The sequence below is a fragment of the Lichenifustis flavocetrariae genome, assembly GCF_026130545.1.
Taxonomy (GTDB): Bacteria; Pseudomonadota; Alphaproteobacteria; order Rhizobiales; family Beijerinckiaceae; genus Lichenihabitans; species Lichenihabitans flavocetrariae.
Map to the genome: position 1 here is coordinate 115,344 of NZ_JAMOIM010000015.1, position 49,669 is coordinate 165,012.

Annotated in this window: 47 protein-coding genes and 1 other RNA gene (1 of these 48 running past the window's edge); 21 read left to right on the top strand and 27 right to left on the bottom strand. The window is 65.3% G+C overall.

The genetic code is table 11. The annotated features are described in order from the left end of the window. The 3 genes from alr to M8523_RS20740 form a co-directional block, all read left to right on the top strand. Positions 1 to 3 carry the final stretch of an alanine racemase gene (alr, locus tag M8523_RS20730; RefSeq protein WP_282586811.1) on the top strand. The gene continues 1,212 nt to the left of window position 1, outside the view, so only the last 3 of its 1,215 coding nucleotides appear in the window; its start codon lies off the left edge, out of view; it ends in the stop codon at positions 1 to 3. Positions 4 to 103: 100 nt separating this feature from the next. Continuing rightward, on the top strand, positions 104 to 583 hold the full coding sequence (gene greA / locus M8523_RS20735) for a transcription elongation factor GreA (RefSeq protein ID WP_282586812.1): 480 nt from the start codon (positions 104 to 106) through the stop codon (positions 581 to 583). 113 nt (positions 584 to 696) lie between these two features. Beyond that, entirely contained in the window at positions 697 to 3,006 is a 2,310-nt protein-coding gene (locus M8523_RS20740; RefSeq protein ID WP_282586813.1) for a Tex family protein, read from the top strand. 204 nt (positions 3,007 to 3,210) lie between these two features. Here M8523_RS20740 and M8523_RS20745 read toward each other — a convergent pair whose 3' ends face one another. The 8 genes from M8523_RS20745 to M8523_RS20780 all read right to left on the bottom strand — a co-directional run bounded on the left by M8523_RS20745 (position 3,211) and on the right by M8523_RS20780 (position 11,766). Next, positions 3,211 to 4,347: a Gfo/Idh/MocA family protein gene (locus M8523_RS20745; protein WP_282586814.1), complete on the bottom strand. Its 1,137-nt coding sequence runs from the start codon at positions 4,345 to 4,347 to the stop codon at positions 3,211 to 3,213. A 328-nt stretch (positions 4,348 to 4,675) separates the two neighbouring features. Further along, positions 4,676 to 5,329 carry a dihydroxyacetone kinase subunit DhaL gene (gene dhaL / locus M8523_RS20750; RefSeq protein ID WP_282586815.1) on the bottom strand — a complete coding sequence of 218 codons (654 nt, stop codon included), beginning with the start codon at positions 5,327 to 5,329 and terminating at the stop codon, positions 4,676 to 4,678. A gap of 3 nt (positions 5,330 to 5,332) precedes the next feature. Continuing rightward, positions 5,333 to 6,340: a dihydroxyacetone kinase subunit DhaK gene (locus M8523_RS20755; protein ID WP_282586816.1), complete on the bottom strand. Its 1,008-nt coding sequence runs from the start codon at positions 6,338 to 6,340 to the stop codon at positions 5,333 to 5,335. A gap of 14 nt (positions 6,341 to 6,354) precedes the next feature. Next, entirely contained in the window at positions 6,355 to 7,116 is a 762-nt protein-coding gene (locus M8523_RS20760) for a GolD/DthD family dehydrogenase (protein WP_282586817.1), read from the bottom strand. Positions 7,117 to 7,156: 40 nt separating this feature from the next. After that, positions 7,157 to 8,077, bottom strand: a complete 921-nt coding sequence (locus tag M8523_RS20765; RefSeq protein ID WP_282586818.1) for a DeoR/GlpR family DNA-binding transcription regulator — start codon at positions 8,075 to 8,077, stop codon at positions 7,157 to 7,159. A 67-nt stretch (positions 8,078 to 8,144) separates the two neighbouring features. Then, entirely contained in the window at positions 8,145 to 9,170 is a 1,026-nt protein-coding gene (locus tag M8523_RS20770; protein ID WP_282586819.1) for a substrate-binding domain-containing protein, read from the bottom strand. Positions 9,171 to 9,215: 45 nt separating this feature from the next. Further along, positions 9,216 to 10,220, bottom strand: coding sequence for an ABC transporter permease (locus tag M8523_RS20775; protein WP_282586820.1), 1,005 nt, complete (start codon positions 10,218 to 10,220; stop codon positions 9,216 to 9,218). Next, positions 10,210 to 11,766, bottom strand: coding sequence for a sugar ABC transporter ATP-binding protein (locus M8523_RS20780; RefSeq protein ID WP_282586821.1), 1,557 nt, complete (start codon positions 11,764 to 11,766; stop codon positions 10,210 to 10,212). Before M8523_RS20780 ends, M8523_RS20775 begins: the two co-directional genes overlap by 11 nt. Before the next feature lie 182 nt (positions 11,767 to 11,948). Here M8523_RS20780 and M8523_RS20785 point away from each other — a divergent pair, with 182 nt between their 5' ends. The 3 genes from M8523_RS20785 to M8523_RS20795 all read left to right on the top strand — a co-directional run bounded on the left by M8523_RS20785 (position 11,949) and on the right by M8523_RS20795 (position 16,395). Beyond that, the gene (locus tag M8523_RS20785) at positions 11,949 to 13,466 is read left to right on the top strand and encodes an FGGY-family carbohydrate kinase (RefSeq protein WP_282586822.1); all 1,518 of its coding nucleotides are present in this window, start codon (positions 11,949 to 11,951) and stop codon (positions 13,464 to 13,466) included. 100 nt (positions 13,467 to 13,566) lie between these two features. Then, the gene (locus M8523_RS20790; RefSeq protein WP_282586823.1) at positions 13,567 to 15,306 is read left to right on the top strand and encodes a glycerol-3-phosphate dehydrogenase/oxidase; all 1,740 of its coding nucleotides are present in this window, start codon (positions 13,567 to 13,569) and stop codon (positions 15,304 to 15,306) included. 36 nt (positions 15,307 to 15,342) lie between these two features. Beyond that, a complete protein-coding gene (locus M8523_RS20795) occupies positions 15,343 to 16,395 on the top strand; it encodes an aldo/keto reductase (protein WP_282586824.1) in 1,053 nt (350 codons plus the stop codon). On the opposite strand, the gene M8523_RS20800 is transcribed toward M8523_RS20795, so the two are convergent. The 5 genes from M8523_RS20800 to M8523_RS20820 form a co-directional block, all read right to left on the bottom strand. Beyond that, positions 16,385 to 17,437 carry an ABC transporter ATP-binding protein gene (locus tag M8523_RS20800; protein WP_282586825.1) on the bottom strand — a complete coding sequence of 351 codons (1,053 nt, stop codon included), beginning with the start codon at positions 17,435 to 17,437 and terminating at the stop codon, positions 16,385 to 16,387. The genes M8523_RS20795 and M8523_RS20800 overlap by 11 nt on opposite strands. Continuing rightward, on the bottom strand, positions 17,434 to 18,966 hold the full coding sequence (locus tag M8523_RS20805; protein WP_282586826.1) for an ABC transporter permease: 1,533 nt from the start codon (positions 18,964 to 18,966) through the stop codon (positions 17,434 to 17,436). Before M8523_RS20805 ends, M8523_RS20800 begins: the two co-directional genes overlap by 4 nt. A gap of 27 nt (positions 18,967 to 18,993) precedes the next feature. Continuing rightward, positions 18,994 to 20,004 carry an iron ABC transporter substrate-binding protein gene (locus tag M8523_RS20810; RefSeq protein ID WP_428350966.1) on the bottom strand — a complete coding sequence of 337 codons (1,011 nt, stop codon included), beginning with the start codon at positions 20,002 to 20,004 and terminating at the stop codon, positions 18,994 to 18,996. Positions 20,005 to 20,234: 230 nt separating this feature from the next. Continuing rightward, a complete protein-coding gene (gene nudC, locus M8523_RS20815; protein WP_282586827.1) occupies positions 20,235 to 21,158 on the bottom strand; it encodes an NAD(+) diphosphatase in 924 nt (307 codons plus the stop codon). 17 nt (positions 21,159 to 21,175) lie between these two features. Continuing rightward, on the bottom strand, positions 21,176 to 21,586 hold the full coding sequence (locus M8523_RS20820) for an HIT domain-containing protein (RefSeq protein ID WP_282586828.1): 411 nt from the start codon (positions 21,584 to 21,586) through the stop codon (positions 21,176 to 21,178). A 166-nt stretch (positions 21,587 to 21,752) separates the two neighbouring features. Between M8523_RS20820 and ffs the strand changes: the two genes are divergently transcribed. From ffs to recR, 4 genes are all read left to right on the top strand, one after another. Continuing rightward, positions 21,753 to 21,849: signal recognition particle sRNA small type (gene ffs, locus M8523_RS20825), an RNA gene on the top strand. Positions 21,850 to 21,920: 71 nt separating this feature from the next. After that, complete coding sequence (locus tag M8523_RS20830) at positions 21,921 to 23,708, top strand: DNA polymerase III subunit gamma/tau (RefSeq protein ID WP_282586829.1); 1,788 nt, start codon at positions 21,921 to 21,923, stop codon at positions 23,706 to 23,708. A 127-nt stretch (positions 23,709 to 23,835) separates the two neighbouring features. Then, the gene (locus M8523_RS20835) at positions 23,836 to 24,159 is read left to right on the top strand and encodes a YbaB/EbfC family nucleoid-associated protein (protein ID WP_282586830.1); all 324 of its coding nucleotides are present in this window, start codon (positions 23,836 to 23,838) and stop codon (positions 24,157 to 24,159) included. Position 24,160: 1 nt separating this feature from the next. Beyond that, on the top strand, positions 24,161 to 24,766 hold the full coding sequence (gene recR / locus M8523_RS20840; RefSeq protein ID WP_282586831.1) for a recombination mediator RecR: 606 nt from the start codon (positions 24,161 to 24,163) through the stop codon (positions 24,764 to 24,766). Between the two features lie 72 nt (positions 24,767 to 24,838). Here recR and efeO read toward each other — a convergent pair whose 3' ends face one another. After that, positions 24,839 to 25,663: an iron uptake system protein EfeO gene (efeO, locus tag M8523_RS20845; protein WP_282586832.1), complete on the bottom strand. Its 825-nt coding sequence runs from the start codon at positions 25,661 to 25,663 to the stop codon at positions 24,839 to 24,841. A 172-nt stretch (positions 25,664 to 25,835) separates the two neighbouring features. Next, the gene (gene cueR, locus M8523_RS20850) at positions 25,836 to 26,243 is read right to left on the bottom strand and encodes a Cu(I)-responsive transcriptional regulator (protein ID WP_282586833.1); all 408 of its coding nucleotides are present in this window, start codon (positions 26,241 to 26,243) and stop codon (positions 25,836 to 25,838) included. 170 nt (positions 26,244 to 26,413) lie between these two features. On the opposite strand from cueR, the gene copM reads away from it, so the two are divergent. Further along, complete coding sequence (copM, locus tag M8523_RS20855; protein WP_282586834.1) at positions 26,414 to 26,752, top strand: CopM family metallochaperone; 339 nt, start codon at positions 26,414 to 26,416, stop codon at positions 26,750 to 26,752. A gap of 44 nt (positions 26,753 to 26,796) precedes the next feature. Here the strand turns inward: copM and M8523_RS20860 are convergent, their stop codons facing one another. From M8523_RS20860 to M8523_RS20900, 9 genes are all read right to left on the bottom strand, one after another. Continuing rightward, the gene (locus tag M8523_RS20860; RefSeq protein ID WP_282586835.1) at positions 26,797 to 28,308 is read right to left on the bottom strand and encodes a diguanylate cyclase domain-containing protein; all 1,512 of its coding nucleotides are present in this window, start codon (positions 28,306 to 28,308) and stop codon (positions 26,797 to 26,799) included. A 135-nt stretch (positions 28,309 to 28,443) separates the two neighbouring features. Then, the gene (locus M8523_RS20865; RefSeq protein WP_282586836.1) at positions 28,444 to 29,145 is read right to left on the bottom strand and encodes a DUF1013 domain-containing protein; all 702 of its coding nucleotides are present in this window, start codon (positions 29,143 to 29,145) and stop codon (positions 28,444 to 28,446) included. 195 nt (positions 29,146 to 29,340) lie between these two features. After that, a complete protein-coding gene (locus M8523_RS20870; protein ID WP_282586837.1) occupies positions 29,341 to 29,589 on the bottom strand; it encodes a DUF6894 family protein in 249 nt (82 codons plus the stop codon). A gap of 213 nt (positions 29,590 to 29,802) precedes the next feature. Further along, complete coding sequence (locus M8523_RS20875) at positions 29,803 to 30,888, bottom strand: sensor domain-containing diguanylate cyclase (RefSeq protein WP_282586838.1); 1,086 nt, start codon at positions 30,886 to 30,888, stop codon at positions 29,803 to 29,805. A 45-nt stretch (positions 30,889 to 30,933) separates the two neighbouring features. Further along, positions 30,934 to 32,484, bottom strand: coding sequence for a DegQ family serine endoprotease (locus tag M8523_RS20880; protein WP_282586839.1), 1,551 nt, complete (start codon positions 32,482 to 32,484; stop codon positions 30,934 to 30,936). A gap of 105 nt (positions 32,485 to 32,589) precedes the next feature. Beyond that, complete coding sequence (hflC, locus tag M8523_RS20885) at positions 32,590 to 33,483, bottom strand: protease modulator HflC (RefSeq protein WP_282586840.1); 894 nt, start codon at positions 33,481 to 33,483, stop codon at positions 32,590 to 32,592. After that, entirely contained in the window at positions 33,480 to 34,595 is a 1,116-nt protein-coding gene (gene hflK / locus M8523_RS20890) for an FtsH protease activity modulator HflK (RefSeq protein ID WP_282586841.1), read from the bottom strand. The genes hflC and hflK overlap by 4 nt, the downstream gene beginning before the upstream one ends. A gap of 200 nt (positions 34,596 to 34,795) precedes the next feature. Next, positions 34,796 to 35,725, bottom strand: coding sequence for a molybdopterin-dependent oxidoreductase (locus tag M8523_RS20895; protein ID WP_282586842.1), 930 nt, complete (start codon positions 35,723 to 35,725; stop codon positions 34,796 to 34,798). Next, entirely contained in the window at positions 35,718 to 36,599 is an 882-nt protein-coding gene (locus tag M8523_RS20900; protein WP_282586843.1) for a cytochrome b/b6 domain-containing protein, read from the bottom strand. The genes M8523_RS20895 and M8523_RS20900 overlap by 8 nt, the downstream gene beginning before the upstream one ends. A gap of 271 nt (positions 36,600 to 36,870) precedes the next feature. Between M8523_RS20900 and M8523_RS20905 the strand changes: the two genes are divergently transcribed. The 5 genes from M8523_RS20905 to tgt all read left to right on the top strand — a co-directional run bounded on the left by M8523_RS20905 (position 36,871) and on the right by tgt (position 40,877). Further along, positions 36,871 to 37,425, top strand: coding sequence for a peptidylprolyl isomerase (locus M8523_RS20905; RefSeq protein ID WP_282586844.1), 555 nt, complete (start codon positions 36,871 to 36,873; stop codon positions 37,423 to 37,425). Further along, entirely contained in the window at positions 37,422 to 38,084 is a 663-nt protein-coding gene (locus M8523_RS20910; RefSeq protein WP_282586845.1) for a UCP034077 family protein, read from the top strand. Before M8523_RS20905 ends, M8523_RS20910 begins: the two co-directional genes overlap by 4 nt. 2 nt (positions 38,085 to 38,086) lie before the next feature. Next, positions 38,087 to 38,542 carry a peptidylprolyl isomerase gene (locus M8523_RS20915; RefSeq protein WP_282586846.1) on the top strand — a complete coding sequence of 152 codons (456 nt, stop codon included), beginning with the start codon at positions 38,087 to 38,089 and terminating at the stop codon, positions 38,540 to 38,542. A 152-nt stretch (positions 38,543 to 38,694) separates the two neighbouring features. Next, complete coding sequence (gene queA, locus M8523_RS20920) at positions 38,695 to 39,762, top strand: tRNA preQ1(34) S-adenosylmethionine ribosyltransferase-isomerase QueA (RefSeq protein ID WP_282586847.1); 1,068 nt, start codon at positions 38,695 to 38,697, stop codon at positions 39,760 to 39,762. Continuing rightward, positions 39,759 to 40,877: a tRNA guanosine(34) transglycosylase Tgt gene (gene tgt, locus M8523_RS20925; protein ID WP_282586848.1), complete on the top strand. Its 1,119-nt coding sequence runs from the start codon at positions 39,759 to 39,761 to the stop codon at positions 40,875 to 40,877. Before queA ends, tgt begins: the two co-directional genes overlap by 4 nt. A 138-nt stretch (positions 40,878 to 41,015) precedes the next feature. Here tgt and M8523_RS20930 read toward each other — a convergent pair whose 3' ends face one another. Beyond that, complete coding sequence (locus M8523_RS20930; protein ID WP_282586849.1) at positions 41,016 to 43,019, bottom strand: CocE/NonD family hydrolase; 2,004 nt, start codon at positions 43,017 to 43,019, stop codon at positions 41,016 to 41,018. 290 nt (positions 43,020 to 43,309) lie between these two features. Beyond that, a complete protein-coding gene (locus tag M8523_RS20935; protein ID WP_282586850.1) occupies positions 43,310 to 44,287 on the bottom strand; it encodes an SDR family NAD(P)-dependent oxidoreductase in 978 nt (325 codons plus the stop codon). 145 nt (positions 44,288 to 44,432) lie between these two features. Between M8523_RS20935 and M8523_RS20940 the strand changes: the two genes are divergently transcribed. The 5 genes from M8523_RS20940 to M8523_RS20960 all read left to right on the top strand — a co-directional run bounded on the left by M8523_RS20940 (position 44,433) and on the right by M8523_RS20960 (position 49,386). After that, the gene (locus tag M8523_RS20940; RefSeq protein WP_282586851.1) at positions 44,433 to 45,017 is read left to right on the top strand and encodes a TetR/AcrR family transcriptional regulator; all 585 of its coding nucleotides are present in this window, start codon (positions 44,433 to 44,435) and stop codon (positions 45,015 to 45,017) included. A 205-nt stretch (positions 45,018 to 45,222) separates the two neighbouring features. Further along, complete coding sequence (locus M8523_RS20945; RefSeq protein WP_282586862.1) at positions 45,223 to 46,314, top strand: sulfate ABC transporter substrate-binding protein; 1,092 nt, start codon at positions 45,223 to 45,225, stop codon at positions 46,312 to 46,314. Between the two features lie 73 nt (positions 46,315 to 46,387). After that, complete coding sequence (locus tag M8523_RS20950) at positions 46,388 to 47,293, top strand: ABC transporter permease (protein ID WP_282586852.1); 906 nt, start codon at positions 46,388 to 46,390, stop codon at positions 47,291 to 47,293. A 12-nt stretch (positions 47,294 to 47,305) separates the two neighbouring features. Further along, complete coding sequence (locus tag M8523_RS20955) at positions 47,306 to 48,346, top strand: sulfate ABC transporter permease (RefSeq protein WP_282586853.1); 1,041 nt, start codon at positions 47,306 to 47,308, stop codon at positions 48,344 to 48,346. Beyond that, entirely contained in the window at positions 48,343 to 49,386 is a 1,044-nt protein-coding gene (locus tag M8523_RS20960; protein ID WP_282586854.1) for a sulfate/molybdate ABC transporter ATP-binding protein, read from the top strand. Before M8523_RS20955 ends, M8523_RS20960 begins: the two co-directional genes overlap by 4 nt. Here M8523_RS20960 and M8523_RS20965 read toward each other — a convergent pair. After that, positions 49,374 to 49,669, bottom strand: a 296-nt coding sequence (locus tag M8523_RS20965) for a hypothetical protein (protein WP_282586855.1), incomplete at its 5' end; no start/stop codon positions are given. The genes M8523_RS20960 and M8523_RS20965 overlap by 13 nt on opposite strands.

The following is a 49,669-nucleotide window of genomic DNA, read 5'->3' on the forward strand; positions in this document are numbered from 1 at the left end:
TGATCATCGCCTCGACCTCGCCGAGGTTCAGCGCTATCGACGACCTTTGGGGTGTCGGTCCGCCGCTTGGATGTGGCCCGGCGAGGCAACGGGAGACGCCATCATGGCCGTCGCTTTCACACGCGAAGAGGATGTCGAGGCTGCCGCGGCTCACCTCCCGGACCGTCCCATCTCGTCGCATCGCAATCTCGTGACTCCGGAGGGTCTCGCGGCTCTCGACACGGCCTTGGCCGCCGCTTCAGCGGCCTTCACGGCCGCGCAGGCCAGCGGCGACGTGCGCAGTGACCGGACCGCGATGGCCCAGGCGGCCCGTGATCTCCGCTACTACCGGGCGCGCCGTGCCAGCGCCGAGCTCGTCGAGCGCACACCTGACGCGGACGTCGTGCGCTTCGGCGCCAGCATCACGGTCGACCGCGCGGATGGGCGGCGGCAAGTGTTCCACATTGTCGGCGAGGATGAAGCCGATGCGGCGCGCGGGTCCGTGTCCTATGTGTCGCCGTTGGCGCAGGCGCTGCTCGGCAAGAGCATCGGCGAGACGGCCACCGTGGCGGGAGGCGAGGTTGAGATCGTCGCCATCACGTGACACGGCCCGCTGGCCACCCAAACTGGACGCGCGTCTAAGACACCCAATGAAGCGCACAAGGATGGCCCTCGCCTCGCCGGCGCGGCCTGAAGACCGATCACCGAGGGCAGGGCATGAACGAAATCCATAAAAGGATCGCCGACGAACTCGGGGTGCGTGAGCCGCAGGTCGCGGCCGCCGTCGGCCTGCTGGACGGCGGCGCGACGGTGCCGTTCGTGGCGCGCTATCGCAAGGAGGCGACCGGCGCGCTCGATGACACGCAGTTGCGACGTCTCGAAGAACGGCTCACCTACCTGCGCGATCTCGAAACCCGCCGGGCCGCGATCCTGAAATCCATCGGCGAGCAAGGCAAGCTCGACGCGGCCCTGGCTGCCCAGATCCGGGCAGCCGACAGCAAGGGGCGGCTCGAAGATATCTATCTGCCATTTCGGCCCAAGCGCCGGACCAAGGCCGAGGCGGCCCGGCAGGCTGGGCTCGAACCCCTCGCCGACCTCCTTCCCGGCCAGCCCGAGCGCGACCCGGCCCTGGCGGCGCGGGCCTTTGTCGATGCCGACAAGGGCATTGCCGACGCTGCCGCGGCGCTCGAAGGCGCGCGCGCGATCCTGGTCGAGCGGTTCAGCGAACAGGCCGACCTCATCGGCCCGCTGCGCGAGACCATGTGGACGCGGGGACGGTTGACCTCGAAGATCAAGAAGGGCAAGGCCGAGTCCGGCGCCAAATTCAGCGACTATTTCGATTTCGCCGAGCCGTTCCCGAAACTGCCGTCGCATCGCATCCTGGCGCTGTTTCGCGGCGAGACGGAGGGTGTGCTCGATCTCACCTTCGATGCCGAGCCGGCCGTGGCCCCACCAGGGTCGAGCCCCTATGAGCCGCGGATCATGATGCGCTTCGGGCTTAGCGAGCGCGGGCGGCCGGGTGACATCTGGATGCGTGAAACCGTGCGGCAGGCCTGGCGCGGCAAGATCCTGCCCGGCCTGTCCAGTGATCTGCGAACGCGGCTGTGGGATGCGGCCGAGACCGAGGCCGTGCGGGTCTTCGCCGGCAACCTCCGGGATCTGCTTCTCGCGGCGCCGGCTGGATCGCGCCCCACGATGGGGCTCGACCCCGGATTCCGCTCGGGCGTGAAAGTGGCCGTGGTCGATGCGACCGGCAAGGTCGCGGCGACGGTCACGATCTACCCGCATGAGCCGCAGCGGCGATGGGACGAGGCGCTCGCGGTCTTGGGGCGGCTCGCCGTCCAGCATCGGGTGGAACTGATCGCGATCGGCAACGGCACCGCGTCGCGCGAGACCGACAAGCTGGCCGCCGATCTCATCAAGGCGCGGCCGGAGCTGGGTCTCACCAAGGTCACGGTGTCGGAAGCCGGCGCCTCGGTCTATTCGGCCTCGGCCTTCGCGTCGCAGGAATTGCCGGACCTCGATGTGACGCTCCGGGGGGCCGTGTCGATCGCCCGTCGTCTGCAGGATCCGCTGGCCGAACTCGTCAAGATCGACCCGAAGTCGATCGGCGTCGGGCAATACCAGCACGACCTCGGCGAGGGAAAACTGTCGCGCTCGCTCGAAACGGTGGTCGAGGATTGCGTGAACGCGGTCGGGGTCGATCTCAACACGGCCTCGGCGCCGTTGCTGGCGCGCGTGTCCGGTGTCGGCGCCGGTCTTGCCCAGGGCATCGTGGCCTTTCGTGACGCCAACGGGCCGTTTCCATCACGAAAGGCGTTGAAGAAGGTGCCGCGGCTCGGGCCGAAGGCGTTCGAGCAATGTGCCGGATTCTTGCGCATCAATGGCGGCGAGGATCCGCTCGACGCCTCGGGCGTCCACCCCGAAGCCTATCCGGTGGTCCGCCGCATTCTGGAGGCGGCCGGGACGCCGCTCAAGGCGATCCTCGGCAATGCCGCGACATTGCAGGCGCTGAAGCCGCAGAGCTTCGTCGATGCGACCTTCGGCCTGCCCACCGTGACCGACATTTTCGCGGAGCTCGAAAAACCCGGCCGCGATCCGCGCCCGGCCTTCAAGGTCGCGACCTTCAAGGAGGGCGTCGAGGCACTCAGTGATCTTGTGCCCGGAATGGTTCTCGAGGGCACGGTCACCAACGTGGCGGCCTTCGGGGCCTTCGTCGATATCGGCGTGCACCAGGACGGTCTTGTCCATGTGTCGGCCATGAGCAGGACCTTCGTGAAGGACCCACGGGCCGTCGCGAAACCGGGCGATACCGTGACCGTCAAGGTGCTGGAAGTCGACCGCGCGCGGAAGCGCATCGCGCTCACGCTTCGGCTCGACGATGAGATCGGCGCCAAGCCGGAGCGGCCTGCCCGTGAGACCCCGCGCAGCTTCGCGCCATCCACACCCGCAGCGCGGCCGGCGGCCGCAGCCGAGCCTTCAGGCGCGCTGGCGGAGGCGCTCCGACGCGCGAAGCAAGGCAAGTAGCCAGGCCTCGCTGCCGGGAGGGTCATCGGGCCAAGCCGAGTCCCGCTTGGGAGCGGAGTGCCTCCACCTCTATCGCTTGGTTGTCATCGCGAGCGAAGCGTGGCGATCCACGTCCCCGACGCTTCATGGATTGCCACAGCGGCTTCGCCGCTTCGCAATGACGTGGATGATGACGCCTTGCAGAGACCCGGGAAGCCGTCGCGGTCAGGTGCTCTTCGTCGATACCCAACGCTTCTCCCGCGCCGACCGATAGGCGAGCTCCACCAGCGACTGGATCTCGGCCCCCTCGGCAAAATCAGGCCCGAGCTTCTCACCCCCGGCGACGGCAACGAGAAAGTCCCGCACCTCGATCGCCTTGAGGTCGTTGAAGCCGATCTGGTGGCCCGAGGCGACGCAAAAGGCGCCATAGGGTTCGTGTTCGGGCCCGGCGAAGATGGTGCGGAACCCGCGCAGACCGGTCTTGTCGTCCGTGAAATAGACCCCGAGCTCGTTGAAGCGTTCCTGGGTGAACACGATGGCGCCTTTAGACCCGTAGACCTCGAAATCGTGCTGCATCTTGCGGCCCGTCGCGATCCAGTTCGCCTCCAGGCTGCCGGTGGCGCCGTTCTCGAAGCGCAGGAACAGGCGGGCGACATCGTCCACCTCGACGGCGCGCGTCTCGGTCGCGCCTTGGCTGACTGGACGGGCCGCGATGGGGGTTGCGATGTCGGCCATGAGTTCGATCACGGGGCCGACGAGATAGCGCGCCGTCGCGAGGATATGGCTACCGATATCGGCCAGGGCACCACCGCCGCCGGACGGGTCGAGGCGCCAGGCCCAGGGCACACGGGCGTCCGCCATGAAATCCTCGGCGTGAATGCCGCGAAAGGTGCGGATCTCACCGATCTCCCCATCCGCGATGAGGCGCTTGGCGAGCCCGAGCATTGGGTTCTTGAGATAGTTGAAACCAACCTGGGTCATGAGGCCGGCCGCCTCGGCCGCCTTCGTCATCTCCCAAGCGTCCGCCGACGTCGGCGCGAGAGGCTTCTCGCAATAGACATGCTTGCCGGCCGCGATGGCGGCCAGCGCCATCTCGCGGTGAAGTGTGTTGGGTGTGGTTATGTCGATGATCTGGATCTCGGGATCGTCAAGCAGGTCGCGCCAGTCGCCGGTCGAGCGGCGAAAGCCGAGCGCCTGGGCGGCCCGCGCGGCGGCCGGTGCGGTGACGTCCGCTAGGACCGCGAGATCGACATCATACGGCAGGTCGAAGACCCGGCTCGCTGTCGCGAAGCCGAGCGCATGTGTCTTGCCCATGAAGCCCGACCCGATCAGGCCGACACCGATTTTTTGTTTGCTGGTCATGCCAAGCTTCCTCCTCGGGACATGAAGCTATCGCGTAACCGGACCCACTGCGAGCATGCACGGGGCTCGGCGGGTGCTGTGTCCCTTCGCCCTGTAAGCGGCGACCGCATTCACATCTCTCGGCGGAGCTTCATGAAATTCCCCTCTCCACAAGGGAGAGGGGAGAAAACCGCGCCAGGCCTTCGGACAATGTGTGAATCCGAGCGCCGCTTGCGGGTCGAAGGGTCAAAACCAGCCATCGGCGAACAGTCGGACCCGATGCACCTTAATATAAGCTTGCAGATAAGACGGCAGGTTCAGTGGGACGAGGGAGTGAACTCCCTCGATCTTACCCGCGCGACGGCAATTGCCGGATCAATCCATCCGCCAGCGTGGTGAGCAGCAGGCGACACGAGGCGGCGCCCGCGTCATGGAAGCCGCGTGATCGCTCGCCGAGGCGGCTCGCGCGGCCGATCTTCGCCACCATGTCGCGGGTCGACTCGAAGCCCCGGTCGGCGCCCGCCTTGAGGGCGGTGAGGCAGTCCGCGAAGGGCTCTCCGCGCGCCGCCGCGGCCTCATAGGCATCCGCGGCCGGGACGAGGACATCGACGAGCGACTTGTCGCCCTGCTTGGCCTCGCCGAGGTCGACCACGGCCGCGATGCCCTTGCGCAGCATGAGGCCGAAACTGTCGCGATCGAGCACGGTCCGGCCGCGCAGGAAGGTCGACATGTCGAGGAAGAAGCTGCCGTAGAGCGGCCCCATCGAGCCGCCGATCTCGTCGAGGAGCGTCTCGGCAAGCGTGCCGAAGCCTTCGCCGAGGCCCTGTGGCGCCGCAGCGAGCCGCTGGCCCGTCATGCGGAAGCCCTTGCTCATGTTGACGCCATGGTCGCCGTCGCCGGTGGCACCGTCGAGTTCGCTGAGGTACGCGGCTTTGTCCACGATGGCCTTGACCATGTCGCCGAGGATCGGCCCGGCGGCTGTCAAATCAACGCTGTCGGTCATGGCTCAAGCTCCCGGAACAGTGAGGCCGATCGAGCGCGCGGGCTTGCCGATCAGCCGGTCGAGTTCGCCGTCGAGACGCGTCAGCGTGATCGACGCCCCCATCATTTCGAGCGAGGTGAAATAATTGCCGACGAAGCGGTGACGGATCGTCAGGCCGTGGGCCGCCAGGATCTCGGCCACATGCGTGTAGAGGATGTAGAGCTCCATCACGGGCGTGGCGCCCAGACCCGAGAGCAGCACCGCCACGTCCTCGCCCCGGCCGAACGGCAGGTCGGGCAGGATCGTGTCGAGCATCAGGGCCGCCATCTCGCGCGCGGGCTTCACCGGCATCACGGCCACGCCCGGCTCACCATGGTGACCGATGCCGACTTCCATCATGCCGGGCTCGATGGTGAAATTGGGCTTTCCAGCGGCCGGGATCGTACAGGCCGAAAGGCCGATGCCAACGCTGCGTGTGCTGTCGATCGCCTTCTGGGCGACCCCGATCACGGCATCGAGGTCGGCGCCCTCCGCCGCAAGCGCCGCGCCGGCTTTCCACATCAAGACCTCGCCCGCGACACCCCGGCGCTTGCCGATCTGGTCCTTCGGGGCGGAGGCGGCGTCGTCATTGGCCACCACGGTCTTGACCGTCAGTCCGTCGCGTTCAGCGAGTTTTACGGCCATCTTCACGTTCATGTTGTCGCCGGCATAATTGCCGTAGAGGCAAGCGACGCCGCGCCCGCCGTCCGCCGCCTTGAAGGCGGCCTCGAAGGCGCGCGCCGTCGGCGAGGCGAAGACTTCGCCGGTTGCGACCGCGTCGACCAATCCGGGGCCGACGAAGCCGATGAAGGCCGGCTCATGGCCGGAGCCGCCGCCGGTCACGATACCGACCCGGTTCGTCACCGGCTGCACGGCCCGGAAGACGCGGGCATGCGGCGTCGTGATGACGAGATCCGGATGGGCCGCCACGATGCCGGCCAGGGCTTCCGCCGCGACGTCGTCGGGATCGTTGATGATGCGATTGAGAGGCACGGGAGCGTCCTTCGTCATTGGATCGTGTAGCCGCCGTCGATCGCGAGATCGGCGCCGTTGACCATGGCGGCCGCCGGGCTCGCGAGATAGAGGACCGCGAGCGCGATCTCCTCGGGCTGGGCGAAGCGGCGGGACGGGATCAGCTTCTTCATGGCTTCGCCGACCTCTCCCGCCCAGGCCTTCTTGCCGAGTTCGGTTTCGACCACGGTGGGGCTGATGCTGTTCGTCGTGATGCCGTGCGGACCCCATTCGAGGGCCATGACCTTGGTCATCCCGACGATCGCGGCCTTGCTGGTGCAATAGGCGACGTGGGATTGCAGCGCCACGGTCGCGGCCTGCGACGCGAGGTTGACGATCCGCCCGGTGCGGCGGCCGATCATGTGGCGGCCGGCGGCCTGCGCGAAGAGGAACGGCGCGGTCAGGTTCACGGCGAGCGTCAGGTCCCAGTCGACGCGCGTGGCCTCCTCGGCGGGAGCGAGGCGGACGATCCCGGCGTTATTGATCAGAATATCGAGTTGGCCGAATTGTGCGACCACCTGGTCCACGACCTGCTGCGGCGCGTTATCAGCCGTCACGTCGATTTCGATCCCGACGTGACCCTCACCCAGCGCCTGCGCGGCCTTCATGACGGCAGGGTCGCGATCCACGAGCGCCACGCGGGCGCCCCGCGCCGCGAGCGCGGTCGCGATGGCGGCGCCGATGCCGGCCGCGCCGCCAGTCACGAGCGCGGTCTGGTTGCGCAAAGAAAAAGCGGTGTCGAAGTCGAAACGATCCATCCTAGGTTTCCTCCTCTTGTCGTTGGCATGCGGTGCGAGTTCAGGCATCGACGATCGTGACATTCACCTTCTGCTCTGCCAGACGCTCGCGGTCATGTGCCGGCAGGCCGGCATCGGTGATCACCACATCGAAGGCGTCGAGCGCGGCGAGCCGGTTCAAGGCCGTCACACCGAATTTGCTGCTGTCGACGATCAGCACCCGGGTCTGCGCGATGCTCATCAGGGCTCGCTTGATCTTCAGGACTTCCTCGTCCTGGTGGTAGGCGACGCCGCTCAGCACCGCCGAGGTCGACATGAAGCAGATGTTCGCCCTGAGCGACGCGATGGCGTTTTCGCAGATCAGGCCGAAGAAGGCGTTGAGCCGCGGGTTATGGGTGCCGCCGAGGCCGATCAACTGGATGCCATGCGCCTCCTTGAGCTGATCGATCATGGCGATGCCATTGGTGATCACATGCAGAGGCGTGCGGCTCAGCAGGTGCGGCGCCATCAGCAGCGTCGTGGTCGATTCGTCGAGGATGATGGACTGGCCGGGCTGCACGAGATCGGCGGCGGCGCGCGCGATGGCTGACTTCTGTCGCTCAGCCAGATGCGTGCGGTAGGAGAAGCTGCTCTCCACCGTGTTCGATTCGTGGATCGTGACGCCGCCATGCTGCTTGCGCACCATGCCGCGCTCGGCAAGCGCATCGAGATCGCGATGGATCGTCATCCGGCTCACGCCGAAGCGGGCGGCGAGTTCGTCGACCTGCGCCGAACCGCGTCGCACGATCTGCTCCAGCATCAGCTTACGCCGGTTGTCGATGGCGCCGGCGCTGCGTCCTCTATCCGGCGCGGCCTCGTCCAGCTCTGGCGGGGCGGAGGCCGCACCACCGCCGACGCCTTCACCCTCCTCGGAAGAAGGTGGCGAGCCGTCACTTGTTGTGCGGACCGGCTGGTCGGCAAGCGTTGTGGGCAGGGCACGCACGTGGGCGGGATGTCTCTGAACGAGGTGGCTGCCGCCCGGCGGGAGCCGGACGGCAGGAGAGGCGACCTTACTGGTTGGCGTATTTGCCGGAGGCCATGTTGGCCTTGATCAGCTCCGGCAGGCCGGCGATGAACTTGTCGGCATTGTCGAAGAGCTGGTCGTAATATTTGTTCACGTCCGCCTTGGTGATGCCGGGCATCTGCAGCATCGCCTCCTTCGGGACTTCCTTGCCCTGGACGTGATTGATCGCGACCTGCACGGCCATGCCGAGTTCAAGCGCACCGTTCTGCAAGTTCGTCTGGATCATGTCGCCGGAACGGACCGCGCGCAACCCGTCCTTGATGGCGTCGACGCCCGAGACCGGGATCTTACCATTCAGGCCCTTCTCCTTCAGGGCCTGGATGGAGCCGATCGCCATATCGTCGTTTTCCGAGATCAGGCCATTGATGTCCTTGCCATAACGCGACAGCCAATCCTGCATCAGCTTATAGGCCTGCGTGCGCTCCCAGTTTGCCGGCTGCATGGCCAGCACCTTGATGTCGGGATTCTTGGCCAGCACGTTTTGAATGCCCTTGGTGCGGTCGATCGCACCGGACTGGCCGACCGGCCCCTGCATGATCACGACATTGCCCTTGCCGTGCAGGGCGTCCACGACTGCCTGCGCTTCCTGCTCCCCGGCGCCGACATCGTTCGGGCCGACGTAGGACACAAGCTTCTCGGCTTCGGGGCCGCTGATCGACAGGTTCGTCGCGATCACCGGGATGCCGGCGGCGGTCGCCTGGGCGATCTGCGGTCCGAGCGTCGATGAATTCACCGCCGCGATGATGATGACGTCGACCTTCTGGTTGATGAACTGCTGGATCTGAGAGATCTGCGTGTTCACATCGCTCTTGGCGCTTTGCCACAGAAGCTTGGCGTTGTTGGCCTTGGCGATGGCCTCGGCGCCTTGCTTGCCCCAGGCGATGAAGGAGGTCATGTCATAGGCCGTAAAACCGATGACCGGATTGGCCTTGTCGGCGAAGGCCGGGCTGGCGAACATCAGGGCGGCTGTGGCGAACAGGGCGGCTTTCAGGCCGGTGCGCTTGGACATCATGTGGCTTCCTCTCCGTGAGCTTTGCTTGGCGACGGTCGACGGGGCTCAGTCGTCTTTCCGGTTCAGGGCCGAGTCGATGTAGACGGCCCCGATAATGATCACGCCCTTGATGATCAGCTGGTAGAAGGGCGAGACGTTCAGGATGTTCAGCCCGTTATCGAGCACCCCGATGATCATGAAGCCGAACACCGTGCCGAAGATCGAACCGCGACCGCCCATGAGGCTGATGCCGCCGATGACCGCCGCCGCGATGGCGTTGAGCTCGTAGCCGGTACCGGTGGTGGCAATGCCCGCCGTCGCCCGGGAGGCGAGCACGACGCCGGCAAGCCCGGCCAGAAGGCCGCTGATCGTGTAGACGGTGAGCCGGATCGCGCGCAGATCGACGCCGGCCACGCGCGCCGCCTGCGGATTGCCGCCCGTGGCATAGATGTGCATGCCGAGACGCGTCCGGGTCAGCAGGACCCAGGACGACAGCACGGCCAGGATCATCAGCAACACCGGTACGGGAAAGCCGTAGAACTGGTCGCTGACGGCCAGGAATGGGTCCGACAGTCCCGAGATGGGTTGGCCGTCGCTCAGAACATAGGCGATGCCGAGCGCGATCGTCATGGTCCCGAGGGTCGCCACGAAGGCCGGCACGCGGGCAATGGCCACTAGGGCCCCATTGAGGAGCCCGATCGCGCCGCCAGCCAGAATGCCGGTCGCCACGGCCGCCACGGTCCAGGGCGTGCCGTCCCGCTGCGCCACCATGGCGGCGGCCACGCCCGCCATGCCGACGACGCTGCCGACCGAGAGGTCGATGCCGCCCGTCAGGATCACGTAGGTCGCGCCAGTCGCCAGCAGGGCGTTGGTCGAGACCTGAAGCAGCACGACATTAAAGTTCGACAGCGTGAAGAAGCTAGCGTTTGAGACCCCGAGCACCGCCACGAAGACGAACAACACGAGGACCAGCGCGTAGCGGAGCAAGAGCTCCTTGGCGTTGAACTTCGGACGAGCGGCCGCCGCCGAAGCGAGGTCGGCCGAAGAAAGGGCGGCTTGATCAGGCTGCATCTTTTGTCTTTCCCATGGCGAGCCGCAGGATGCTTTCCTGGTTCACGTCCTCGCGCCCAAGTTCACCCACGATGGCGCCCCCGCGCATGACGACGATGCGATGGCTGAGATTGATCAGTTCCGGCATGTCCGAGGAGGCGAGCAGCACCGCGACCCCCTGTTCGGCGAGATCGTGGATCAGGCGGTAGATCTCGCTGCGGGCTCCGACATCGATGCCGCGGGTGGGCTCATCCAGAATGAGCAGACGCGGCACGTCGGTGACGAGCCACCGGGCCAGCGCGATCTTCTGCTGGTTGCCGCCGCTGAGATGGGCGACCGTCTGGCCGAGCTTGGCATATTTCACCCGCGTGCGCTTCAGCACGTCGAGGGTTCGCTTGCGCCGATCGGCATTGTCGACGAACCCGCCCGAGCCCGTGAACCGGTCGAGATGCGGCAACGTCACATTGTCGAGGATCGACAGGGATGTCAGCACGCCCGCGAGCTTGCGGTCTTCGGGCACGAGCGCGATGCCGTTGCGGATCGACGCGGCGGGATTGGATAAGCCCAGCGGCTTGCCGTCGAGCCAGACCTCGCCCTCGGCCTTGCGCAACCCGTAGAGGGCCTCGAGCAGCTCGCTGCGCCCGGCGCCGACGAGGCCGCCAAGCCCGAGGATCTCACCCGCATGGACCGTGAAATTGTTGCGGGCCTGGTAGCCAGCCACCTTGAAGTCCTTGACCTCGATGACCGGCTTCCGGGTGCGCTTGATTTCGCGATTGGGGAACATGTCTTCGAGGTCGCGCCCGACCATGTCGGTGATGATCTGGCGTTCCGTCAGCGAGGCGGTCGGGTCATGCCGGATGATGGCGCCGTCGCGCATGATCGCGACCGTGTCGGAGATCTGCTCGATCTCCTCCATGCGGTGACTGGTGTAGAGGATGCAGGCGCCGCGCGCGCGCAACAGGCGGATGACCCGGAACAACTGCTCGGTCTCGCGTGAACTGAGCGACGAACTCGGCTCATCCATGAGCACGATGGTCGAATCGCGTGACGTGGCCTTGATGATCTCGATCATCTGCGTCGCGGCGACGCCAAGCCGCCGCATCGGAGCCTCGGGGTCGATGTCGAGGCCGAACTCGCCGAGGAGCCGGCGAGCCTCCGACACCATTTCGCCCCGGCGCAGGAGACCAAGCGCCCGGGTGCGTTCCCGGCCGACGAGCAGGTTCTGCCACACCTTCATGTCGGGGATCGGCAGCAGTTCCTGCGGGATGATGGAGACGCCCAGTTTCTGGGCATGGCGGGGCACGAAACTATAGACCGGCGCACCGTGGATCGTCAGGACACCGCGATCGGGTGTCAGCTGCCCCGAGATGATCTTGAAAAGGGTGCTTTTGCCGGCTCCGTTTTCGCCGGCGAGGACGTTCACGGTGCCGGGCAGGAACCGGGCCGTCAGATCGCGCAGCACCGGAATGCCGTCGAACCCCTTGCAAATGCCATTGAACGCGAGCGCCGGCTTGGCGGTATCGAGCGTCGGTTCTTGCTCTGCCAAAGGGGCCGGCTTGTCGATCATCTGCCCGCTCGTCGCACGTTTCCGGTCCGCTCCCGCCAACTTATGTGACGATTCAGCGGCATTTAAAGCGAATATCACATTCGCCGTGATATTCGTAACATTCCTGTGTTATCCGTCAAGCTGGAATGTTATCCTGCCAGCGAGGAAAAACCGCCGAAGAGCGGCCAAACTGGGAGAGATCCATGCTGCTGGGCCTCGATTGTGGATCGACGTCCGTCAAAGCCGTGTTGTTCGATGAAGCTGGCCGGACGATTGCAACCGGCGGCCGCCGCACCGAGGCCCTGCATCCCGGGCCGGGCTTCGTCGAAAAGGACATGGAGGGTTTGTGGCGTGCGGGTGCCGCCGCGATCCGGGACGCGCTGGCAAAGAGCGGCACGGCGCCAGAGCGGGTCGATGCCATCGGCGTGACGGCGCATGGCGACGGGCTCTACCTCGTCGACCGCGCCGGACGGCCTCTCGGCTGCGGCATCCAATCCGTCGACAGCCGCGCCCTCGCGATCACGGGCGAGTGGGCGGCGTCCGGCCAACTGGCGGCAGTCGAACGACTCTCGGCGCAGCGGCCCTATCCCTATAGCGCGACGACCCTGCTGGCCTGGATCAAACGGCATCAGCCGGAGCGCTACGATCACATCGGCCACGTGATGTTCTGCAAGGACTGGCTTCGGACCTGCCTGACGGGCGTGGTCGCCACCGATCCCACCGATGCCAGCACGGCCTTCACCGACCCGCAGACCCAGGCCTACGACCCGGCGATCCTGTCGATCCTGGACCTCGCCGCCGTTAGGCCGGCTCTGCCGCCGATCCTGCCGAGCAGCGGCTCCATGGGGCGCGTCACGGCCGAGGCGGCCGCGCTCACCGGCTTGGTGGCGGGGACTCCGGTCACAGGCGGCATGCATGACGTGACGGTCAGCTGCGTCGGTCTCGGCAATCTCGATCCTGGCGCCTTGTCGATCACGGCCGGGACCTTCAGCATCAACGAGACATTGTCGGACCGCCTGGTGGTCGATGCCCGTTGCGCGGCCCGCGCCGGGCTGAAGCCCGGACAATGGAACAACATGTCCATCTCGCCAGCTTCGTCGAACACGGTCGACTGGTTCCTGCAGACGGCCTTTCGGGCCGAGTGGGAGGCCGATGCCGGGGGCGGCCCTGCGCTCTGGGCGCAGATCGAGGCGGACCTCGCCGCACCGACCGCCGCGGACGCGCCCTTGTTCCACCCGTTCCTGTATGGCTCACCCTACAATGCGCCGGCGAGCGCCAGCTTCTTCGGCCTGCGCTCGTGGCACGGCCGGGCCGACATGCTGCGCGCCGTGATCGAGGGGGCCGTCTTCAACCACCGTTTTCACGTTGACGTGCTCCGCTCCATCTTCCCTGTTGATCGTGCCTCGATCACCGGGGGCGGGTCGTCCGCGCCGCGCACGGCACAACTCTTCGCCGACGCGCTCGGTCTGCCGGTTGAGATCCCCGAGGCCACCGAGATCGGCGCGCTCGGGGCGGCCCTGGTGGCCGGTGTGGGGGCTGGCCTTTACGCGTCGCTCGATGATGCGGTCGCGCGTGCGTGCCGGATCGCTGCCCGCTACGTCCCTGATCCCGACCGCCAGGCGGCGCTCAGCCGCCGGTATGACCGCTATCTCGGTCTGGTGGAGGCGGTCCGGCCGTTCTGGTCGGCCACCGAGACGACGTCGATGCGTCCGGCGAAGTGAGACGGTCCTCCACGCTCTTTAGAGTGAGCGGCCTGCGACGCCTCCGGATGGAGGGTGTCGCGGCTGGACGACGAACTGACAGATTTCCAGGATGGCCGCGATGTCCCTAGTTCCCGTCACGTCCTCCCGGGCCTCGACCTTCGATCGATTGAAGGCCCATCCTCAGCTCGACGTTCTGATCGTCGGTGGCGGCATCAACGGCGCCGGCACGTTCCGCGATCTGGCGCTGCAGGGCGTCGACTGCCTGCTCGTGGACAAGGGGGATTGGTGCTCGGGCACCAGCGCCGCACCCTCGCGGCTCATTCACGGCGGCCTGAAATATCTGGAGACAGGGGAGTTCCGCCTCGTCGCGGAATCGACCCGAGAGCGCAACCTGCTGCTCCGCAATGCCCCTCATCTCGTGAAGCCACTTCCGACCGCGGTGCCGATCCGCTCCTATGGCGGCGGCGTCGTGCCGTCGATCAAGCGCTTCTTCGGCCGTAAGGCCAAGCTGGCCGACCGCGGCGTCTTCATCGTCGAACTCGGCCTCGCGCTTTACGACTGGCTCGGGCGCAAGCACAAGGTGATGCCCCGGCACGGTCTGGCGTTAAGGGCCGCCACGCGCCGACGCTTTCCCGCCATGGCGCCGGACATCCTGGCCGTGTCGACCTATTACGACGCGCGGGTCACCCAGGCCGAGCGCCTCTGCTTCGAACTGGTGGCCGATGGAGAGGCGGCACATCCGGGCGCCCGAGCCCTCAACTACACGGCCGTAACAGCCGCTGCCGGCGGCTGCGTGACCCTGACCGATACCGTGACCGGAGACACTGTGACGGTCGCGCCGCGCGTGGTCGTCAATGCGGCAGGCCCTTGGATCGATACGGTCAACCAGACGATCGGCCTCAACAAGCGCTACATCGGCGGCACCAAGGGTGCCCATCTCGTGGTCGACAATCCCGAGCTGGTCCGGCAGCTCGACGGGCACATGATCTATTTCGGCTCGCCCGACGGACGCATCTGCCTCGTCTACCCATTCTATGGCCATGCCCTGATCGGTTCGACCGACATCCCGGCCGCCAATCCCGATACGGTCGTCTGCGAGGACAGCGAAGCCGAATATATGCTGGCGATGGTGCGCGAGGTCTTTCCCGGCCTGCCGCTCGGCCTCGACCAGATCGTTTACCGCTACGCCGGGATCCGTCCGCTCCCGGCCGCGCAGGTCGATGATCCCGGCGAGATCAGCCGCGATCATTCGATCGGCCGTGACACGCTGCCGGGCACGAGCATCCCACTGCTGTCGCTCGTGGGCGGCAAATGGACGACGTTCCGGGCCTTTGCGGCTCAAACCTCGGACGTGGTGCTGAAGGCGCTCGGGCGGCAGCGGCGGAGCGAGACGCTGTTCGTTCCGATCGGCGGCGGCCGTGGCTTCCCCGTCTCGGCCACTGAGCGCCGCGCATGGGTGGCGCGAGTCGTGGCCTCGCATGGCATCGATGCGGCGCGGGCCGAAACCCTGCTCGACCGCTATGGCACGCGGGCCGAGGCGCTCCTGTCGCACCGTGACGGCCCTGATGCGGCTCTCGAAAGCCTTCCGGGCTACACCACAGGTGAGATCCGGGCCGTGATCCTGACCGAGCAGGTCGTACACCTGGCGGATCTTCTGCTCCGCCGCCTCCCGATCGGCGTCTCGGGCGAGCTGAATGCCGAAGTGGTGGCCGAGGTGGCGACCCTGGCGGTCTCCACCCTGCAATGGACCGAGACGACCCGGCATCAACAGGTCGAGGCCCTGATCAGGATGGCCCGAGACCGCCACGGCATCAGATTGGAGCGCCAGGAGGTGGCCCGCGATGCCGTGGCGACCTAGATTGATTGCATCGAACCTATAACACTGGAGGGAAAAATGGAATATCGACAGCTCGGCCGGTCCGGCCTCAAGGTCTCGGTGCTCACCATGGGCACCATGACGTTCGGCGGCAAAGGCGGCTTCGCCAAGGTCGGCGATACCGATGTCGCCGGGGCGCGGCGGCAAATCGACATGTGCGTCGAGGCCGGCATCAACCTGTTCGACACGGCCGACGTCTATTCCGCCGGCCTCTCCGAGGAGATCGTCGGCGAGATCGTCGAAGCGAAGCGCGATGATCTGCTGATCGCCACGAAGGCGCGCTTTCCCATGGGACCGGGGCCGAACGACCGGGGCCTGTCGCGCCATCATATCATCCGGGCTTGCGAGGCCAGCCTCCGGCGGCTGCGGACCGATTATATCGACCTCTACCAGGTGCACGAGTGGGACGGCCTGACGCCGCTCGACGAAACGCTCGAGGCACTCGATGCGCTGGTCCAGTCCGGCAAGGTCCGCTACGTCGGCGCCTCGAACTATTCCGGCTGGCACCTCATGAAGGCGCTCGGCATCGCCGAACGCAACCACCTGCCGCGCTTCGTCAGCCAGCAGATCCACTACACGCTGCAGGCGCGCGAAGCCGAGCAGGAACTGGTTCCGATCTCGATTGACCAGGGCCTGGGCATCCTGGTCTGGAGCCCGCTCGCCGGCGGTCTTTTGACGGGCAAGTATCGGCGTGGCCAAGCGGAGCCCTCCGGCCGCAAGCTCAATCAATGGACCGAGCCGCCGGTCCATGACACGGAAAAACTCTACGATATCGTCGATACGGTTGTGAGCATCGCGGAAGCGCGCGGCACGTCGGGTGCGGCCGTTGCGCTCAGCTGGTTGTTGGGCCGGCCAGGCGTCACCAGCGTCATCGTGGGCGCCCGGACGGACGAACAGCTCGCCACCAACCTGAAGGCCGCCGAACTCACGCTCAGCGCTGAGGAGCGGGCGCGGCTCGACGCCGTGAGCCAGACGCCACTCGCCTACCCCTACTGGCATCAGGCCAATACGGCGAACGACCGGCTCGGGCCGGCCGATCTGTCGCTGATCGGACCGCACCTCAAGAAATAGGCAGGATGTGGACGGGGCCGTCGACCGCGACCGCGACGGCCTCGCCGATCTGGTGTTCGGCTCGGCTTGGAACACTCAGCCGCAACGGCGGCAGGTCGGGGGCCGATGCCAGCCGGACCTGGATCGTGCAGGAGGCACCGCCGAAGCTGATCCCGACGACCTCACCGGTCGATGCGGCGGCGGGGGCCTCAGCGATCGTCGAGACATGAAGTTGTTCGGGCCGCAGCATGAGCTGGCACGGGCCCGGATCTGTCGAGAGATCCGCGGCAAAGCACCCCAAGGCGCAATCGACTTTGCCCTGCGCCACGGTGGCCGGCAGCAAAATGGCGTCGCCCAGGAAGGCCGCCACCATGGCGTCCTTGGGTCGAAGATAGAGGTCGCGAGGCGCGCCGATCTGGCGGAACCGCCCGTCGTGCATGACCGCCACCTGATCCGCGAAGGACAGCGCCTCGGCCTGGTCGTGGGTCACCAGCACGGTGGTTATGGCCTTTGCGGCGAGAAGCGCCGCCACGGCCTCTCTGGTCGCGGCGCGCAGGCCGGTGTCGAGCGCCGAGAAGGGCTCGTCGAGGAGCATCAGTGACGGCTCGCGCGCCAGGGCGCGGGCGAGCGCCACGCGCTGCTGCTGGCCGCCTGACAATTGGTCCGGCCGTTTGTCGCGCATCGCGCCGGGCAGGCCCACGAGATCCATCAGGCCCGCCACGGTGCCGGCGCGAGAGGGGTCTCGTCGTGACAGTCCGAACCCGATATTGTCGGCCACGCTGAGATGGGGAAACAAGGCCCCATCCTGCATCACGACGCCGATGTTGCGGTGGTGGCTGGGCACCGGCGCACCCTCGCCGAAGAGCACGCGGCCGTCGAGCGCCAGCCGCCCCGCGTCGGGTTGCTCGAAGCCGGCGATCAACCGCAGCAGGGTCGTCTTGCCGCAGCCTGAGGGACCGACGATGGCGGTCCGGCTGCCTGACGGTACCCGAAGGTCGACCCCGGCGAGGGCCTCCATGCTGCCGAACGTCTTGCGCAGGCCTTGCAGATCGAGCCCACTCACGGCGCGCCGGGCCGGAAGCGGGCGCGCAGCAGAACGACGAGCGGGAGGGATACAAGCATCATGATGAGGGCATAGGGGGCGGCGGCGGCATAGTCGAGTTCCCCGCTCAGCGCCCAGAACGCCATGGCGAGCGTGCGGGTTCCGTTGGGCGCCAGCATCTGGGTGGCGGTCAGTTCGTTGGCGATGCCGAGCGCGACCAGGACAGCCCCGGCCGCCGCGCCCGGGGCCGCGATGCGCAGTGTCACGGTCAGGAGTGCCGCCACAGGCGAGCGGCCAAGGCTTGCGGCCACCCGCTCCAGCTCGATCGGTGTCAGCGCAATGCTGCCGCGGAGCGCAATCAACGCCCGCGGCAGAAACAGGACCGCATAGGCCAGCAGCAGGGTGAGGGTCGTCTGATAGAGCGAGGGCGCGGCGTGGATCGCGAAGGTGACGAGCCCCAAGGCGACGACGACGCCTGGCAGCGCGCCGACGAGGGTGTGGCTCCCCTCGATGATGCGGGTCACGGACCCAGGCAGGCGCACTGACATCCAGGCAGCGGGCAGGGCCGCCAAGGTCGTCAGGAGTCCACCCGCCAGCGCAAGGACGACCGTCTGGCCGAGGGCGGGGCCGAGGCTATCCCATTGCCAGATCGCAGTGCCCCCCACGACGAGCCAGCGCCCGAGCGTCACGAGCGGTACGCCGACCGAGGCTGCCGCGAGCAGCCCACAGGCTGCCAGGATCGGGAAGGTGGCGCGGCCAAGCTGCCGCCGGCCTACAGGGCGCGGCGCGCCCGAGCCGCCTCTCGCGTGACGTTCGCCGCCCCGGATCGCGGCCTCGACGCGCAACAGCAGCAGGCAGCAGAGCACCAGCACACCGGCCAGCATGTTGGCGGCCGGCCCATTGAAGCTTGATTGGAACTGGTCGACGATGGCCGTGGTGAACGTATCGAAACGGATCATCACGAAGAGACCGTATTCGGCCAGAAGGTGCAGACCGACCAGGAGCCCGCCGCCGCAGAGCGCCACGCGAAGTTGCGGCAGCACTGCCCGCCTGAAAGCGGCCCAGGGAGCCAGACCCAGCGATGCCGCGGCGTCTTCGAACGCCGGATCGATACGCCGCAGCGCCGCGACCGCTGGAAGATAGACGAAGGGAAAATAGGCCAGCACGGAGACCAGCAGGCCGGCCGGCAGGCCGTTGAGGCTTGGCGCCACCGTGGCCCAGGCATAGCCTTGCACGAAGGCCGGGATTGCCAGCGGCAAGAGGAAGGCCCACGCCCAAAGTCGTGCGCCGGGGAGGTCGCTGCGTTCGGTCAGCCAGGCGAGGCCGAGCGCCAGGCTGACGCAAAGCGGCACGGCAATCCCGACGAGCAGCGCCGTGTTGACCAGCAGTGTCCCCACGCGCGGCCGGAACACGAGGGCCGAGATCAGCGGCCCCCCGGCCTGCGCGATCATGATCGCCACGAAGGCGATGGGGAGCAGGGCCGCCAGCGCCACAGCGAGAGCCGGCCCCGCCAAGGCCGGCGGGACCGCAGTCCGACGAACGATGCTCATGCGGCGGCCGGATCCCTCCGGCTCAGGTCACATGAGGCCGGCATTGGTCATCAGGTCCGTCACGGCCTTGCTGTTCAGCGTGGATGGCTCCGTCTTGGGCGCCTGCAGGTCGGCGAGAGGGACGAGCTTCGGGTTCGACGCCGCGTTCACCCCAACCGCATATTCGAAGGACGTTCCGGTTTTCAGCACCTCCTGGCCCCCCTTGCCGGCGACCCATTTGAGGAAGGCCTGCGCCTCCGCCGGGTGCTTGCTGGACGCCAGTACGCCGCCGCCCGACAGGCTCACGAAGGCGCCCGGATCGCCATTGCGAAAATAGTGAAGCGCCACATTGCCGCTGTTCTCGCCGGTCTTCGCCTGATCGCCGAAATAGTAATAGTGATAGATCACGGCCCCTTCGATCTGCCCGGCATTAACGGCCTTCATGCAGGTGCTGTTGCCCTTGTACGGGACGGCATTGTCCTTCATGGCCTTGAGCCACGCGGATGTCGCCGCCTCGCCCTTGAGCTGCAGCATGGCGCTGACGATGGCCTGGAAATCCGCGCCCGTGGGCGAAGCGGCCCAGCGGCCCTTCCAGGCCGGCTCGGCGAGGTCCATGATGGATTTCGGCAGGTCGGCCGGCTGCAGCTTCGTCTTGTTGTAGGCAAAAACGGTGCTACGGGCCGCAACTCCCACCCAATGGCCATCGGCCGCCTTGCAGGTCTCGCACACTTCCGCGAGCGTGGCCGGATCGACCGGAGCGAAGAGCCCGGCCTGGTCGACCAATGTCATGGCCGGGGAGTTTTCCGTGAGGAACACGTCGGCCGGGGAGGCGGCGCCCTCCTGCACGATCTGGTTGGCGAATTCCGTGTCACCGCCGTTGCGCAGCACGACGTTGATCCCGGTGTCGCGGGTGAAACCGGCGGCCCATTCCTTGCCGAGGCTCTCGTGCTGGGCGTTGTAGACCGTGATCGTCTCGGTCGCGCGTGCGGCTCCCCCAAGGGGAACGGCCACGACAAGGGATAGCAATGCGCCTCGAAAGCTGAAAAACGACAATGTCACGACCACTCCTTCGTCCTGCACAACAGGCCGGCGAGGTTCTTCGATAGTTTTAGGGTGTCGTCAAATAGTTTAATCTAGAAATAGAACAAGTAAAAAGTGGTATATTGGAATGAATATAAAGTTGAACGCGGTCGCCTGCATAGCGGAAGGCCAGATGCCGTTATCTGACCTTCTGAGAGGGATGGTTTCTCGCGACCCTTTGCGTGATCCAGCCAGTGCCTAAAGGTGGCTCAATCCGCCTCCGCCCATGCCTTCATCAGGCCATGCGCGATGGCCATCGGGGGTGGGCACAGAATGCCACCCGGATGCGTCCCGGCGAGGATTGCGCGGACATCCTGGCGGGTGAACCAGCGCGCGTCTTCGAGTTCCGTCCGGTCGATCGTGATGGTCTCCGACACGGCTTCGGCGATACAGCCGATCATCAGCGATGCCGGAAAGGGCCAGGGCTGCGAGGCCAGGTAGGTGACGTTCCCGGCCTCGATTCCCGATTCCTCCTGCAGCTCGCGCCGCACCGCCGCCTCGATCGTTTCTCCCGGCTCGAGGAACCCGGCCAGGCAGGAATACATGCCGGGCACGAAGCGTGGCTGGCGGCCGAGCAGGCAGCGGTCGCCTGAGACCGCCATCATGATCACCACCGGGTCGGTGCGGGGGAAGTGATGTGTGCCGCATTGCGCGCACTCGCGGCGCCAGCCCCAGGCGGCGAGGTCGCTCGGATGGCCGCAGGTGGCGCAGAAGCGATGACTGCGATGCCAGTGCAACAGCGCTTTTGCCTCCGCCAGCACGCCGAGCGTCGCGGCCGGAGCGACGCCGGCCGTGGCCATCGCACGCAGGTCACGGGCGGGGGGCGCGCTTTCGCTTTCCTCGGCCGGCGGATCGAACCGGACCGCGAAGACCGCGCCCCCCAGGCCTCGGCCGAGAAAGACCGTCTCGGTCGGGACACCCAACCCCTGCACCTCGCTCCGCTTGAACCAAGGGTCGTCGGTTTCGGGCATGCCACGCAACAGGACGCGGTCTCCTGAGAATGCCACGAACCGGGTGCCGGGAGCGTCCAGCAGGGCCGGGATGATGTTGCCATGGTCGCGAGCCGCAGCAAGGCGGTCGAGCACATTGCCGGCGTAGCCGAGATGGTCGTGATGGAAGTGGTAGCGGGACATGGGGAGATCCAGAATTGTCAAAGCGGCGCCAGGACGCCTGAAAGCGTCCCGAGGAAAGCCGCTGCGGCTTCGGTGGAATAGGGAGAGGCCCGTCCTGCGCCCCAGACCGGTCCCGGCCAGGCGGCGTCGTGGGTGAAACGGGCCACGACATGCAGGTGCAATTGCGGCACGAGGTTGCCGAGCGCACCGACGTTCATCTTCACGGCGCCGGTCACCTCCCGCAGGGCTTTCGCAAGCGTCGCAAGTTCCTCGATCATGGTGGCGCGTTCAGGGGCCGTCAGGTCGAAGATCTCGACGAGATCGGGGCGGCGGGGAACCAGAATGAGCCAGGGGAACCGCGCATCGTTCATCAGCCTGACGGTACTGAGGCCGAGGTCTCCCGCCGGCAGCGTGTCGGCAGCGAGGCGCGGGTGAAGCGCGAAGGTCATCGTGGCTCGTCGGTGGTCAAAGGTGGAGTCTTCATAGACCCGGATCGGAAGCGTTTGGCGATCGATAAAACGCCTCGGGTCGGAAGAGCAATGCCAACCTCCGAGAAGCCCGCAAATCCGCAATCCCCTGCTTGCGAAATCGCGCGTCATGGTCCATTTGAGGCTCGGGAGGTTGGCGGTGGACGTTCCACTCGCCAACCGGGTCAGGTCCGGAAGGAAGCAGCCCTAACGAGATCGGGCGGGTCTCTGTCCAGCCTCCTACTCACGCTGCCGTGCGGCGGCGGCATCAGGCTCGGCGCTTCGGGCGCGGGGCGTGCCTTCGGGCGAGAATGTCATGAGCCTCGTTGATGGGACCAGCGGATCGCCCGCCGCCACCCCGTATCGCGTCCTGGCCCGCAAATATCGGCCTTCGAGCTTCGCCGACCTGATCGGTCAGGAAGCCATGGTGCGCACGCTGTCGAATGCCTTCGACTCGGGCCGTATCCACCAGGCCTATCTTCTGAGCGGTGTGCGCGGCGTCGGCAAGACCACGACGGCCCGCATCGTGGCGCGTGCCCTCAACTATCACCGCGCGGCGCGTGACGGCGTGGCGGAAATCGATCGGCCGACCATCCTGATGGAGGAGATCGGCACGCATTGCCAGGCCATCATCGAATCTCGTCACGTCGACGTGATCGAGATGGATGCGGCAAGCCACACCGGCATCGACGACATTCGTGAGCTGATCGAGGGTTCGCGCTACCGCCCCGTGATGGCGCGGGCGAAGGTCTATATCATCGACGAAGTCCACATGCTGTCCAAGGCGGCCTTCAACGGCCTGTTGAAGACACTCGAAGAACCGCCCGAACACGTCAAGTTCCTGTTCGCCACCACGGAGGTCGACAAGGTGCCGGTGACGGTGCGGTCGCGCTGCCAGCGATTCGATCTGCGTCGCATCGAAGCTCCTGTGCTGATCGCTCATCTGGCCGGGATCTGTGCCCGAGAGGGGATGGCGGTCACGCCCGACGCGCTGTCGCTCATCGCGCGCGCCGCCGAAGGATCGGTGCGCGACGCCCTGTCGCTGCTCGACCAGGCCTTGGCGTCGGGCGTTGGTGCCGATGTGATCGGCGAGGACGAGATCCGCGCCATGCTGGGTCTCGCCGACCGGGCCCGGGTGATCGACCTTTTCGAGCAGGTCATGAAGGGCGAGATCGCGGCGGCGCTGACCGGCGTGAAGGCCCTTTACGATCAGGGAGCCGACCCTCTCAGCGTCATCAGCGATCTCGCCGATTTCGTGCATCTGGTCACGCGGCTGAAACTCGTGCCCGACGCCGCGAAGGACCCGGCGCTGACCGGGGAAGAACGGGCTCGCGGCCAGGTTTTCGCGGGAGCGCTCGGCCTGCCGGTGCTGACCCGCGCCTGGCAGATGCTTCTGAAGGGGCTCGGCGACATCAAGGAATCGCCGCGCCCGCTGGCCGCGGCCGAAATGGTGCTGGTGCGCCTCGCCTTCGCGGCCGACCTGCCGACGCCCGACGAGGCGCTCCGGCAGTTGGCTTCGGCTCCCGCCGAGGCGGGGCCGCCCGCCATCAAGGGACCGGCGCCGACCTATGGCGGCGGCGGTGCACGTTCCGGCATGGCGACGGCTGCGCTGCCCCGCGTGGCGCCTCCGGCGCCTACAACCTCGTCCCAACCGCGGGCGCGCTCCTTTGCCGATGTGGTGGCCCTCGCGGCGGCCAATCGCGATATCACGCTCAAAGTGGCGCTGGAGCGTGACGTGCGCCTGGTGCGCTTCGAGGAGGGTTCGATCGAGTTCGAACTCGCCCCCGGGGGCTCGCCGACGCTGGCCGCGACCCTGATGCGCAAGCTTGGCGAATGGACCGGGATGCGTTGGATGGTGGCCATCACGGCCGTCGGCGGCGCCGCGACCGTCAAGGAGCGCGCCGACGCGGCGGCCGAGGCCGAACGTCAGGCCGTTGCGGACGATCCCCTGGTGCGCCAGGTCCTCGACATGTTTCCCGGCTCTTCCCTCACGGTTCGGACGATCGAGGCCGAGCCGCCTCCCGCAGTCGAAGCGGAGCCGCCGCGTTTCGAAAACGACGAAGTCGGCTATACCGACGATATCGTGACCGATGACGATCTGTGAGAGGGGCCCGAGGCCCGACGACTTGCTCGCAGACCATGACGGTCGCGATTGATGCACCGAAACATGCCCCTGCGACGGCGGCGGGCTCAAGGGCACTGCAAAGTATCTGCAAGGAGAGGAGACGGCGATGCGTGACGTGATGGGGCTGATGAAGCAGGCGCAGGCCATGCAGGCCAAGCTCGGCGAGGCGCAGGCCGAGCTCGAACGTCTGGAAGTCGAAGGTCAATCGGGCGGCGGCCTGGTGAAAGCCATCGTGACCGGCAAGGGCGAGTTGAAGTCGCTCACGATCGATCCGTCGCTCATGGTGGCCGACGAGAAGGAGATCCTGGAGGATCTCATCGTCACGGCGCATGAGGAAGCGCGCAAGAAGGTCGAACGCCAGAAGGAGGAGAAGATGAAGGCCCTCACGGCCGGTCTTCCCCTGCCGCCGGGCATGAAGCTGCCGTTCTGAGATGGCGGAACGCGTCGCCGGTCCGGAAATCGAGAAACTGATCCAGCTCCTGGCCCGCCTGCCCGGCTTGGGGCCGCGGTCAGCCCGCCGGGCCGCGCTCCATCTCATCCGCAAGCGCGAGGAACTGCTTGCACCCCTCTCCGACGCCATGCGGGTTGCACGCGAGCGCATCGTCACCTGCACGGCCTGCGGCAATATCGACACGGCCGATCCCTGCACGATCTGCCGCGACCCGCGCCGTGATCCGTCCGTCGTGGTCGTGGTGGAGACGGTCGCGGACCTCTGGGCTTTGGAACGGGCCGGCGTGGTGCGAGGCCACTATCACGTGCTCGGCGGCACGTTGTCGCCGCTCGACGGCATCGGTCCCGACGACCTGAATCTGTCCGGCTTCGCCGAGCGGATCGTCGCCGAGAGCGTCAAGGAGGTGATCCTCGCCGTGAATGCGACGGTGGACGGCCAGACGACTGCCCACTATGTGACCGACCTCGTGTCCCACCTCGACCTATTGGTCACGAGGCTGGCGCATGGCGTGCCGGTCGGCGGCGAGCTCGACTATCTCGACGAAGGTACATTGGCGGCAGCCTTGAGAGCCAGGACGGCTTTCTGACGGGTGGCGCGCAACAGAAAGGCCGCACCCTTCCGGCCGCGGCCCAAGTCAGTCAACGATGTGCGCGCGACTTCACTCGATCCCGAACAGCCCGCGCAGGGTCGACAGATCTTCCGCCAGCGCCGTCACCGGGCCTTTGAGGGCGAGACGATCCTTGTCGGTCAGCTTCTCGTAGCTTTCGAAGCCGGCCTGACTCCGATATTTCGTCAGGATCGCATCGACTTTCGAGAAATTGGTGTCGATCTTCTTGTGGAGCGTTGGATCCTGCTTCACTAGCATCGGCTTCAACAGCGCCACGATTTTCTGGGCGCCATCGATATTGGCTTGGAAGTCCCACAGGTCGGTCCGGCTGTATCTGTCTTCTTCGCCGGTGATCTTCTTCGAGGCCACTTCCTCGATCAGTTCTGCCGTTCCCCCCACGAAGGCCTTCGGGGTAATCTTCAGATCGGCAAGCCGCTTCTGCAGTTCGAGCGTGTCGGCCATCAGTTGATCGGCCACGGGGGCAAGCCCCGCCGTGCTCTTGTCGCCGAACAGGCCCTTTTCGATCCGATGGAATCCCATGAACTTGGGGTCCTCCGCCTTCTTCTCGAAATCATCCTCGCGTGCGTCCATGTTGCCGTCGAGGTCGTTGAAGAGTTCAGCGATCGGTTCGATGCGCTCGTAGTGCATGTGAGCCGGGGCATAGGCGGCCTGTGCTTCGGCGAGCTTGCCGGCTTTCACATCGTCGACGAAGACGCGGGTCTTGGCCACGAGGGCTTCCACCTCGGATGCGACATACGATTTGTAGGCCGCGATCGGCTTGTCGAGCTCGTCCGTCGACAATTTGGGCGTGTCCGCGTGAGCAACACCGGCGCCGAACAGGCCAAACGCCGCAACGAACCTGACAAAGTTACGCATAGAGTCCCCCGAGATTTCGAGGGATCTATACAGATAGTGTAGAAAGAACCGCAACCCAAATCAGCGCCAACTACGAAGATGATAATAATTCCAAAGTTAGAACACTTGGTCTTTTTATTTGAAATAATTCTAGTGTAGATGCCTGGCACTGCTTCGCGGTCGTGTCGTTCGCTTAAGGGCCAGGCGCGCCATCATCCCCGGCAAGCGACTCGATAATCGGGCAATGCGGCCTGTCGTTGCCTTCGCACGCGTCGGCGAGACGATGCAACGTTGCGGCCATGGCGCGGAGATCGGCGATCTTGTGATCGAGTTCGGCAGCGTGCGCCAGCGCGATCGCTTTGACATCGGCGCTTGATCGATCCCGGTCGCTCCAGAGCCTCAAGAGATCGCGGATCCGGTCGATGGGGAAGCCGAGATTGCGGGCGCGGCGAATGAAGCGCAGCCTGTGCACGTCGTCCGGCCTATAGGATCGATAGTTTCCGGCACTTCGGTCCGCGGCTTCGATAAGCCCGATGCTCTCATAGTGGCGGATCGTTTTGGCCGAAACACCCGACATCGTGGCGACCTGTCCGATATGCATCGAAGACCCCGAATTTCGTCCTTGACCTTCCAACAGTGGGAAGGTCCACAAGAAGCGTCAAGAAGCCGAGTCGAGACAGGTGGTGCAGCTATGGGCAGGGGGGCGGCTTCTGCGACGGAGATGCGTCTGCGGGTGTCGACACTCACCATCAATCCAAACGGGAGTTTCAGATGATACGTGCTGCTATGGTCGCGGCCTCGGTGTTCGTGGGAGCGACCAGCTTCGTGTCGGCCGCCGAGATGGTGATGGGCCATCGTGCGTCCCCGGCCGACAGAGCGAACAAAACCGCTATGGACGCCATGATGAAGGGGATGATGGTCAAGCCCAGCGGAAACCCCGACAAGGACTTCGCCGCGATGATGATTCCGCATCACCAGGGTGCCATCGCGATGGCACAGGTCGAGCTGAAATACGGCCAGGATCCAACCCTGCGGGCTCTCGCGACGAACGTCGTCGCGGCGCAAGAGAAGGAAATCACGCAGATGAAGGCTTGGCTCGCCGCCCACTGATTTCTGCCGCTCGCCGCGTTGGCCAAGCGACGAACTCGGATCGGTCAGGCCGCAAAGGTCGATGTGTTCAGCGAGACGTGTTCGGGCGCTGGTGAATTATAGAGCCTATCGTGTCCGGCAAGCGGCGGCGTCGCCTGACCGCTGACGGTTTCGTGGAAGACCCGATAGGTGCTGCCACTCTCTCTCTTGGCTTCATACATGGCCATGTCGGCGCAGCGGAGAAGAGCATCAGGGTCGCGTCCATGGTCCGGTGCGACGGCGACGCCGATCGAGACACCTACTTTCATGGCGATGCCGTCGAAGTCGATCGGGCCGGGAACGACCTTCAAGAGATGGCGGCAGGCCTCGTCAATGCTGTCATCTGCAAACGCGTGGCTGAGCACCAAGACGAATTCGTCGCCTCCAACCCTGGCCGTGAGATCGCCTGGCCGTTCGGCCGTCTTGAGCCGCCGCGCCGTCTCGATCAGGACGATATCGCCGGCGCGGTGGCCCATGGAATCGTTGATGGACTTGAATTCGTCGAGGTCGAGGTAAAGCACGGCGAACCTATTGCCCGGTCCGGAGCCGTTGCAGAGCCGATCGAGATGATCGTGCAGCAGTGTCCTATTCGGCAGATTTGTGAGCGCGTCGTGCTGCGCAGCGTGTTTCGCTTGTGCGTGCGCCTCTGCGAGCTCCTGGGATTTGGCGTCGATCATGCGCGCCATCCGCATGGCATGCGCCAGGACAACGGATGTGAGGACGCCGACCGCTGCCCCGACTAATAACAACGGAGGCATTATCGTGTGGAGCAAATGCCGTCCCGGCTGCTCGGGGGTCCAGGTCAGCCGGACCGTGTTACCACCATCGAACGTTGTCGCGCGGAAGAGGGGCTGACCCGCGTCTGCGTCCGTCGCATTCGCCAAGCGGAGATTGTGCAGGAGACCCTGTTCCATCGCGTTCAGACGCGCCGGCGTGAGCGCGATCCCGAAAATCATGACCGAAGGAGGTCCCGCAATCTCTGAGATCGTCGGGTCGCCGCCCGTCGAAATGACCGCCGCGCTTGCGAGGAATGGCAGGCCATCCATTTTGAGGAAACCCGAAATTGGCTTGCTCTGGTTCTGAGGCGCAGCGGCGCGTGCCTCTCCCACCATCCGGTCGAGGCCGTCGACGTCGGGAGCGGTGGCCAACACGGCCAGATCTCCCTTGAGGAGCGCATAGGTGACAGCGCCGGTTGGCCCAACCACGAGGACATCGTCATAGCCGTAGTCCCGAAACAGAAGCGGGCCGATATTCTCGCGGACATAGGCCCATTCGAAGTCCGTCGACACGTGGAGGTGCTGATAGGCCTCGCCCCAAGCCGCGTAGCTTTTGACGTCCTTTTCGAGACGCGCGCTGCTCTGTTCGATGATGTTGTGGGCGAAGGTCGCCGCCTGTTCGGCGGCGCGCCGGTCGAGCTGCCGGGAGATCTGGAACAGGAAGCCTGTGAGCGACGCGAACGCGACGAAAACGAGGGCAGCAACGGCTGGCGCTGCCCGCCGCCGAAACAATCGCGCAAGCCGTGCCGCTCCCAACTCCATCGCACCTCTCCCCGCGTCGCCCTGGCTCTAGCGGGAAACCGTGAACACGTGGTTGCTAAGACCTTGGAGGCAGAGACAAGGAGGTGTCCGAAAAGACGAAGCGCGGATAGTCGCGCTCGGCCTTCTTCGCCGATGTCAGTTCGACGAACGTCCGAACACGGAAGCGACATCGATGTCGTCCCGGTCCTGCTTGTTCTTGTTGCCGTGAGACCCGAACACTTCCGCTTCCGTCGAAGGCTCATGACTCTGACGCCCTGTCGTATACTCGGCAGGCATGAGGGTCTGGCCGTGATCCTCTTCGACCGCCGGCCGATCCTTGGCGGCGCGCCCGACTTCGAAATCGAGATCGATCTGCGAGCACAAGCCCAGCGTCACCGGGTCCATGGGGCTCAGGCTTGCGGAGTTCCAATGCGTCCGATCCCGGATCGCCTGCAGGGTCGATTTGGTGGTGCCGACGAGCCGCATGATCTGCGCATCCTTGAGCTCGGGATGATTGCGCACAAGCCACAGGATGGCATTCGGCCGGTCCTGACGGCGCGAAAGGGGGGTGTAGCGCGGTCCACGCACCTTCTTCATCGGCGGGAGGCGGACCTTCGACACCTGAAGCTTGAGCATATGGTTCTTGTCGCGTTCGGCGCGAGCCAGTTCCTCACGGCCGATCTGGCCCGACGTGATCGGATCGTGCCCTTTGATGCCGGTCGCGACCTCTCCGTCCGCGATGCCCTTCACTTCAAGCGGGTGCAGCTTGCAGAAGTCGGCGATCTGTTCGAACGTCAACGATGTGTTGTCGATCAGCCAAACAGCTGTGGCTTTCGGCATCAAGGGTGCGTCGCTCATCGGGTCTCCTCGCAGGCTGGCGATCGGGAGGGCTTGAGGCGATATTTTTCAATGACCCGAGAAGCTTCGGCTTCCACGAGGCTGAACATCAAACCATCCGAAAGGGAATAGCTCGACATATAGGCGGCAGCAGGGCGGATTGCAATTCACCGTGAGAGACCCGAAGATCGGAACATCGCCCGGAGAGGCCCAGTTTCAGCGGCCCGTGGACGGGCTTTCGACCATTGTGAGGTCAAGGTCGAGCCTGAACATGAGCAACCCTTTGAGGTCGGTCACCTCCATGCGCCAGTCATGCGTGGTGCAACACTGGTCTGGATGCTCTGTAATGAACCTGCCGATACGTTGGATCGCTTCGAGACGCGCGTCCTGAAGACCGGCGAGTTCCATCCCGAGCTTGTCCTCGATGTGCTCCCCGTTGCAGACATGAAAAAAATAGCGCGTCACCGGCTTCTCCGTCGCATCGACGGGAGCCAGTCACATGGCCCCGGGCGGCTAACAAATGTGTAAGGAAGCGGTTCCGGCTCAACGATGAAAACGGCATCACAGGACAGGGAGCTTGGCCATTCGGCAAGGCCGCCAGCGATGGGCAGGCGGCTGATCCAAGCTGCCGCACCTCAGCGCGACGTCAGTCGGCCCGGACTTGGGGATGGCTCAGGCTCAGAAAAGGATGACAGATGACGAATAGGCCTGAGCGAAGGTGGTGCGGTTCCGCCCGCCTCGCTTCGACGCATACAAGGCCGCATCCGCCGATGAAATGAGATCCTGCGGCAGAAGGTTGACCTCGTGGCCAGTGCTGCAGCCGATGCTGAGGGTTACGACGTTCGCGGACGAGCCGGGATGGTTGATCCCGAGATGTTCAACCGCGACCCTGACCCGCTCGGCAAGGGCCTCGGCCCCTTCACGCGGCGTACCCGGCAGCACGATGGCAAACTCTTCGCCGCCGTAGCGTGCCGCGGCATCACGGCTTCGCAGAACGCCGCGGATCGCATAAGCCACGGTTTTCAGGCAGTTATCACCCGCCACATGACCGAACTGGTCATTGAACAATTTGAACTGATCGATGTCGATCATCAGCAGCGAAAGCGGCAAGCCTTCACGCTCACAGCGACGGAGCTCAGTGGACAGGGAGAGGTCGAAGCTCCGCCGATTGAGGAGATCGGTCAGTCCGTCTCGCGCTGCGAGATGCTGCAGCGCGTGCTGCGCTTCCTTTTGCGCCGTGACGTCGCGAAGCGTCTGCACGACGGCGAGAAGAAAGCCGGAGTCGTCGTAGATCGGCCCAGCATCCAACGCGAGGCTCATCTGGCGGCCAAGACGAGGCATGGGGCAGGTCGTTTCGAGCGAAACACCAAAGTCCGTAAGTTCGAATCCGTCCCAATCCTTGAAAAATGTTTCGATCTCGGAATAGCGCCCCATAGCCACGAGATCGGCCAGGCACGGGCGCTCCTCCAGGTAGAAGGCCTTCCAGTGACTTCTGGTGTTGAGGACCTCGGTGGCCTTTAGTTGTGTCAGGCGTTCGCAGGCCCGGTTCCACATCACGACGCGGCAATCACCGTCGATGACAAAGGTCGGAACAATCAGATGGTCGATCAGAAGGTCGGCAAGATTCCGCTCTTGGTTCTGATCTAAACCCACCCTTCTGGAAGCGGTACGTCGAGCCATGCCTGAATACCGCCGTGAACGCAGATCTTTCCGGTCACACCATACCGACCCGCAGTAAACAAGCCTTGAACGGAAGCCGCCCAATATGTGCGGCAAACCCCCACAATGACAGCAAAAATCCCGTTTTGATCAATCCAGGCCGATCGCTACGAAGCGGACCTCGCCTTGCGGGTTCGCAACCAGGAGAAGAACGGAATGACGTCCGGCCTCCTTCAAGCTTTGCACCCGGTCGGCGATATCCTTCGGTGTTGTGACCTTTTGCTGGTTGACTTCCACCACCACGTCGCCGGCGTTGATGGCTTTGCCGCCAGCCGGAGAGCCGGCATCGACGCTGGCGACCGCGACCCCCTGCACGCTGTCCTTGATGGCAAATTTCTTTCGGACGTCGTCGGTCAGAAGCGAGAGTTGCATGCCGAAGGCCGACGAGGGGGCCGGAGGCACCGCGTCAGCGGGTGTCTTCGTCTCTGCCGACGCTTGTTTTTCGCCGTCTTCAAGCCGCCCCAGTTTGACGGTGACGTTCTGCGGCTTGCCATCGCGGATGACCGAAACCGACACCTCCTTGCCGACTGCCGTGGCCGCGACGAGACGGGGGAGGTCCCGCGATGTCTTCACCTCCTTGCCGTCGAACGTGACGATAACGTCGCCCGCCAGAAGGCCGGCCGGTTTTGCCGGCCCGTTATCGTCGACGCCGGCGATCAGCGCCCCGTGCGGGGTCCCGAGCGACAGGCTATCCGCGATCGTTTCGTCGACCGGCTGGATGCGCACCCCGAGCCAGCCCCGTCGCGCTTCGTGAAACTCGCGCAATTGATCGATGATGGGAATGACAGTCTCGGAAGGGGTCGCGAAACCGATTCCGATCGAACCGCCCGATGGCGACAGGATCGCTGTATTGATGCCGATCACCTCACCGGCCATGTTGAACAGAGGGCCGCCGGAATTGCCCTTGTTGATCGCCGCGTCCGTCTGGATGTAGTCGTCGTAGGGTCCGCTGTCGATGTTGCGGTTCCGTGCCGACACGATGCCGGCCGTCACCGTGCCCCCCAACCCGAAGGGATTGCCGACCGCCATCACGGCATCGCCAACCCGCATCTTCTCGCTGTCGCCGAATTTGACCGACTTCAGCGGCTTGTCGGAGGACACTTTCAGCACCGCGACGTCGACCTTGGCGTCAGTCCCGAGCAGTTCCGCCTTGAGCTTGCGGCCATCCGTCAGGATCACGGTGATCTCGTTCGCGCCTTCGATCACATGGTTGTTCGTGATGACGATACCGCTCGGATCGATGATGAAGCCGGAGCCGAGGGATGCGGAGCGCCGGCTCTTCGGCGGCGCGTCAGGAGCGCCCGGTTCTTTTTTCCCTTGCAGCTGGCGTTTGAAGAATTCCTCAAAGAAATCCTGAAACGGCGTGCCAGGCGGCAGTTGAGGCATGGTCTTCAGCGAAGGTTTGGCGCCATTGTCGCCCACAACCTGAGCGGCGGAGATATTGACCACGGCATCGACGACGCTGTCGGCCAAGTCGGCGAGCGACTCAGTGCCCTTCGCCGCCGCCGGGGTCACGGCTGCCAATGGAGAGGCCAGGGACACGCCCAAGCCTACCAGGGCTGCCACGGCCCGAACCCTCATGCGAAAGATCTGCTTGCGGTGGCGCGCCTGCGGAGGATGAGAGACAGACTCCGGTGTCATGAAGCAATCCCGTCCCGGCGCCCCGCGGATGCGGGTGGCCCTCCACTATAGAATGTTCGACGAGCTTCGCATCACGTCGGCTCTGCGGCAACTTGAACGAAGCCGTCAGCCTCCGGGAGTTGCCGGAGGCGCGATGGCCTGATCGGGATCCTGGAAGTAGCGGAAAAAGCTGGAGCTCGGCGAGATCACAAACCGTGTGTCGGCTCCCTTGAGCGAAGCGCCATAGGCCTGCATGGAGCGGTAGAAGGCGAAAAAGTCGGGATCCTTGCCGAAGGCGGCCGCGAAGACCCGGTTCCGCTCAGCATCACCCGTTCCGCGCAATTCGTCCGCGCGCCTCTGCGCATCGGCTTTCAGCACAACGACTTGGCGGTCGGCATCTGCCGTGGTCGTTTGAGCCTGTTCGGCGCCCTGTGCGCGATATTGAGCGGCTTCACGGGCCCGCTCGGAGATCATACGGGAAAAGACTTTTTCCGAAATCTCGCGGGGCAGGTCAGCGCGCCGGATGCGGACATCGTCGATCGAGAGCCCAAGCCGGCTCGACTCGGAATTGACGAGATCGCGGATCTTCACCATCAACTGCGCCCTGTCTTCCTTGATGATCTGCGGCAAGGTCGACTCGCCGAGCACACGTCGCAGGGCCGAGTTCATCACCGACGCCAGTTGATTATTGGCCCGCACCACGGTCCCGACGCTCTGGTAGAATGTCAGCGGGTTGGTGATCCGGTAGCGAACGAAGGCGTCCACGAGGATCCGTTGGTTGTCGGCCGCCACCACTTCCTGCTGCGGGGTCTCGAGGTCGAGGATCCGGTTGTCCAGCAGAACGACGTTCTCGACGAACGGGACCTTCATTTTGAGGCCCGGCTTGTTGATCACCCGCACGGGCTCTCCAAAATAGAGCACCAGCGCCTGTTCGGTCTGGGCGACCGTGAAGAACGTGCCACCAACCACGATCACGATGACCACGAGGGCGGCGAGGGCCGCGACCAAGGCGGGCTTCATGGCTTGGCTCCGGTGGCCGGTTTGGCATCGAGGGCACCGAGCGGGAGATAGGGCACGACGCCCGCGCCCTTGTTGTCGGTGATCACCTTGTTGGAACCGCCCAGCACCTGCTCCATGGTCTCGATATACATCCGTTCCCGTGTCACCTTCGGCGCATTCTTGTATTGCGCGTAGACTTGGTCGAAGCGCGACGCCTGACCCTGTGCCTCCTGCACGGCTTGTTCCTTGTAACCTTCTGCTTCCTGCACGATGCGCGCCGCGGCACCACGCGCCTCCGGAACGACCCGGTTGGCATAGGCATCGGCTTCGTTGCGCTGCCGCTGCAGATCCTGTTGTGCGGCCGTCACGTCCCGGTAGGCGGCGATCACTTCGTCTGGGGGATCCACCGAGAGCAATTGCACCTGGATGACCATGATGCCGGCCTTGTAGCCGTTCAGCACCCCTTGAATCAGGTCCTGGACGGCCGGCTCGATGATCTTACGGTCGGTGGTGAGGATATCGGTCAGGTTCTTCTTGCCGATCACCTCGCGCATGGCGCTCTCGGCCACGGCCTTCACGGTTTCCTGAGGATTGCGCAGATTGAAGGCGAAGTCCTCGGGACGCGACGGGTCGATCTGCCAGACCACGCGGAACTTCACATCGGCGATGTTCTCGTCGCCGGTCAGCATCAGGCTCTCTTCTGGAACGTCGAGGGAGACCTGGAGCCCACCGCCGTTGCGGCGGCTGTCGTCACGCGTCACGGCGCCGATGTCGATCGAGTTGCGGTTGGTGACCGGGAGAACAGTGACGGCCCCGATCGGGTAGGGGAGATTGTAGCGCAGTCCCGGGTTGGTCTTCCCCGTATAGCGGCCGAAGATCATGTTGATCCCGACCTCGTTGGGCTGCACCGTGTAGAGCCCGGTCGCCAGCCAGACCGCGATCGCGGCCAGTACGATGAGACCTAGGCCCGCCGGACTCGACAGGCCACCGCCCGGCAGGAGCCTTTTGACCTTGTCCTGACCACGCCGCAGCATGTCCTCGAAGTCTGGTGATCCATTGGGAGTGGGTTTTTGCCCCCAGGGACCTGGAGCCTGCTTCCAGGGCCCGCCGTTATTCTGGTTGGACCACGACATTCTTGATCTTTCGCAACGCGTCCTCGACCGGCGGATGATGCATATTCGCCGGTGCCTCGGTCCGGTAGAGGCTTGGTTTGCTCCATCCGTCGTGCAGGCGACATATAGGGGGAGGCTCGGGCCGAGGCAAACCTGCAGCTCTGCTTATGCTGAAGCGGAGGGGTTAAAAGCTGGCAATGTTGGCCGCCGGCGTCACCGGTTCAGATGCCCGCATACCATTCGTAGCCCTGGTCCTCCCAATAGCCCCCACCGCCTTTGCCGATGCCATCGAGGTGATCCACGACGGCGATCCGCATGACATATTTGGCCATCTTGTAGCCCAGTTGCCGCTCAAGGCGCAGGCGGAGCGGCGCGCCATGAGCGACCGGCAGCGCCATCCCGTTCATGTCGTAGGCCAGGATCGTCTGGGGGTGGAAGGCGTCGACGAGGTCGATGCTCTCGTAATAGTGGCTGCCCACGTCTGACGCGTCGCCTGTGCCGCCGGCGGACTTTGCGATCTTGGCGTCAGGCGCTTTCGTCTGGCCGGTTGACGCCGGGGCCTGATCGCCTGCAGGGGTCGCATCGTCCCCGCTGGTGTCCGCGTCATCCGCACTGAGGGCGTCGAGACCGCCCTCATCCATCGTGTCGGCGCAATGGAAGACGATGAAGCGCGCGGCCGGCTTCAGGCCCGCGGCCTTGAGCAGGTCACCGAGCGGCACACCCGTCCATTTGCCGATGCAGCTCCATCCTTCCACGCAATCGTGCCGGGTGATCTGGGTGCGGGCCGGCATGGCCCGCAAGTCGGGTAGACTCCAGGATTGCGGGCGCTCGACCAACCCATCGATCGCCAATTTGAACGTCGCGAAGCCCGTTTTGACCATGCCGCGATAGGCTTTGTCCTTGGGGTCGTCGTTGCCGTTCGCCTTGAACTGCGGTGAGATCTCGGCCTCGGGATATTCCGGCGCGAGCTTCTGGTCGGACAGCAGGAGGCGCTGCACGTAGAGGTTGGCGTCTTCGTCCTTGTCGAGAATGCGGCGCGCCCAGGGTTTCTCGGAAACGTCGTCGCAGCCGGACAGCAACGAGGCGCCGAGCAGCGCGGCGCCGCCCGTGACGATCCTGCGCCGGTCGAACATGATCTTGCGGCTAGACATGCGGCACCGTCTTCTGCTTGCGGTCGATGATATACCAGCCCGAGACCATCCCGCGCATGTTGTTCCAGAAGCCGGACAGAATCACGAGGGCGACATGCACGACCACGAAGAGAACGAGGAGGTCCGCCACGATGAAGTGGATCGTGCGAGCCGATTGCCGTCCTCCGAACAGGGTCAGCAGCCATGGGGTGACACTGTTCATCCCGGGTGACATGGCCAGGCCGGCCAGGATCTGGATCGGGAGCAGGCCGAGCACGACCACAAAGTAGGTGAGCTTCTGGATCACGTTGTAGTGCCTGGCCTCTTCGCCTTCGGCGAAGCGCAACAGCAGATGCTCCTTGATCGAAGCGCCGATGTGCCGCCATTGGGCGCCGGTCGGCACGTAGCGGGCGCGGAACTGGCCCGACGCAAATCCGTAGGCCAGATAGATCGCGCCGTTGATCACGAAGAGCCAGGCGAAAAAGAAATGCCAGCGTCGTCCGGTGGCGAGATCCTGGTCGGCCGGCAAAGTGATCCACCTTGGAAACCCGCGTTCCGTCATGTCGCCGCCTGCGTCGCGGGACAATCCCAAAACGCCCGTCGTGGTGAAGCTGTGGCCCGCGACCGTGGTGACGCCTTTCGGGGGTTGCGCGTCCTGATCTGCGCCGATCGAGGCCCAGGGATGCTCGAAGGTGGAGATCGATCCCCAATAAAGAGCCGGATGAGCATTGAAGATCTGCAAGCCGCTCATCAGGAGGATCGTGAGGCAGGCCACATTGATCCAGTGACACACGCGGATGAGCGCCGGGTGGCGGAACACCCAGCGCCGCCGGTCGACATCGGCCGTCTCGGGCGCATCGGTCGTTCGTAATCCTTGCACGGCGGCACTCGTCATTGGCGGCTTCCTTTGCAAAGATACGATCCGAACCCGGCTGGGGTTCGTCCTGACCCGCATTGTCGCACGAATATCGGACGCGCCGCAGGGTTGCACACTCTCCAAGATCCTCGACGATCGGCCAAGTGCCGGATGGCTGCGGAAACTGAACGAAGCGTCAGAACGTTCGCCTCCCGAAGCCTCAAAAAGAGCCGCTTTGCCGCCCCTTGGTTTGCCGCCCGATGCCCCTCTGCTAGAGAGGCGGCGATTGGACCTCGATTTGGAGACACTTATGGACTTCCGTCGCCGCGACCTCATGCTCGCGTTGCCAGCTGCTTTGACGCTGACGTCGCTGCCCGCCCTTGCGGCCGTCGATGCCAATACGGTCTACCTCGATACCAAGGACGGGCGCATCACGATCGAACTCCGGCCCGATCTCGCCCCCAAACATGTCGCGCAGATCAAGAAGCTGATCGGTCAGCATTTTTACGACGGCATCGTGTTCCACCGGGTGATCAGCGGCTTCATGGCCCAGACCGGCGACCCGACCGGCACCGGCATGGGCGGTTCCAAGCTCCCCGACCTCAAGGCGGAGTTCACCGAGACCCCGTTCAAGCGCGGCACGCTCGGCATGGCGCGATCCTCCAGCCCGGATTCGGCCAATTCGCAATTCTTCATCTGCCTGGCCGATTCGTCGTTCCTGAACGGCAAATACACGGTGTTCGGCGAGGTCACGGGCGGCATGGATGTGGTCGACAAGATCAAGAAGGGCTCGGAGTCCGACAACGGCAAGGTCGACAGCCCCGACAAGATCGTCACCATGAGGATGGCTCAGGGAGCCAAATGATCTTCGCCCGGCGCGCGGGTTGGCTGGGCGGGGCGGCTTCGGCCGCTCTCGTCCTTCTGGCCGCGACCGCCGGGGCCGAGCAACGCGGGCGGCCCTTTCATCATGGGCATGTCCGGCGCTTGCCGTTCAACCCGTTCGACGACTACGGCCTCGCTCCGCCGCCTTATATCTTCGAAGAGCCCCCGCCTTCGGGTTATCCGCCCATTTTCAACTTCCCGGAGGATGAAGGGCCTCTGGTCGTCGAACCCACGCCGCGCCCGGACGCGACACCCTACCCCTATCCGCAAGGCTTCTCGCTTGATGTGCCGACCCCGACGGACGATGGCGGATCGCCGCGGGCGAAACAGGCCGGTCCCCTCAATCGCTATCGCGACGTGGCCGATGCGCTCGCGCGCTGCTGGCGGCCACCCGCGACGATCGCCGGGATCCGGTGGAACACCGTGACGCTGCGCGTGAGCTTCAAGCGGGACGGCTCGATCAACGGCCTGCCGCGCATTCCCTACGCCGATCCGGGCTTGACGCCGGACGCGCGATCCAGTCTGAACCAGTCGCTCACCGCGGCCCTGCATCGCTGCACGCCGCTCGATCTCACACCGGGCCTCGGCTCGGCTATTGCGGGGCAGATCTTCGCCCTCCGCTTCCTCGAACAGGACCCGTAGAAATGACGGACAGCCCCAAAACCCTCACGCTCGAAACCACCAAGGGAACGGTGACGATCCGCCTCCGGCCCGATCTCGCCCCCAAGCATGTCGAGCGCATCGCGCAGCTCGCCAACGAGAAATTCTACGATAACGTGCCGTTCCACCGCGTGCTCGAAGGCTTCATGGCGCAGACCGGTTGTCCGCATGGCACCGGCACGGGCGGATCGAGCTACCCGAACCTGAAGGCGGAGTTCAACGCGGAGCCCCACGTGCGCGGCACCTGCTCGATGGCTCGCGCCCAGAGCCCCGACTCGGCCAATTCCCAGTTCTTCATCTGCTTCGACGATGCCGGCTTCCTGAACAAGCAATATACCGTGTGGGGCGAAGTGACTTCCGGCATGGAGAATGTCGACAAGATCAAGCGCGGCGAACCCGTCCGCGATCCCGACCGGATCATCACGGCGCGGGCCGAGTGATAAGGCTCAATCCTGCTCCCGCGTGAGCGAGAAGGTGGCCTTCGCGTCAGCGAAGGTCGGATGAGGGGAAACTCAAGCGCGGGATACCCTCATCCGTCACGGCTTCGCCGCGCCACCTTCTCCCGCTCATGCGGGAGAAGGGAGTTCGACCTATGCGCGTCGACGACTTCGACTTCGACCTTCCCGAAACCGCGATTGCGCTGCACCCGGCGCAACCGCGTGATTCCGCGCGCCTGCTCGCCATCGAGCCGCGCCGCGCCGCGCCCTTCTCCGACCATGTTGTTCGTGACCTGCCGTCGCTGCTCCGGCCGGGCGACGTTCTGGTGGTCAACGACACGCGCGTCATCCCAGCCCGGTTGATCGGCCGCCGGCATCGGGGCGAGACGACGGCCCGCATCGAGGTCACACTTCATCTGCGCGAAAGCGCCGACACGTGGCGCGCGTTCCTGCGTCCGGCCAAGAAGCTTGCCATCGGCGAACGCCTGCTGTTCGGCGAGGCCGACGACCTCGCGGCGGAGCGTATCGGAAGCGGGGAGGGGGGCGAGGCGGTGTTGCGTTTCGATCGCACCGGGGCCGAGCTCGATGCGGCGCTCGACCGTGTCGGTCTGATGCCCCTGCCGCCCTACATCGCGCGTCGTCGGGCCGAGGAGAAGGCGGACGAAAGCGACTATCAGACCATGTTCGCGACCGAACGTGGCGCCGTCGCTGCGCCGACCGCCGGGCTGCATTTCACGCCCGCGCTTGCCGCCGCACTCGCGACGCAAGGTATCACCATGCACCGCGTGACGCTCCATGTGGGCGCCGGCACCTTCCTGCCCGTGAAGGTCGACGATACGGCCGATCACCGCATGCACGCCGAATGGGGGCGCGTGACACCCGATGTGGCCACGGCCCTCAATGCCGCGCGAGCGTCTGGCGGGCGCATCGTGGCGGTCGGGACCACGGCGTTGCGCATCCTCGAAAGCGCTGCCGGCGATGACGACCTCGTGCAGCCCTTCGAAGGCCAGACCTCGATCTTCATCACACCAGGCTACCGCTTCAAAGCCGTAGGCGTGCTGATGACCAATTTCCACCTGCCGCGCTCGACCCTCTTCATGCTGGTCTCGGCCTTCGCGGGACTCGACACAATGCGGGCCGCCTATGCGCATGCGGTCGCGACCGGCTATCGCTTCTATTCCTATGGGGATGCGTGCCTCATCGCGCGGGCCGGGGGGACATGATGGACGATTTCACTTTCACGGTCGCGGCGACCGACGGGACCGCCCGTACCGGCGCCATCACCAACCCGCGCGGCACGATCCGCACGCCGGCCTTCATGCCTGTCGGCACGGCCGGCACCGTCAAAGCCATGTATCCTGAGCAGGTGCGCTCGCTCGGGGCCGATATCGTGCTCGGCAACACCTATCACCTGATGCTGCGGCCCGGCGCCGAGCGCGTGGCGGAACTCGGCGGGCTGCATCGCATGATGAACTGGCCTCATCCGATCCTCACAGATTCCGGCGGCTTTCAGGTGATGTCCCTGTCGAAGCTCCGCAAACTCGATGAGAACGGAGTCACGTTCCAATCCCACATCGACGGGCGCCGCTACTCGCTCACGCCCGAGCGCTCGCTGGAAATCCAGGATCTGCTCGGCTCCGACATCCAGATGCAGCTTGACGAATGCGTGCGGCTGCCATGCACGGAGGCCGAGAGCGAACGCGCGATGCGGCTCTCGCTACGCTGGGCCGAGCGCTCGCGCCAGGCCTTCGGCAACAAGCCGGGCCGGGCGGTCTTCGGCATCGTGCAGGGCGGCGAGGTCGAGGCCCAACGGATCGAGAGCGCCAGGGCTCTGGCCGAGATGGATTTCCACGGTCTGGCGATCGGCGGCCTCGCGGTGGGCGAGCCGCAGGACGTCATGCTGCGGATGATCGAGACGGTCGAACCGCATCTGCCGACCATGAAACCCCGCTACCTGATGGGCGTCGGTACGCCGGACGACATTCTCGAGAGCGTGCGGCGCGGCGTCGACATGTTCGATTGCGTGATGCCGACCCGGGCCGGGCGCCACGGACAGGCGTTCACGCGCTTCGGCAAGCTCAACCTGCGCAATGCCAGGCATGCGGACGACACGCGACCGATCGATGAGGCGTCGTCCTGCCCGGCTGCGCGGGATTATTCGCGGGCCTATCTGCACCACCTCGTGAAGTCGGGCGAGATCTTGGGCATGATGCTGCTGACCTGGGTGAACCTCGCCTATTATCAGGATCTCATGGCGGGTATCCGGGCGGCGATCGCCGAGGGTCGGTTCGATGATTTCGTCGGAGAGACCAAGGCCGGCTGGGTGAAGCCGGAGTGAGCGACCCTTCTCCCGCGTGAGCGGGAGAAGGTGCCGGCAGGCGGATGAGGGGTGGCTCGGCGCTGAGGTGACCCTCATCCGACCCGGCTTCGCCGGGCCACCTTCTCCCGTTCGCACGGGAGAAGGGACGATGCCACGCTACACATGCACTCTCGGAATCGTCTCCGACCATGACCGCGTCGCCGCGAGCGTGTCGCCCTCATAGGCTTTCAGGGTGCCGGTCAGCCGGAAATTCTCCGCGTCCCCGGTCATCACCAGGCTGGTGTCGATGCGGATCGCCCAATCGTCGCGCAGCATCGTGTAGCTTTGCTCGATCGTGGCTTCGGCGGAAAATGGGTCGCCGTCGACGATCGTCAGGCGCCGGGTCAGGTCGTGCGACAGGGCGGTGCCGATGTCATCCCAACACACCACGCCTTCGCCGAAGAGGCCGCCTTCGCCGATTGTCGTGAAGGTCGTTTTGCCGGCGATGTGGTCGAAGCTGACGCCACGGGCCATGCGGCCGTCGCGGAGCCGCGTGCCCGGTGTCGCGGGGCCTGAGCGTCCCGGCGCGAAGGCGACCGGCGTCTCGGCCGCGTCGATCGGGCGTACCGGCAGGCTGAATCGGCTTCCGGCCAGACTGAACATCAGCGTGGCCGCGTCCGGCGCCGGCCAGACGAGTGGCCAATAGGCGGTCGAGATCGCCAGCCGGATCTTGTGCCCGGCCGGGAACCGGTGCCCGCAGACCTTGAGCGGCACGCGAATCCGCACGGTCTCGCCCGGCACGAGCGGGGCCGGATCGGTGGAGCCGTCACGGTGCGACAGGTTGAGAACCGCGTAGCTGACCCGCAGCGAAGCGCCGTCCGGGCTGACGTCGCAGAGCCGGACGGCGATCTGGGCCCGCGGCCGGTCGGCCGAGAGCGCCAATTCGACGACCGGGAAGCCCAGGATGTCCAGCGCCGTGTCGAGGGGCGGGGTATCGAAGCAGAGCGACAGCCCGTCGTCGTAACGCTGGTCCGCCGGCATTTCGCCCGGGACGCCCGTGCCCATCCATTCGCCACCTGCCGTGCCGGTGGAGAGCGGCGAGCGCACCGAAAGCGTCCCGGCGCTCTGGGGGGCCGATGCGAGACGGCCCGGGGCGAGGTGCCAGACCTGCTCCGCGATCCCTTCGCTTGGCCAGACGCGTTCGGCCACGAAGCGGCCGGCCGAGAACGGCAGCGTGGTCTGTGGCGCCCGGTGGTCTTCGACGAAGGCCCGCAGCATCGGCTCCCGCATCACGCCCGTGTCCTGACCCTTGAGCCATGTGTCCCACCAGCGGGTCGCTTCACCGAGGAAATCGATCGAGGGTCCGGGCACGCCGTCCTGCGGGTAGATGTGGGCCCAGGGGCCGATGATCCCCTGCCGGGGGCAGCGCAGGCCTTCGAGCAAGCGCGGCACCGCATTCGTATAGGCATCGGCCCAGCCGCCGATGGCCAGGACCGGGCATTCGATGGCTGCGAAATCCTCGTTGACGGACCCGTGCCGCCAATAGGCGTCGCGGCTCTGGTGCCGCATCCAGAGGGCTGGCCAGAAGGGCAGATGGTCGAGCCGCGCCAACCATTGCGCGCGCCAGTCGTCGCCAACGATCGCCGGGTCCGCCGGCCGCGCCTGATAGGCCAGCATGATGGCGCCCCACCACAGATTGTCGTTGAGCAGGCACCCGCCCATGTAGTGGATGTCGTCGGCGAAGCGATCGTCGGTCGAACAGACCGTGATGATGGCCTTGAGGGCTGGCGGGCGCCGCGCCGCCACCTGCAGGGCGTTGAAGCCGCCCCAGCTCTTGCCCATCATGCCGACCGCGCCATTGCACCAGGGTTGCGCCGCGAGCCAAGCGATCACCTCCAGCGCGTCGTCCTGCTCCTGCAAGAGATATTCGTCGTCGAGCAGCCCATCCGATTCGCCCGAGCCGCGCATGTCGACCCGGATGGCGGCGTAGTTCTGAGCTGCGAAGAAGCCGTGCATGGGCTCGTCACGCCCGCGGGTTCCATCGCGCTTGCGATAGGGGATGTATTCCAGGACGGCCGGCACCGGTGTCGCCTCGGCGGTTTCGGGTAACCACAGTCGCGCCGCCAGCCGCACGCCGTCGGCAAGCGGAATCCATAGATTTTCGATGACCTGAACCGTCACGAGCCGCTCGCTTCACTGCATGTCGCCGACCGCTCTCGAATGAGCGATCGACATCGGTTCTATGTCTTATGCCCTCAAGGCGCCTGCGCCGCCAAGCGCTGCGATCAAGGTCGAGGCGGGATCCGTCACGGCCGAGCGTGCCACAGCCATCCACGGCATTGGTCCAGTCGGGGACACATTTCGAGGGCCGCAATCGTGGATGACCGGCTCAAGGCCATGCCAGGGTGAGAAGCCCGCGCTGGGCTGAACGTCTCCGATGCGCGGCAGAAAGCCGGGCTTGAGCCGCTGTTTTAGAAGCGTTCGCCGACCATTTCCTCGCTTTTCGACCAGAGCGCCTCGGCATGCTCGGGATCGAGCGCATAGGCGCGGACGCCCTCGCTGATCGCACTGATTTTCTGGTCGTCGGGCACGATCTCTCCGACGTGGCAATTTTCGCAATAGCGTCCGCCGACGGCATCGGCTGGAGCCACGACACCCGCCCAGACCGACGTTGCTGCCCCTTGGGGGATGGTCTTGAACTCGAACGGCGGCTTACCTTCGGCGGCGAGGTCGCGGTTCATGTGATCGATCATGTCCTGCATCTGGGCACCATCCATGTGGCGGCCGAGTTCGGTTCGGATGCCGCCGGGATGTACGGCGGCCGCCCGGATGCCCCGGCTTCGATGACGCCGGTCGAACGCGACCGCGAACAGGATATTGGCGGTTTTCGATCGCCCGTAAGCCACGAAGGGGCTGTACGGCGTGCGCTCGAAGTTGGGATCGTCGAGATCCACGTCGGCAAACCGGTGTCCCGACGAGGCAAGGTTCACCAGTCGCGCGCCCTCGCGCATCAGAGGTGCGATGCGGTTGACCAGCAGGAAATGGCCAAGGTGGTTGGTGCCGAACTGCGTCTCGAAGCCGTCGGCGGTTCGGCCGAAGGGCGTCGCCATCACGCCCGCATTGGCGATGACGAGGTCGAACGGCTCGGCTTTCGCGGTGAGCGCATCCGCGCAACGGCGGACGCTTGCCAGGGAGGCGAGGTCGAGTTCGATCAACTCGAAGCCGCCGCCCCCCGTCCAAGCCGCGTCGCGCACCGGCGCTGTGGCGCCTTCAGCCTTTCCGAGATCGCGTGCGGCGCCGATGACATGCGCCCCGCACGCCGCGAGGGCTCGCGCGGTTTCGACCCCGAGGCCTGCGGACACGCCGGTCACTAGGGCTCGCTTGCCGCGCAGAGTGACTCCGGCAAGCACGGCTTCGGTCGTGCAAGACGCGGTGAATGCGTGGTTCATATGACGTCTTCCTCATGCTGTCATAGATCCGGCGACGCCGTGCACCTGAAGGGGGCCAGGCTTGCGGAAGGCACGCGTCTCCGCGATAAGCGGAGGATCATTCCGGAAATATACGGAGGATTTCTCCGCTTGCAAGGGCTGTGATGTGATCGACGTACCGAAGGAGGCGGGCAACCGAAGGCTGCGCGCCGACGCGCAACGCAACCGCGATCATTTGCTGGACGTGGCCAAGGCCGCGTTCACGCGTGGAGGCGCGGATATCAACCTCGACGACCTTGCCAAGGAGGCGGGGGTCGGGGTCGGTACCTTGTACCGGCACTTTCCGACGCGGGACGCGCTGATCGAGGCGGTCTACCGGAATGAAGTGCGGAGGCTCGCGGAGGCCGCCACCAACCTGGCCGACACGCACCCGCCGCTCGACGCACTGCGCAGCTGGATGCGGCTCTTCGTCGACTATATTGCCACCAAATACCTGATCGCGCCCGTGCTGAACTCGATCGTCGGTGGTCCCTCGCACCTCTATGCCGCAACGGGCGATCAGCTGAAGCAGGCGATCAATGGTCTGGTCAGTCGGGCCGTCGCCTCCGGGGATATCCGGCCCGATCTCGATCCATTTGATCTTCTTCGCGCCCTGGTGGGTGTCGCCAACGTCGCGGCGACGCCCGATTGGGAGGCGAGTGCGAAGCGGCTTGTCGATATCCTGATCGCGGGGTCACGCCCCGTCACCTGACCCATCGGGGCCGACGCGGCCATCTGGCCCGGATGTCGCCGCAAAGCGCCGGCCGGGCCGAGACAAACGGCGGGAACCTTTGCGGAAGCCGGCCAAGGCGTCCCTGTTCCAACATCCACAGGGCGGGCTCTGCAGTTGACAGTCTATATAGATAGTAGACATATGACGCCGCATTGGGTCCAGGGTCAGCGGGATGTTTTCGATGATGCTCACACGGCGCAACCTTGTCGGAGCCTTCGGCGCCATGGCGGCGGGGGCTGCCTTCGGCCCCGCGCGGGCCGCCGCGGACATCAAGCTGCTCAATGTGTCCTACGATCCGACGCGTGAGCTCTATACGGAGATCAACGACGGTTTCGCAGCGGTCTGGAAGGCCAAGACCGGCGCGACCGTCACGTTCGAGCAGTCGCACGGCGGTTCGGGCAAGCAGGCTCGCTCAGTGATCGATGGGCTCAAGGCCGATGTCGTCACGCTGGCGCTCGGCTGGGATATCACCGCGATCGAGAAAGCCGGCTTGATCAAATCCGGCTGGCAGACGCGCCTGCCCGACAATGCCGCGCCCTACACCTCGACCGTCGCGTTCCTGGTCCGGAAGGGCAATCCCAAAGGCATCAAGGACTGGGCCGACCTGACCCGACCTGGCGTCCAGGTCATCACGCCAAGCCCGAAGACGAGCGGCGGCGGCCGCTGGGCCTTTCTGGCCGTGTGGGGCGGGATCGCCAAGGCCAAGACCTTCGACCTTACGACCCCGGATGGGAACGCGGCGGCGAAATCCGCCGCGGAGGGTGCGACGTCCTTCCCGATCTACGACAATGCCGAGGCCAAGAGCTTCATCACGACGCTCTACAACAGCCATGTGCCGGTGCTCGACACGGGCGCCCGTGGCGCGACGGTCAGCTTCGCCCAGAAACAGATCGGCGATGTGCTGATCAACTGGGAGAACGAGCTCTGGCTCGCCAAGGAGGAGTTCGGTGCCGACAAGTTCGAGATCGTCTATCCGGCCACCAGCATCCTGGGAGAGCCTCCCGTGGCGGTGGTCGATGCCGTCGTGGATCAGAAGGGTACGCGGGCCGTCGCGGAAGCCTATCTGCAATATCTCTACACGCCGGAAGCCCAGGATGTGATCGCGCAGCTCCACTATCGGCCGCGCAATCTCGATGCGGTGAAGAAATACAGCGCCGATCTCCCCAATGTCCCGCTCTTCACCATCGACGCGGCTTTTGGCGGCTGGACCAAGGCACATACGACGTTTTTCGCCGACGGCGGCGTGTTCGACTCCCTTTACAAACCGGCGCAATAGCCCCCAAAGACTGTCGAGTTTGCGGGCGCGAGGCGGCTGACATGGATCAGGGGCGACGAGAGAGACCGGCGGCTTGGTAGCCGCCGCGAAACGGCGTGTCATACCGGGCTTCGGCCTGACCCTCGGCTACACGCTCGTCACCCTGTCCTGCTTCGTACTGTTGCCGCTCGGCGCGCTCGCGGTGCGCACCGCGCAACTGTCGTGGCCCGAGTTCTGGGCGACGATCACCGACCCGGTTGTGGTGGCCGCCTACCGGTTGACCTTCGGGGCCTCGGCTGTGGCGGCGCTCTGCAATGCCGTGCTCGGGCTGATGACGGCCTGGGTTCTGGTCCGCTATCGCTTTCCCGGCCGCCGTCTGCTCGATGCGCTGATCGATTTCCCCTTCGCGCTGCCGACAGCCGTGGCGGGCCTGACGTTCAGCAACCTATATCTGAAGGACGGCTGGATCGGCGGCTTCGGCGACCGGCTAGCCGGTCTCGTCAACAGTGCCGGCGCATCCTTGGGCTATCCCGCCTTGATCCCTTCCGACAGCCTCGGCTGGCTCGACTTCGCCTATACCAACACGCCGACCGGGATCGTGCTGGTGTTGATCTTCGTGGGCCTGCCTTTCGTGGTCCGCTCGGTGCAGCCCGTGCTCCAGGAATGGGATGCCGAATATGAACTGGCCGCCGAAAGTCTCGGGGCAGGGCCCTTCACGACCTTCCGGCGTGTGATCTTCCCGGAGATCTTTCCGGCCTGGCTGAGCGGCTCGTCGCTGGCCTTCGCGCGGGCGGTGGGCGAATATGGTTCGGTGATCTTCATCGCCGGCAACATCCCGGGCAAGTCGCAGATCGCGCCGCTTCTGATCGTCCAGAAGCTCGACGACTTTCAATACGCGCAGGCGACCGCCATCGGCATGGTCTTGCTTCTGGCCTCGCTCGCCATCCTGCTTGTCATGAACGGCATCGAGACCTGGGTCCGACGCCGCCAGACCGCCTGAGCGAGATCGTCCATGGCAGGTGCGCCCCTTCTTGTCTCCGCCAGCGCCTCAGCGCCGCCCGTGACGCGCGGTCATCCCGTCTGGCGCCGGTTGCTGATTGCCGGCACGGTGGTGTTTCTCACGATTTTCATCGTCTTGCCCGTCGTCAATGTGTTCACGCAGGCCCTCTCGAAAGGTGTAGCCGCCTACACGGAGGTCTTCACCGGACCCGCCGCCGATCAGCCGCCCCGCAACCTCGCCGAGAAGCGCAAGCTTTCCACCCGCCGGGCGCAGAGCGAGAAGACCGCGAGTGCCATCGCCATGTCGGTCGGCGTCGCGGCCGTCGTCGTGCCGCTCAACATTCTGTTCGGCCTCATGGCGGCCTGGGCGGTCACGAAGTTTCGCTTCCGCGGTCGCCTGCTGCTCATCGCGCTGATCGACCTGCCGTTTTCCGTGTCGCCGGTGGTGGCCGGCCTCATCTTCGTCCTGCTTCTCGGCCGGACGGGGCTGTTTGGCGCCTGGGCCACGAATTTCGTCTGGCCCGACCCGACCTCGATCGCCTGGCGCGGCTTCGGCGGCGGCTGGCCGATCGGATTCGACCGCTTCAACAGCGGCATCATCTTCACGCCGCTCGCCATCGTTCTGGCCTCGGTCTTCGTCACCTTCCCGTTCGTGGCGCGCTCCGTGATCCCGCTCATGCAGGCGCAAGGCACGGATGAGGAAGTGGCGGCGCTGTCGCTCGGCGCGAGCGGCTGGCGCACCTTCCGGTTCGTCACGCTGCCGAACATCCGCTGGGCGCTCCTTTACGGCACTATTTTGTGCACGGCGCGTGCCTTTGGCGAATTCGGCGCCGTGTCGGTGGTCTCCGGCAATACGGATGCCAACGATACGATGCCGCTGCGCATCGAAAAGCTCTGGAATGAATATGACAACCAGGCCGCCTTCACGGTGGCGTCGCTCCTCGCCTTGCTGGCCATGGTGACGCTGGTGTTGAAAACCTTGATCGATTGGCGTGCCGCGCGTTCCGCGCGACGCGACACGGGCGCAACCCTTCAGGCAGGTCCTCCCTCATGAGCATTGAGGTTCGCGGCATCAGCAAATCCTTCGGGCCGACCCGTGTCTTGAAGGAGATCGACCTGCGGATCGAGACCGGAGAGCTGGTCGCCCTTCTCGGCCCGAGTGGCTCGGGCAAGACGACCCTTCTGCGGATCATCGCCGGCATGGAGCACGCCGATCCTGGCGGCGGCTCCGTGTTGTTCGACGGTCAGGACATCACAGCGCAAGGCATCGGCGACCGCCGCATCGGCTTCGTGTTCCAGCATTATGCCCTGTTCAAGAACATGAGCGTGTTCGAGAACATCGCCTTCGGGCTGCGCTCGAAGCCCTGGCGCAGCCGGCCCGATGCCGCGCAGATCAAGAGCAAGGTCGATGCCTTGCTGGATCTGATCCAACTCGGGTCGCTCGCACAGCGCTATCCGTCGCAATTGTCCGGGGGGCAGCGTCAGCGGGTCGCGCTGGCCCGGGCCCTTGCGGTTGAGCCCAGGGTGCTCCTGCTTGATGAACCTTTCGGCGCGCTCGATGCGACCGTGCGGCGTGAGCTACGGCGCTGGCTGCGGCGGTTGCACGAAACCATTCACGTGACGACCATCTTCGTCACCCATGACCAGGAAGAGGCCCTGGAAGTCTCGGACCGCGTCGCCGTCATGCGGGCGGGCCAGATCGAACAATTCGGCTCGCCCCAGGAGGTCTACGAGAACCCCGCGAGCCCGTTCGTGTTCCAATTCCTGGGCCATTACAACGTGTTCAGTGCCCGTGGACAGGTGGCCGACGCGCCCCTGTCCGCCGGGGGAGGGGAGGGGGCCCTGACGCTGGTGCGTCCACATGATGTGGTGGTGAGCCGCAACGGGAATGACCGGGACGCTATCCCGGCGCGCGTGCTCCATGTCGGCCTGGTCGGGCCGCTCGTCCGGGTCGAGCTCGAACGTCTCGACCGCAAGGAGTCGATCGACGCCGAACTCACGTCGGAAGCCAGCAAGGAACTGGCCCTCAAGCCCGGTGACTCGGTGTTCGTCACGTCCCGGCACGAACATTCCTTCGAGGATTATTCGATCTGACGCGCCTCGCCAGCCTCCGGCTGGCTTGAGCGTTTGGCGCCAAGGCCCCGCGTTCCGGGAGCCTTTTCAATGTCCTGATCCCGAGCCGGTCCTTTTTGGCTCTCTTGCGGTGTGCCCAACAGGCCAGTGAAATCAAACAGTTGGCATGTCGCGAAGGGGTGATGTGAGGATCCGGTGACGATTTTCCGACGTTTTTGGAATTTTGTGTGTTGACGAGTTTGGGAGTGTGGTCCTATAAGGCGTTCATCGACGGCGGCGCTGCCAACGAGTTGGCGGCGGGCGC

What these genes read in the sequence shown, in the direction of transcription:
- M8523_RS20895 (WP_282586842.1), bottom strand. Translation starts at nt 35,725, where the DNA reads ATGTCTAGCCGCAAGATCATGTTCGACCGGCGCAGGATCGTCACGGGC.
- M8523_RS20760 (WP_282586817.1), bottom strand. Translation starts at nt 7,116, where the DNA reads ATGGATCGTTTCGACTTCGACACCGCTTTTTCTTTGCGCAACCAGACC.
- hflC (WP_282586840.1), bottom strand. Translation starts at nt 33,483, where the DNA reads ATGAAGCCCGCCTTGGTCGCGGCCCTCGCCGCCCTCGTGGTCATCGTG.
- M8523_RS20795 (WP_282586824.1), top strand. Translation starts at nt 15,343, where the DNA reads ATGGAATATCGACAGCTCGGCCGGTCCGGCCTCAAGGTCTCGGTGCTC.
- M8523_RS20935 (WP_282586850.1), bottom strand. Translation starts at nt 44,287, where the DNA reads ATGAACCACGCATTCACCGCGTCTTGCACGACCGAAGCCGTGCTTGCC.
- hflK (WP_282586841.1), bottom strand. Translation starts at nt 34,595, where the DNA reads ATGTCGTGGTCCAACCAGAATAACGGCGGGCCCTGGAAGCAGGCTCCA.
- M8523_RS20835 (WP_282586830.1), top strand. Translation starts at nt 23,836, where the DNA reads ATGCGTGACGTGATGGGGCTGATGAAGCAGGCGCAGGCCATGCAGGCC.
- nudC (WP_282586827.1), bottom strand. Translation starts at nt 21,158, where the DNA reads ATGTCCCGCTACCACTTCCATCACGACCATCTCGGCTACGCCGGCAAT.
- recR (WP_282586831.1), top strand. Translation starts at nt 24,161, where the DNA reads ATGGCGGAACGCGTCGCCGGTCCGGAAATCGAGAAACTGATCCAGCTC.
- M8523_RS20860 (WP_282586835.1), bottom strand. Translation starts at nt 28,308, where the DNA reads ATGGAGTTGGGAGCGGCACGGCTTGCGCGATTGTTTCGGCGGCGGGCA.
- cueR (WP_282586833.1), bottom strand. Translation starts at nt 26,243, where the DNA reads ATGCATATCGGACAGGTCGCCACGATGTCGGGTGTTTCGGCCAAAACG.
- M8523_RS20780 (WP_282586821.1), bottom strand. Translation starts at nt 11,766, where the DNA reads ATGATCGACAAGCCGGCCCCTTTGGCAGAGCAAGAACCGACGCTCGAT.
- M8523_RS20805 (WP_282586826.1), bottom strand. Translation starts at nt 18,966, where the DNA reads ATGAGCATCGTTCGTCGGACTGCGGTCCCGCCGGCCTTGGCGGGGCCG.
- copM (WP_282586834.1), top strand. Translation starts at nt 26,414, where the DNA reads ATGATACGTGCTGCTATGGTCGCGGCCTCGGTGTTCGTGGGAGCGACC.
- M8523_RS20745 (WP_282586814.1), bottom strand. Translation starts at nt 4,347, where the DNA reads ATGACCAGCAAACAAAAAATCGGTGTCGGCCTGATCGGGTCGGGCTTC.
- M8523_RS20915 (WP_282586846.1), top strand. Translation starts at nt 38,087, where the DNA reads ATGACGGACAGCCCCAAAACCCTCACGCTCGAAACCACCAAGGGAACG.
- M8523_RS20830 (WP_282586829.1), top strand. Translation starts at nt 21,921, where the DNA reads ATGAGCCTCGTTGATGGGACCAGCGGATCGCCCGCCGCCACCCCGTAT.
- M8523_RS20865 (WP_282586836.1), bottom strand. Translation starts at nt 29,145, where the DNA reads ATGAGCGACGCACCCTTGATGCCGAAAGCCACAGCTGTTTGGCTGATC.
- M8523_RS20905 (WP_282586844.1), top strand. Translation starts at nt 36,871, where the DNA reads ATGGACTTCCGTCGCCGCGACCTCATGCTCGCGTTGCCAGCTGCTTTG.
- M8523_RS20900 (WP_282586843.1), bottom strand. Translation starts at nt 36,599, where the DNA reads ATGACGAGTGCCGCCGTGCAAGGATTACGAACGACCGATGCGCCCGAG.
- M8523_RS20910 (WP_282586845.1), top strand. Translation starts at nt 37,422, where the DNA reads ATGATCTTCGCCCGGCGCGCGGGTTGGCTGGGCGGGGCGGCTTCGGCC.
- M8523_RS20770 (WP_282586819.1), bottom strand. Translation starts at nt 9,170, where the DNA reads ATGATGTCCAAGCGCACCGGCCTGAAAGCCGCCCTGTTCGCCACAGCC.
- M8523_RS20945 (WP_282586862.1), top strand. Translation starts at nt 45,223, where the DNA reads ATGCTCACACGGCGCAACCTTGTCGGAGCCTTCGGCGCCATGGCGGCG.
- M8523_RS20785 (WP_282586822.1), top strand. Translation starts at nt 11,949, where the DNA reads ATGCTGCTGGGCCTCGATTGTGGATCGACGTCCGTCAAAGCCGTGTTG.
- M8523_RS20740 (WP_282586813.1), top strand. Translation starts at nt 697, where the DNA reads ATGAACGAAATCCATAAAAGGATCGCCGACGAACTCGGGGTGCGTGAG.
- M8523_RS20790 (WP_282586823.1), top strand. Translation starts at nt 13,567, where the DNA reads ATGTCCCTAGTTCCCGTCACGTCCTCCCGGGCCTCGACCTTCGATCGA.
- M8523_RS20880 (WP_282586839.1), bottom strand. Translation starts at nt 32,484, where the DNA reads ATGACACCGGAGTCTGTCTCTCATCCTCCGCAGGCGCGCCACCGCAAG.
- M8523_RS20960 (WP_282586854.1), top strand. Translation starts at nt 48,343, where the DNA reads ATGAGCATTGAGGTTCGCGGCATCAGCAAATCCTTCGGGCCGACCCGT.
- tgt (WP_282586848.1), top strand. Translation starts at nt 39,759, where the DNA reads ATGATGGACGATTTCACTTTCACGGTCGCGGCGACCGACGGGACCGCC.
- efeO (WP_282586832.1), bottom strand. Translation starts at nt 25,663, where the DNA reads ATGCGTAACTTTGTCAGGTTCGTTGCGGCGTTTGGCCTGTTCGGCGCC.
- M8523_RS20955 (WP_282586853.1), top strand. Translation starts at nt 47,306, where the DNA reads ATGGCAGGTGCGCCCCTTCTTGTCTCCGCCAGCGCCTCAGCGCCGCCC.
- M8523_RS20820 (WP_282586828.1), bottom strand. Translation starts at nt 21,586, where the DNA reads ATGACCTTCGCGCTTCACCCGCGCCTCGCTGCCGACACGCTGCCGGCG.
- queA (WP_282586847.1), top strand. Translation starts at nt 38,695, where the DNA reads ATGCGCGTCGACGACTTCGACTTCGACCTTCCCGAAACCGCGATTGCG.
- greA (WP_282586812.1), top strand. Translation starts at nt 104, where the DNA reads ATGGCCGTCGCTTTCACACGCGAAGAGGATGTCGAGGCTGCCGCGGCT.
- dhaL (WP_282586815.1), bottom strand. Translation starts at nt 5,329, where the DNA reads ATGACCGACAGCGTTGATTTGACAGCCGCCGGGCCGATCCTCGGCGAC.
- M8523_RS20775 (WP_282586820.1), bottom strand. Translation starts at nt 10,220, where the DNA reads ATGCAGCCTGATCAAGCCGCCCTTTCTTCGGCCGACCTCGCTTCGGCG.